Annotated in this window: 53 protein-coding genes and 1 tRNA gene (2 of these 54 cut by a window edge); 24 read left to right on the top strand and 30 right to left on the bottom strand. The window is 44.7% G+C overall.

What is annotated here, in order from left to right; genetic code table 11:
* Together V6M43_RS00810 and V6M43_RS00805 are read right to left on the bottom strand one after the other, a co-directional pair.
* Nucleotides 1-1632 carry the 5' portion of a WD40/YVTN/BNR-like repeat-containing protein gene (locus V6M43_RS00810; RefSeq protein WP_332732151.1) on the bottom strand. 1452 nt of this gene lie to the left of the window's left edge, so only the first 1632 of its 3084 coding nucleotides appear in the window; it begins with the start codon at nt 1630-1632; the stop codon falls past the left edge of the window.
* A 69-nt stretch (nt 1633-1701) separates the two neighbouring features.
* Entirely contained in the window at nt 1702-2427 is a 726-nt protein-coding gene (locus tag V6M43_RS00805) for a hypothetical protein (RefSeq protein ID WP_332732150.1), read from the bottom strand.
* Between the two features lie 141 nt (nt 2428-2568).
* On the opposite strand from V6M43_RS00805, the gene ade reads away from it, so the two are divergent.
* The 5 genes from ade to V6M43_RS00780 all read left to right on the top strand — a co-directional run bounded on the left by ade (nt 2569) and on the right by V6M43_RS00780 (nt 7290).
* Nucleotides 2569-4206, top strand: a complete 1638-nt coding sequence (gene ade / locus V6M43_RS00800) for an adenine deaminase (RefSeq protein WP_332732149.1) — start codon at nt 2569-2571, stop codon at nt 4204-4206.
* Between the two features lie 113 nt (nt 4207-4319).
* A complete protein-coding gene (locus V6M43_RS00795; protein ID WP_332732148.1) occupies nt 4320-5114 on the top strand; it encodes a LiaF transmembrane domain-containing protein in 795 nt (264 codons plus the stop codon).
* A gap of 38 nt (nt 5115-5152) precedes the next feature.
* Nucleotides 5153-5509 (top strand): DUF4288 domain-containing protein, encoded by a 357-nt coding sequence (locus V6M43_RS00790; protein WP_332732147.1) that lies wholly within the window; start codon nt 5153-5155, stop codon nt 5507-5509.
* On the top strand, nt 5490-6533 hold the full coding sequence (locus V6M43_RS00785) for a sensor histidine kinase (RefSeq protein ID WP_332732146.1): 1044 nt from the start codon (nt 5490-5492) through the stop codon (nt 6531-6533). Before V6M43_RS00790 ends, V6M43_RS00785 begins: the two co-directional genes overlap by 20 nt.
* Entirely contained in the window at nt 6526-7290 is a 765-nt protein-coding gene (locus V6M43_RS00780) for a LytR/AlgR family response regulator transcription factor (RefSeq protein ID WP_332732145.1), read from the top strand. The genes V6M43_RS00785 and V6M43_RS00780 overlap by 8 nt, the downstream gene beginning before the upstream one ends.
* A 6-nt stretch (nt 7291-7296) precedes the next feature.
* Here the strand turns inward: V6M43_RS00780 and V6M43_RS00775 are convergent, their stop codons facing one another.
* Together V6M43_RS00775 and V6M43_RS00770 are read right to left on the bottom strand one after the other, a co-directional pair.
* A complete protein-coding gene (locus tag V6M43_RS00775; protein WP_332732144.1) occupies nt 7297-7695 on the bottom strand; it encodes a hypothetical protein in 399 nt (132 codons plus the stop codon).
* 66 nt (nt 7696-7761) lie between these two features.
* The gene (locus tag V6M43_RS00770) at nt 7762-8865 is read right to left on the bottom strand and encodes an anhydro-N-acetylmuramic acid kinase (protein ID WP_332732143.1); all 1104 of its coding nucleotides are present in this window, start codon (nt 8863-8865) and stop codon (nt 7762-7764) included.
* Between the two features lie 96 nt (nt 8866-8961).
* Here V6M43_RS00770 and upp point away from each other — a divergent pair, with 96 nt between their 5' ends.
* Both upp and V6M43_RS00760 read left to right on the top strand, forming a co-directional pair.
* Nucleotides 8962-9612, top strand: coding sequence for a uracil phosphoribosyltransferase (gene upp, locus V6M43_RS00765; RefSeq protein WP_332732142.1), 651 nt, complete (start codon nt 8962-8964; stop codon nt 9610-9612).
* 53 nt (nt 9613-9665) lie between these two features.
* Entirely contained in the window at nt 9666-10676 is a 1011-nt protein-coding gene (locus V6M43_RS00760; protein WP_332732141.1) for a PorP/SprF family type IX secretion system membrane protein, read from the top strand.
* Nucleotides 10677-10689: 13 nt separating this feature from the next.
* Here the strand turns inward: V6M43_RS00760 and V6M43_RS00755 are convergent, their stop codons facing one another.
* Nucleotides 10690-11292 (bottom strand): DNA-3-methyladenine glycosylase, encoded by a 603-nt coding sequence (locus V6M43_RS00755; protein ID WP_332732140.1) that lies wholly within the window; start codon nt 11290-11292, stop codon nt 10690-10692.
* A gap of 58 nt (nt 11293-11350) precedes the next feature.
* On the opposite strand from V6M43_RS00755, the gene V6M43_RS00750 reads away from it, so the two are divergent.
* The gene (locus V6M43_RS00750) at nt 11351-12109 is read left to right on the top strand and encodes an EI24 domain-containing protein (protein ID WP_332732139.1); all 759 of its coding nucleotides are present in this window, start codon (nt 11351-11353) and stop codon (nt 12107-12109) included.
* A 2-nt stretch (nt 12110-12111) separates the two neighbouring features.
* Nucleotides 12112-12822 (top strand): SAM-dependent methyltransferase, encoded by a 711-nt coding sequence (locus V6M43_RS00745; protein ID WP_332732138.1) that lies wholly within the window; start codon nt 12112-12114, stop codon nt 12820-12822.
* 19 nt (nt 12823-12841) lie between these two features.
* Here the strand turns inward: V6M43_RS00745 and V6M43_RS00740 are convergent, their stop codons facing one another.
* Both V6M43_RS00740 and V6M43_RS00735 read right to left on the bottom strand, forming a co-directional pair.
* On the bottom strand, nt 12842-13243 hold the full coding sequence (locus tag V6M43_RS00740) for a hypothetical protein (RefSeq protein WP_332732137.1): 402 nt from the start codon (nt 13241-13243) through the stop codon (nt 12842-12844).
* Nucleotides 13244-13271: 28 nt separating this feature from the next.
* Complete coding sequence (locus tag V6M43_RS00735; RefSeq protein WP_332732136.1) at nt 13272-14720, bottom strand: M20/M25/M40 family metallo-hydrolase; 1449 nt, start codon at nt 14718-14720, stop codon at nt 13272-13274.
* 66 nt (nt 14721-14786) lie between these two features.
* Between V6M43_RS00735 and bshA the strand changes: the two genes are divergently transcribed.
* Together bshA and V6M43_RS00725 are read left to right on the top strand one after the other, a co-directional pair.
* Nucleotides 14787-15905 carry an N-acetyl-alpha-D-glucosaminyl L-malate synthase BshA gene (gene bshA, locus V6M43_RS00730; RefSeq protein WP_332732135.1) on the top strand — a complete coding sequence of 373 codons (1119 nt, stop codon included), beginning with the start codon at nt 14787-14789 and terminating at the stop codon, nt 15903-15905.
* 13 nt (nt 15906-15918) lie between these two features.
* Nucleotides 15919-17244 (top strand): M16 family metallopeptidase, encoded by a 1326-nt coding sequence (locus tag V6M43_RS00725; protein ID WP_332732134.1) that lies wholly within the window; start codon nt 15919-15921, stop codon nt 17242-17244.
* A 16-nt stretch (nt 17245-17260) separates the two neighbouring features.
* Here the strand turns inward: V6M43_RS00725 and V6M43_RS00720 are convergent, their stop codons facing one another.
* From V6M43_RS00720 to porU, 6 genes are all read right to left on the bottom strand, one after another.
* Entirely contained in the window at nt 17261-18613 is a 1353-nt protein-coding gene (locus tag V6M43_RS00720) for a murein hydrolase activator EnvC family protein (RefSeq protein ID WP_332732133.1), read from the bottom strand.
* Between the two features lie 48 nt (nt 18614-18661).
* Nucleotides 18662-19477: a DUF4292 domain-containing protein gene (locus V6M43_RS00715; protein ID WP_332732132.1), complete on the bottom strand. Its 816-nt coding sequence runs from the start codon at nt 19475-19477 to the stop codon at nt 18662-18664.
* Nucleotides 19478-19480: 3 nt separating this feature from the next.
* A complete protein-coding gene (gene dut, locus V6M43_RS00710) occupies nt 19481-19915 on the bottom strand; it encodes a dUTP diphosphatase (RefSeq protein WP_332732131.1) in 435 nt (144 codons plus the stop codon).
* Between the two features lie 11 nt (nt 19916-19926).
* Entirely contained in the window at nt 19927-20412 is a 486-nt protein-coding gene (ispF, locus tag V6M43_RS00705; protein WP_332732130.1) for a 2-C-methyl-D-erythritol 2,4-cyclodiphosphate synthase, read from the bottom strand.
* A gap of 109 nt (nt 20413-20521) precedes the next feature.
* The gene (porV, locus tag V6M43_RS00700; RefSeq protein WP_332732129.1) at nt 20522-21694 is read right to left on the bottom strand and encodes a type IX secretion system outer membrane channel protein PorV; all 1173 of its coding nucleotides are present in this window, start codon (nt 21692-21694) and stop codon (nt 20522-20524) included.
* Between the two features lie 165 nt (nt 21695-21859).
* Nucleotides 21860-25267 carry a type IX secretion system sortase PorU gene (porU, locus tag V6M43_RS00695; protein ID WP_332732128.1) on the bottom strand — a complete coding sequence of 1136 codons (3408 nt, stop codon included), beginning with the start codon at nt 25265-25267 and terminating at the stop codon, nt 21860-21862.
* A gap of 150 nt (nt 25268-25417) precedes the next feature.
* Between porU and V6M43_RS00690 the strand changes: the two genes are divergently transcribed.
* Nucleotides 25418-26992 carry an SUMF1/EgtB/PvdO family nonheme iron enzyme gene (locus tag V6M43_RS00690; protein ID WP_332732127.1) on the top strand — a complete coding sequence of 525 codons (1575 nt, stop codon included), beginning with the start codon at nt 25418-25420 and terminating at the stop codon, nt 26990-26992.
* 110 nt (nt 26993-27102) lie between these two features.
* Nucleotides 27103-28401 carry a UDP-N-acetylmuramoyl-tripeptide--D-alanyl-D-alanine ligase gene (locus V6M43_RS00685; protein ID WP_332732126.1) on the top strand — a complete coding sequence of 433 codons (1299 nt, stop codon included), beginning with the start codon at nt 27103-27105 and terminating at the stop codon, nt 28399-28401.
* Here the strand turns inward: V6M43_RS00685 and V6M43_RS00680 are convergent.
* On the bottom strand, nt 28366-29181 hold the full coding sequence (locus tag V6M43_RS00680) for a CHAD domain-containing protein (protein WP_332732125.1): 816 nt from the start codon (nt 29179-29181) through the stop codon (nt 28366-28368). The genes V6M43_RS00685 and V6M43_RS00680 overlap by 36 nt on opposite strands.
* Before the next feature lie 82 nt (nt 29182-29263).
* On the opposite strand from V6M43_RS00680, the gene V6M43_RS00675 reads away from it, so the two are divergent.
* Nucleotides 29264-29731, top strand: a complete 468-nt coding sequence (locus tag V6M43_RS00675; protein ID WP_039131910.1) for a DUF983 domain-containing protein — start codon at nt 29264-29266, stop codon at nt 29729-29731.
* Nucleotides 29732-29775: 44 nt separating this feature from the next.
* On the opposite strand, the gene xylA is transcribed toward V6M43_RS00675, so the two are convergent.
* Together xylA and V6M43_RS00665 are read right to left on the bottom strand one after the other, a co-directional pair.
* On the bottom strand, nt 29776-31071 hold the full coding sequence (gene xylA, locus V6M43_RS00670; protein ID WP_332732124.1) for a xylose isomerase: 1296 nt from the start codon (nt 31069-31071) through the stop codon (nt 29776-29778).
* Between the two features lie 72 nt (nt 31072-31143).
* Nucleotides 31144-32625, bottom strand: a complete 1482-nt coding sequence (locus tag V6M43_RS00665) for a xylulokinase (RefSeq protein ID WP_332732123.1) — start codon at nt 32623-32625, stop codon at nt 31144-31146.
* 181 nt (nt 32626-32806) lie between these two features.
* On the opposite strand from V6M43_RS00665, the gene V6M43_RS00660 reads away from it, so the two are divergent.
* Nucleotides 32807-33700, top strand: a complete 894-nt coding sequence (locus V6M43_RS00660) for an AraC family transcriptional regulator (protein ID WP_332732122.1) — start codon at nt 32807-32809, stop codon at nt 33698-33700.
* 67 nt (nt 33701-33767) lie between these two features.
* Nucleotides 33768-35393 (top strand): right-handed parallel beta-helix repeat-containing protein, encoded by a 1626-nt coding sequence (locus V6M43_RS00655; RefSeq protein ID WP_332732121.1) that lies wholly within the window; start codon nt 33768-33770, stop codon nt 35391-35393.
* A 3-nt stretch (nt 35394-35396) separates the two neighbouring features.
* Here the strand turns inward: V6M43_RS00655 and V6M43_RS00650 are convergent, their stop codons facing one another.
* Nucleotides 35397-35774 (bottom strand): STAS/SEC14 domain-containing protein, encoded by a 378-nt coding sequence (locus V6M43_RS00650; protein ID WP_332732120.1) that lies wholly within the window; start codon nt 35772-35774, stop codon nt 35397-35399.
* Nucleotides 35775-35797: 23 nt separating this feature from the next.
* Entirely contained in the window at nt 35798-36892 is a 1095-nt protein-coding gene (locus V6M43_RS00645; protein ID WP_332732119.1) for a DNA topoisomerase IB, read from the bottom strand.
* A 187-nt stretch (nt 36893-37079) separates the two neighbouring features.
* On the opposite strand from V6M43_RS00645, the gene V6M43_RS00640 reads away from it, so the two are divergent.
* Genes V6M43_RS00640 through V6M43_RS00630 form a run of 3 tightly spaced genes read left to right on the top strand, consistent with a single transcriptional unit; the run spans nt 37080 to nt 40399 of the window.
* A complete protein-coding gene (locus V6M43_RS00640; protein WP_332732118.1) occupies nt 37080-37631 on the top strand; it encodes an NADPH-dependent FMN reductase in 552 nt (183 codons plus the stop codon).
* Between the two features lie 49 nt (nt 37632-37680).
* On the top strand, nt 37681-38994 hold the full coding sequence (locus tag V6M43_RS00635; protein WP_332732117.1) for a M16 family metallopeptidase: 1314 nt from the start codon (nt 37681-37683) through the stop codon (nt 38992-38994).
* Nucleotides 38995-39016: 22 nt separating this feature from the next.
* On the top strand, nt 39017-40399 hold the full coding sequence (locus tag V6M43_RS00630) for a M16 family metallopeptidase (RefSeq protein ID WP_332732116.1): 1383 nt from the start codon (nt 39017-39019) through the stop codon (nt 40397-40399).
* A gap of 92 nt (nt 40400-40491) precedes the next feature.
* Here V6M43_RS00630 and V6M43_RS00625 read toward each other — a convergent pair whose 3' ends face one another.
* Nucleotides 40492-41829: a hypothetical protein gene (locus V6M43_RS00625; RefSeq protein ID WP_332732115.1), complete on the bottom strand. Its 1338-nt coding sequence runs from the start codon at nt 41827-41829 to the stop codon at nt 40492-40494.
* A gap of 146 nt (nt 41830-41975) precedes the next feature.
* On the opposite strand from V6M43_RS00625, the gene V6M43_RS00620 reads away from it, so the two are divergent.
* Nucleotides 41976-42572 carry a pyridoxamine 5'-phosphate oxidase family protein gene (locus V6M43_RS00620; protein WP_332732114.1) on the top strand — a complete coding sequence of 199 codons (597 nt, stop codon included), beginning with the start codon at nt 41976-41978 and terminating at the stop codon, nt 42570-42572.
* Between the two features lie 56 nt (nt 42573-42628).
* Here the strand turns inward: V6M43_RS00620 and V6M43_RS00615 are convergent, their stop codons facing one another.
* The 4 genes from V6M43_RS00615 to V6M43_RS00600 are packed head-to-tail and all read right to left on the bottom strand — an operon-like array spanning nt 42629 to nt 46918.
* The gene (locus V6M43_RS00615) at nt 42629-43321 is read right to left on the bottom strand and encodes a hydrolase (protein WP_332732113.1); all 693 of its coding nucleotides are present in this window, start codon (nt 43319-43321) and stop codon (nt 42629-42631) included.
* 20 nt (nt 43322-43341) lie between these two features.
* Nucleotides 43342-44970, bottom strand: coding sequence for an NADP-dependent glyceraldehyde-3-phosphate dehydrogenase (locus tag V6M43_RS00610; RefSeq protein ID WP_332732112.1), 1629 nt, complete (start codon nt 44968-44970; stop codon nt 43342-43344).
* 26 nt (nt 44971-44996) lie between these two features.
* Nucleotides 44997-45947: an MBL fold metallo-hydrolase gene (locus tag V6M43_RS00605; RefSeq protein WP_332732111.1), complete on the bottom strand. Its 951-nt coding sequence runs from the start codon at nt 45945-45947 to the stop codon at nt 44997-44999.
* Nucleotides 45948-45958: 11 nt separating this feature from the next.
* Nucleotides 45959-46918, bottom strand: a complete 960-nt coding sequence (locus V6M43_RS00600) for an SDR family oxidoreductase (RefSeq protein WP_332732110.1) — start codon at nt 46916-46918, stop codon at nt 45959-45961.
* 194 nt (nt 46919-47112) lie between these two features.
* Here V6M43_RS00600 and V6M43_RS00595 point away from each other — a divergent pair, with 194 nt between their 5' ends.
* Nucleotides 47113-47832: a hypothetical protein gene (locus tag V6M43_RS00595; RefSeq protein ID WP_332732109.1), complete on the top strand. Its 720-nt coding sequence runs from the start codon at nt 47113-47115 to the stop codon at nt 47830-47832.
* 54 nt (nt 47833-47886) lie between these two features.
* Nucleotides 47887-50877, top strand: coding sequence for an amidohydrolase family protein (locus V6M43_RS00590; RefSeq protein ID WP_332732108.1), 2991 nt, complete (start codon nt 47887-47889; stop codon nt 50875-50877).
* Between the two features lie 2 nt (nt 50878-50879).
* On the opposite strand, the gene V6M43_RS00585 is transcribed toward V6M43_RS00590, so the two are convergent.
* From V6M43_RS00585 to V6M43_RS00560, 6 genes are all read right to left on the bottom strand, one after another.
* Nucleotides 50880-51215, bottom strand: coding sequence for a hypothetical protein (locus tag V6M43_RS00585; protein WP_332732107.1), 336 nt, complete (start codon nt 51213-51215; stop codon nt 50880-50882).
* Between the two features lie 181 nt (nt 51216-51396).
* Nucleotides 51397-52275: a helix-turn-helix domain-containing protein gene (locus V6M43_RS00580; protein WP_332732106.1), complete on the bottom strand. Its 879-nt coding sequence runs from the start codon at nt 52273-52275 to the stop codon at nt 51397-51399.
* Nucleotides 52276-52328: 53 nt separating this feature from the next.
* Nucleotides 52329-53216 carry an NmrA family NAD(P)-binding protein gene (locus V6M43_RS00575; RefSeq protein ID WP_332732105.1) on the bottom strand — a complete coding sequence of 296 codons (888 nt, stop codon included), beginning with the start codon at nt 53214-53216 and terminating at the stop codon, nt 52329-52331.
* Nucleotides 53217-53570: 354 nt separating this feature from the next.
* Nucleotides 53571-53661, bottom strand: a tRNA-Ser gene (locus V6M43_RS00570).
* Between the two features lie 27 nt (nt 53662-53688).
* Nucleotides 53689-54738 carry an asparaginase gene (locus V6M43_RS00565; protein WP_332732104.1) on the bottom strand — a complete coding sequence of 350 codons (1050 nt, stop codon included), beginning with the start codon at nt 54736-54738 and terminating at the stop codon, nt 53689-53691.
* A 4-nt stretch (nt 54739-54742) separates the two neighbouring features.
* On the bottom strand, nt 54743-55525 hold the full coding sequence (locus V6M43_RS00560; RefSeq protein ID WP_332732103.1) for a TatD family hydrolase: 783 nt from the start codon (nt 55523-55525) through the stop codon (nt 54743-54745).
* 80 nt (nt 55526-55605) lie between these two features.
* Here V6M43_RS00560 and V6M43_RS00555 point away from each other — a divergent pair, with 80 nt between their 5' ends.
* Entirely contained in the window at nt 55606-56493 is an 888-nt protein-coding gene (locus V6M43_RS00555) for a hypothetical protein (protein ID WP_332732102.1), read from the top strand.
* Between the two features lie 127 nt (nt 56494-56620).
* On the opposite strand, the gene V6M43_RS00550 is transcribed toward V6M43_RS00555, so the two are convergent.
* Nucleotides 56621-57268, bottom strand: coding sequence for a polysaccharide deacetylase family protein (locus V6M43_RS00550; protein ID WP_332732101.1), 648 nt, complete (start codon nt 57266-57268; stop codon nt 56621-56623).
* Nucleotides 57269-57339: 71 nt separating this feature from the next.
* On the opposite strand from V6M43_RS00550, the gene gltX reads away from it, so the two are divergent.
* Nucleotides 57340-57671, top strand: the 5' portion of a protein-coding gene (gltX, locus tag V6M43_RS00545; RefSeq protein ID WP_332732100.1) for a glutamate--tRNA ligase. 1195 nt of this gene lie beyond the right edge of the window; the window shows 332 of its 1527 coding nt (coding positions 1-332); the start codon lies at nt 57340-57342; its stop codon lies beyond the right edge, outside the window.

The following is a 57671-nucleotide window of genomic DNA, read 5'->3' as shown; positions in this document are numbered from 1 at the left end:
TGTATTGTCGGCACTTAAGCCGCCACTGTTTTCCTGTTCCTGCTTTTTCTTGTCATTGGTTGTAAGATCAGGAGAAATGCGTGTCCAGTTAGTTCCTTTATCAGTGCTTTTAAAAAGAAACTGTGCACCACAATAAAGGTTTTTCGGATTATTCTGTCCGATATGTATTGGCGTGTTCCAGTTCCATCTGAGTTTAGCATCATTTGAACCCGCCTGTGGCTTTATGGTAACGCTCTTTAAGGTTTTAAGATTTACTCTTCCCATATTTCCGCCCTGGTATTCGGCATAAGCAATATCAGGATCAAGCGGGTCAGGTATGGTCCAGAATCCATCACCACCATATATTGCCTTCCAGTCGCCATTCTGAACTCCTCCCGGCGCTGCCGAAGGGGCAACCCAGCTACCATTATCCTGCAATCCACCATATATTCTATACGGCTGCTGGTTGTCGACGGCTACATGGTAAAATTGACCCACCGGCAGATTACTCGCAAATATCCAGGTAGCACCCCTGTCCATACTAATATATACTCCTCCATCAGTTCCGAGGTACATCTGGTTGGTATAGTTTGGGTTTATCCAAAGAGCATGGTGATCGGAATGCACCCAGCCGCCTTCATTGCTCGCATCAGCGAAGGAATATCCGCCATCATCCGAGTAAGAGAAAGAAAAAGCCGGACGGTAAACGCGTTTGTGATCTTTTGGATCAACTACAAGTGTGCTGAAATAAAATGGCCTCGATACCACGTTCAGGGTTGCACTCTGTTCTTTCCAGTTCTCTCCTCCATCGGCTGATATATAGAGTTTGGTTTCTTTTGCTTCAACAATTGCGAGCAGGTTTTGCGGCGCACTCGGAGCAAGGGCAAGTGCCACCCTTCCAAATGGTTTGGCGGGCAGGCCTTTTGTCAGCTCCTTCCATGTTTTTCCACCATCAATACTTTTATACACACCACTTCCACTACCCCCCGAATTAAAGAGATAAGGCAGCCTCCTGAATTCCCAGGTAGTGGCATATACGGTATTTGGATTTTGCGGATCAACAGAAACATCAGCACAACCGGCCTTCTCGGATATATACAAAACCTTGTCCCAGTTTTTTCCGCCATCTGATGATTTATACAAACCGCGGTGTTTGCTTTCACTCCAAAGTGGACCTGGCGCTGCCACATAAATATTATTGGAGTTGGAGGGATCAATAACCACTTTAGAAATATGTTCGGTACTATCGAGTCCCACGCGCGACCAGTTATCTCCGCCATCAGTGGTCTTGTATAATCCAACGCCGATGGAAACACTGTTACGCATATTGCTTTCACCCGTTCCAACAAAAACAGTACGTGGATTTTTCTGATCGATGGCGATCGCTCCTATGCTCTGGCAATACTTATCAAATACAGGTTTAAAAGAAGCGCCGGCATTGGTAGTTTTCCAAACTCCACCCCCGGCTGTTCCTACATAAATAGTTTTACTGTCGGCGTTTACACCTTCAATGGCGGTAATGCGTCCACTCATGGTTCCAGGACCCATCCAGCGGGCTTCCATGGTACCAAATGTGGCAGAACTTACTTTAGTTTGTGCATGAAGGTTAGTTGCTGTAATAGCAACAACTGCAAGGAGAAGAATTCTTTGCATAGCGGTATAGGTTTGGTTAAATGAACAAGCCCGGATAGTGGTCCGGGCTTGAAGCAATATGATCAGAAATTAGTTCGAAGGTTTGAAGGTAGAATCAGCAACTGGTTTGTTGATCTCTACTTTAGTGATGGTCATATCTGCCATCATACCAGGGCCCATTGGCAGTGAAATTGACATCGGTATAACAATACCTTCAGGCAATTTTTTATAATTGCTGAATGCAGTTGTCATCTCCACTTCCTGTCCGTTCACATTATTCTTACTAATGGCCTTAATTAAATAATAAGTAGCAGGATCCAGAAAGTAGGTTTCTTCCTTACCGCTCTTATGCGTGATCTTGAGCTTATGACATTCTGTTCCGTCCACATCTTCTTTACCGAGATATTCTACATTGTGTCCCTTATCCTTGTAATCAACAAGAGCACCCTGCGTATCATACTGATCTGCTCCTTTCTTTACCATTTCTTCAGTCATTGGTTCGGCCTGTGCCTGACCCTGGAAAGGCATATAGCTCCATCCACCTGTTGGAGTCATGATCTGGTATCCGGTCATTCCCATAACAGATATGTCCTGACGACTTCCTTTACCATGCACAACGGTTGCGGTAACCAACACATCAGCACCCTGAACAGACATATTACCTTCTGTTATAACAGAGCTTACTTTTTTCCAATTCTCTTTACCTCCAATGGCATCAAGATATTTATTTACCACCTCATCAGCTGTTTGCGCGTAGGAGGTGAATGCCCCCAGAACAGCAGTGATACCTAATAGCGCCAGTTTCGTCGTTTTCATGTGATGTGCTTTTGTAGTTTTCACAAATGTATAAGTATTTATACCTATTAGTATCCCGTCCATCCATTTCATTACACCGATTTACCGATTTTTTATATAATTAATGGTGATTGGGTAAATTGCGATGATAAACAAGGCTTTATGGAAAATATCATCCAGGGTAATATTGTTGACATCCCGGCCCGTAATATATTTTTCGGGGAATTACACCTGGAGGGAAGCCGGATCGGGCAGGTAAAAAAGCTCTCGGATGGTATCAATACTGCAGCGCCCTTTGTTTGTCCAGGTTTCATAGATGCCCATGTACATATTGAAAGCTCCATGCTGGTGCCCTCCTCTTTTGGCCGCCTTGCGGTTGTACATGGGACAGTGGCCTCCATTTCCGACCCTCATGAGATCGCGAATGTTTGTGGCATTGAAGGGGTGCTTTTTATGATCAGGAATGGCGAGAAATCACCTTTCAAATTCCATTTTGGCGCCCCCTCCTGCGTGCCCGCAACAGTGTTTGAAACGGCTGGAGCCACCCTGGATGCTGCTGCCGTTGCGCAATTGCTCGACCGCGATGATATTTATTATTTAAGTGAGATGATGAACTTTCCCGGCGTATTAAAAGGCGATCCGGAGGTGATGGCGAAAATTGATGCTGCCCGGAAGCGTGCAAAGCCCGTAGACGGTCATGCGCCAGGCTTAAGAGGTGAAGAATCGGCCCGATATATTGCCGCCGGAATAAGTACCGATCACGAATGTTTTACGCCTGATGAGGCTCGTGAAAAACTGGTACATGGAATGCATATTCTCATCCGCGAAGGAAGCGCAGCAAAAAATTTCGAAGCACTGATCGGCTTGTTGCATGAATTCCCCGACCATATCATGTTTTGTACGGACGACAAGCATCCCGATAGCCTCGTGAATGGACATATCGACCAGCTTTGCGCCCGTGCAATTGACCATGAAGTGGATGTTTTCCATGTTTTGCAGGCTGCCTGCATCAATCCCGTTCTGCATTATAATATGAATGTGGGACTATTGCGGGAAGGTGATCCGGCAGACTTTATTCTCCTGAATGACCTTGAAAATTTTGATGTACTTGAAACATGGATCGAAGGACAGTTGGTAGCCAAACATGGCAAGTCCTTACTGGAACATATAGCCGAAGAACCAATCAATCATTTTGATTGCAAACCCCGTGTTGTGGAAGATCTTTTTATTGCAGCAGATAAAGATCCTATGCCGGCTATCGAAGCTATGGACGGACAATTAATTACGAAAACCCTTCCCCTTACAGCCGAAGATCTTATTGTGGAGAATGGTGGCTATGTTTCCAACGTTAAGAAAGACCTCCTGAAACTGGTTGTGGTAAACCGTTATAAGGAGGCACCCGCTGCAACCTGTTTTATAAAACATTTTGGTCTCAAACAAGGCGCAATTGCCTCCTCCGTTGCACATGATTCGCACAATATAATTGCCGTGGGGGTGGATGATGCATCTATATGCGAGGCAATAAACCTGGTTATAGCCGAACGTGGTGGTATCAGTTGCGTTAGCGGAAGCAAATCCATGGTGTTGCCATTACCGGTAGCCGGACTAATGAGTACCGACGATGGCTATGAGGTGGCGGCAGCATATACGAAGATAGACCTTATGGCAAAAGACCTGGGATCATTGCTGGGCGCACCTTTCATGACATTATCATTTATGGCACTGCTGGTGATTCCCGAACTCAAGCTGAGCGATAAAGGATTGTTCAATGGTAATGAATTTGCTTTTATTGAGCGATAGGCAAACATTTTCACCGACTGTCATCCGCATTTCACCGACATCTGACTGCAATTCCCCTAAATGCCCTTGCCAGCGCTGCGCCCTTAAACTAGTTTTGGTTAAAACTTATAACAATGGATACGCAGGAAACAAATAAACCTTATTCAACCGGCAATGATTGGTCCCCATCACGCCAGAACAGATCCAATGCAGCAGTAGTCGGCATCTTCCTCGTGCTGGTTGGCATATTGTTGATAGCAGGGAAAATGGGAGTACCCATTCCGGATTATATATTTACCTGGCCCATGCTGCTTATTGGAATCGGATTGGTTGTGGGAATACAAACCAGGTTCCGTTCCATCGGATGGCTGATACCAATTCTCATAGGAAGTTTTTTTCTTCTCGATGATGTCTTCCCTGAATTCCTTCCGCGGGATTTTTTCTTGCCGGCAGCGTTGATAGTAGTGGGTATCCTGTTCATTTTTGGTCGTTCTGGTAAAAACATGTTCAGCAGCAAACCCAACCAGCAAACGAGCACAGGAGAGAACGTTACCGGCAACAGTAATTTTGAAGGTGCTGCAGAATCAGATGACCTGAGTGACCGATTGAATGAATCCGTAATCTTTGGAAATGTGCGCAAGAATGTTATTTCCAAACACTTTACAGGAGGTGAAGTATCTGCTGTTTTTGCCGGTGCCGAGATCAATTTATTACATGGTGATCTTGCACCCGGGGCCAAACTGGAACTGAATGCGGTATTTGGTGGCATCAAACTGATCGTACCTTCCCACTGGCAGATAAAGCTGCAATCAAATGCTGTTCTTGGCGGCGTGGAAGATAAGCGCCCACGACATACAATTTATTCTGATAAGATACTCATTCTCGAAGCGAATGCCGTTTTTGGTGGCATCGAAATCCAGAGCTACTAACCTATCCATTAACCATAACTTCAACCAAAACCTTAACTATGAACTGGTATATTGCCATGGTGGTGTATGAGATCATATGTGGTAACGGAAACCATTGCCCGCAGTTTGATGAACAGGTAAGATTGATCAGGGCTACAGATCATTCAGCTGCCCTTAATATCGCTAACCAACTCGGGGAGCAGGAAGCATTTAGTTTTACTGATCAGAACCAACGACTGGTGCAATGGAAATTTCTTGCAGTAACAGAATTGCTGCCACTAAGGGAGATGGCACATGGCGCAGAGATATTCAATCATATAATTGAGATCGACCATCCGGATGGATACCGTGAAAAGATCCTGAACCGATCAAATGCCATCCTTCAAACCCAAACCGATGCCATCCATTCCTTTTAACAATACTTCGCTCAGGGTCATAACAGGCATTCTTATTTTCATGTTATGGCAAATGAACTTTATTGCTATCCTGCAAATGGGATTCGGCTTGCAGGTGAGCCTGACCGACTCTCTTGTAAATGTGCTCATGCTGAGCCTGGCAAGTATGACGATTGTCCAGACTTTTCGGTACTATAATCCAAATCCCTCCCAATTCTGGATCATCCTGCTGGTGGGACTGGTATTTTCAATCCTCTTCAATATTGCAGCCAAACTGGTGCTGCAGGCGATTCTTAAAGATAACAGTGAATACATCCGGTTCCTTAATGAGAGCACTTTCCTGAGAGGCACTTTTGCACTGCTTATGGTTGAATGGATGATAATCCTTAACCTCCTATGGAATATGCTGAAGCAGGAAATTAAACAGCGAAACATGCTTGAAGAAACCATGGTGCTGGCGCGTGAGGCTGAGTTATACAAATTGCGACAACAACTCCAACCACATTTTCTTTTTAATAGCCTTAACAGCATCAATGCACTTGTTGGCAGCAAGCCGGGGGAAGCGAGAAAAATGATAGAGCAGCTATCCACTTTTTTGCGATCTACCATTAACAGTAAGGAAGATGACCTGGTGCCACTTACTGAAGAGATGGAACAGATCGATCGTTATCTGGAAATAGAAAAGCTGAGATTCGGCCATCGCTTAAATACCAATATCAGCATTGGTGAAAACTGTGACAAGGCCCTTCTTCCACCATTATTGCTACAACCCGTTGTAGAAAATGCCATTAAATTCGGATTATACGACACCCTTGAGGATGTTACCATTAATATAGAAACTGAATGCAGGGAAGGATTTCTCCAGGTAACAGTTTCAAATCCATTTGATCCTGCATCAACAGGATCGAGGAAAGGCACAGGGTTTGGCTTAACTGCAGTGCAGCGAAGGCTTTACCTCCTCTTTGGCAGACAGGATCTACTACTTGTGCATCCGGAAGGGAACAACTATATCACTACTATCAAAATTCCGCAGACCAATGTATAAAGCCATTTTAATTGATGATGAACCACTCGCGTCAATGATCGTGAAAGAATTTCTGGAACAGTATCCTGAAATTGAGGTGATACAGGTTTGCCAGAATGGATTTGAGGGATTGAAGGCCATACAGCAATTAAACCCACACCTGGTATTTCTCGATATCCAGATGCCAAAGATCAATGGTTTTGAAATGCTGGAATTAATTGACCAGCCACCATCCATTATATTCACCACCGCCTTCGATGAATATGCCATACGGGCTTTTGAACAGAATGCCGTTGATTATTTACTGAAGCCTTTCACCCTTGAACGGTTTAAAAAAGCTGTAGACAAATTTCTGCAGCAACAAGCAAAGCAAACGGATGAGCAGGAAAAAAAAGAAGCACTGGAACATACCCAGTCGTTGCTGGAAACTGCAAGTATCTCCCCCCAACAAATTGACAGGATCGTAATAAGAGAAAATAATAATATCCGCATAATTCCTGTGGAGGAAATACAATATGTTGAAGCAGCCGATGATTATGTGCGCATTGTTACACAGGCAGGCAGTTGGCTTAAGAACCGCACAATGGCCGCTATAGAAAAGCAGTTACCTGTTGACCGGTTTGTTCGCATTCACAGATCCTGCATAGTGAACATCCGTGAGATCACACGGTTACACCCACACGAAAAAGAAAGCTGGATGGCCATTCTCAGGAACGGCAAACAACTTCCTGTCAGTAAAACGGGATATCCAAAACTTAAGGCCCAACTTGGGATCTGATTATAATCACGGCGCCATGATCACCTGGCTTGTTACAGCAGGAACATCAAGTGTAACTTTCAGTTTACCGTTCTCTACTTCGTATTTATAGGTGATCCTTTTCCCTCTGCGGCGAGCATTATGGGTGAGTACAAGCGGTGCGATAAGTTCCAGTTTCTCAACAAACTTTTCCTCCAGTTCCCTGATACCATTACGGGCAGCCTGCAGCTCATACATATACTTCGATAACTGGTCTACCTCTTCTAGAAATGACCTGTCACCAATAATGTCGACAGCGTGGGTATAGTTGGCTTTTTTGTGCTGAATATCTGCTTCCAGTTGCTTTTTTTCAGCTTCTGTGTTTGCATACTCTTCCAACAGGCCAAGATAGCGGTTGGATAATTCTTCAAAGGTTTGGAATTCCATGGGACGTGATTTTCCGAAAAATATAAAAACATTCCGGAAAATGCAAGCCATCCCTCACTGTAACAATCAGGCATCCGTTCCCAACCAGAGTGCACCGCCTATACTATCACGACTGGCACCTGTTACGGAAGCCAGCACATTGTATTCTTCGCGCCAGCGCAGAACGCCGATAAGTGCCATTATTACCGCTTCCTTGTATTCTACCAGCTTACGATCGGGCACTACAATTTTTAATTCGAGAGGATCGAGATGTGCTGCTATCCTGCCAACAAGAAAATCATTTAATACCCCTCCTCCTGTCACCAATAATTGTTGCCCCCCGGTTACCATTCCTTCTTTTGCAGCAATATGACTAATGCTATCAGCAACCTGGTGTGCAATATGTTCACAATATGTATTAAGTGAATCTGCAAGTGGGAGGCCGGCAAATTCAACCAGTGGATAAACCACATCGGTACCAAAATCATTGGCAAGCGATTTCGGGTAGGCCATACCGTAGTAGTCCAAAAGGTTAAGTCGCGAAAGAAGGGCTTCATCAATATTACCAGTGGCTGCTATCTTCCCGCCCTCGTCCATCTGCATCCCATGCGGTTGAACAAGTAGATTCAATACCCGGTTGGCAGAGCAAACATCAAAAGCATAATATTTATTTTCTTTCCTGAAGGAGAGGTTAGCGATACCCCCCAGGTTCAATAGAAATCCATAGTCGCCAAGTAATAATTTCTCACCAATGGGCACAATCGGGGCACCCTGACCACCAAGTGCTACATCGAGTGCACGCAGATCGGAGATAACGGGAAGGGCCGTTTCGGCTGCAATAGCAGCACCATCACCGATCTGTCCGGTCATTCCTCTTAAAGGAAGATGGAAGGTGGTATGGCCATGTGAGGCGATCATATCCACTTTATGCTCCAGCCCGAACCGGGCAATAAAATCATTAACAGCTTTACCAATATAGTGACCGTAATCTGCATGAAGAAGCATATAATCCAGGGCTGAAAGATTGATAGCGTTACGCAGTTTTTCCGCCCATTCTGGTGTATAAGGATGTGTTTCGGAATGCTGGATATCCATTGACCAGTTGCCTCCGGCAGCATGTAAATGAACATAGGCAATGTCCAATCCATCTAGCGAACTGCCACTCATTAAACCTATTGCTTTATAGACCATGGGAAAAAATGTTTTAGAATTACCTGCCTGAACTTTAGATTTGTTATAGCGGCTGCAAATTACAACGATTGCCGCCTGCAAAAAAACAGGAAAATCATGGTGGTCAATCTAAGCAAGCAATACTCCCTTTTGTGCGATTGGGTCAGTGAAATCAGGAATGTTGACATTCAGGGCGACCGTATGCGCTTTAGAAGAAACCTTGAGCGGATCGGTGAAGTTGCCGCCTATGAGATCAGCAAATTCATGGCGCATGAACTGGTTGATACACAAACCCCGTTGGGTATCTCCAATTGTAAACTACTAAAGGAGCAACCTGTATTAGCCACTATTCTCCGGGCCGGATTACCACTACACCAGGGACTTCTCAACTATTTTGATAAGGCAGACAATGCTTTTATATCCGCATACCGGAAACATAATCCCGACGGGAGTTTTGATATCAGCATGGAATATGTTTCCTGTCCCGACCTGGAAGATCGCATTCTCATCATTGCTGATCCCATGCTCGCAACAGGTGCATCACTTGTTAAGACCATTCAGTTTCTTCGCGATGAAGGAAAGCCCCGGGAGGTTCATATTGTTGCTGCAATTGCCTGTACGGTGGGAATAGAATATGTTCATCGCCTGGAGCCAAATGTCCGCATCTGGTGCGGTGCAATTGATGATGAACTTACCGCTAAAGGATATATTGTACCCGGCCTCGGCGATGCCGGAGACCTGGCTTATGGGGTAAAGCAACAGCAATAGTCACAATTTTAACCCCGCCCAATATTAAAATTTGTATTTTACCGGACCTATTTATGAGAACCCTGCCAATAATACTATTGCTTTTGGGATTTGGCCTTCCTGCCCTTTCACAGGATCCGCATTTCTCACAATTCTTTGCTTCCCCGCTTACGCTTAACCCGGCTTATACCGGAAAGTTCAACGGCCAACTTCGCGTTGCCGGTAACTATCGTGACCAATGGCCTGCAATAAGCAAAGCATTCGTCACTTCTACCATATCATTAGACGCGCCGGTAATGTCAGGAAAATTACCTGATTTCGATACATGGGGTGTTGGAGGGATGGCCATGAGTGACCGAACAGCAAACGGTATACTTAACAGTAACTATTTTGCCCTCTCTACAGCATATCATAAATCACTCGATGAAAACGGACTACACCAGTTGGGTGTTGGCTTCCAGGGTGTTTATACCAGCAAACGCCTGGATGGTTCAGAATTGAATTTTGAGAATGAACTTGCCCTTGATGGCACCTGGACCAATCCCAGCGGCGAGGCAGTTGATGGCAGCAGAATCAGTGTAAGTTATCTTGATTTCAATGCCGGGGTTTTATACAGCGGATCAACCAATGGAGATGATAATTTTTATATCGGTGCTTCTGTATACCACCTGAACAGACCTAAGGAAAACTTCACCAACGGAAATTATACCCTGCAGCCAAGGGTTAGTGTTCATGGTGGGGGTTACCTGCCGGTGGGGCAGGCAACCACGCTCCACCTATCGGGTTTACATTCACGACAGGCAGGGGCAAATGAAACAGTGGTTGGTGGCGCCGTTGCATATAATCTGATAGACGACTTCGAAAGACCCACACAATTTTATGCTGGTGCCTGGTATCGTTTTAGTGATTCTTTTATCCCCTATGTAGGATTTGAATTTGCAGATATACGCTTAGGGGTAACTTATGATGTAAATACATCAGCGCTCAAAACCGCATCCATGCGACGTGGTGGCATAGAAGTGAGCCTGATATATATCAAAAAGCCAAGTACTGGCGGCAAGGATATACCCTGTCCGAAATTTTAATGTTCAGCACATTTTATTTTTTTCCTGAAACAGCTTTAGTGCCGGCAAGGTAGAACCGGTAAGGTAGCTCTGCATCCTCGGCGGCATAATCAACCCCTATCCTCGCACTCACTACAATTTCAGCAGGCGTATAGCCATCATCATAGATAGCAATCGACTCCTGTAAAATGGTACCTGTATGGGAAGTGCTGATACCAAGGGCCTTAGATAGCTTACCGGGTCCACGCCCAAGTGTATACTCTTTTTGAGAGCCCTTCTGTATATGCAATCGCTCCTGCATAATATCCACCCCTTCCAATGGTTCAATAGCCCTTATCAACACTGCATGAGGAATATTGATGGTATTGGTAACAACATTAAATAAATGATGGATACCATAACAGAGATACACATAGGCTGTTCCACCTTCCCTGAACATGATGTCTGTTCGGCTGGTTCTTCTGCCACTATATGCATGTGAGGCCTTATCCACGATACCATTGTATGCTTCCGTTTCAACAATGCGTCCGCTTGTGCGTTGACCGTTGATAGAGGTTACAAGTATTTTACCTATCAATTCACGCGCAATCTGCACCACATCGCTGCGCTCAAAAAAAGAGAGCGGTAATTTTGTCATCATTTATGCGTTGGTCTAGGGTCAAAGTAATAAATTTAGGCGCACAAACTAATACCGGTTGCTTAAAGAGATCATCATCGCCATTGAATCATACTTCAAGGCCCACCAGTTTATACGCCAGCATAATCTCTGGAAATGGATAATCATTCCCGGCATCCTTTATATGATCCTGTTCATGGTTGGCATGTATTTCTTCCTGAGCTCAAGCAATTCAGCTGTAAACTACCTCAGTAACCTGATCGGAATAGACACCTGGCTGCAGGAACAGAAAAACCCCTTTCTCAATTTTCTTTTTGTAATGGGGAATATCATGGTTCGTTTACTCCTGATATTCTTTTATTTTTCTTTCTTCAAGTTTGCCTTCCTGATAATCGGTTCACCGCTTTTCGCCTACCTGAGTGAGAAAACAGAATCAATACTGGAAGGCCGTGATTTCCCTTTCAGCCTTCCTCAACTTATGAAAGATATTATCCGCGGTATCCGGCTGGCCTTACGAAACCTGCTCTGGCAAACTGTATACACCATCTCAATTCTGATACTTTCTTTTATACCAGTTCTGGGATGGGTTAGCCCGATGTTATCCTTATTCACCGAATGCTATTATTATGGTTTTTCGATGATGGATTATAGTTGCGAAAGAAGAAAAATGTCGCCGCAGGAAAGTGTCCGCTTCATTAGTGACCATAAGGGATTGGCAATAGGAAACGGCCTTATGTTCTACCTTATGCATGCAGTACCTATATTGGGATGGATACTTGCTCCCACCTATGCGGTAGTGGCCGCCACCCTAAGCCTCCGTCAACTAGAAAATAAATGATCATGGCAAGTAGTGCCCTTGGATCGGTTTATATGATCCCCTCCTTTCTTGATGAAAATAATCTGCAAACGATCCCTCCCTATGTGCTTGACGCAGTGAAACAATGCCAGGTATTTTTCGTGGAGAATGAACGCAGCGCGAGGAGATATCTCAAAATGTTATGGCGTGAAATGATAATAGACCAGTATGAATGGTTTACCATACATAAGGCAGAAGAAGAGGTCAGGAGCCAGTTCAGACAACAGTTACAAAGGGGAAAAACGATCGGTATCATTAGTGAGGCCGGATGCCCTGGCATTGCTGATCCGGGACAGTTACTGGTAGCCACCGCGCAGGAAATGGGCGCAATTATTAAGCCCCTCGTTGGGCCAAGCTCTATACTGCTTGCCCTGATGGCAAGTGGTATGAACGGACAACAGTTCAAATTCAATGGTTATCTCCCCATTGATGGCGCTACCCGCAATAAAATATTGAAAGAACTGGAGGCTGAGTCGGTACGAAACAACTGTACACAAATTTTTATTGAAACACCTTATCGTAATAACCAGTTGGTTGAGGCAATTTTAAAAGAGTGCCGGCCCCACTCACGATTATGCATAGCTGTAGATATTACTGGTCCTGAAGAATGGATCATTACAAGGAGCATATATGATTGGCAAAAAAATAAGCCGGACATCCATAAACGTCCGGCCATATTCCTTTTGCAGGGATGATACCCACCATTTTATCCGTTCACTGTTTGGGTGATATCTGCTTGTCGCCCGGATCACCTTTCATAGAGAGAATACTGTCCACAACATATTTGGTATTACCACGCCAGGGAAGTGCGCCAAGATATTCTTTGTAATGCAGTTCAAATTCTTTCCCGCTATTGGTCATCAATTCTTCTGCAATTCTCTTGTCGCCCACAGAGAACTCAAATTCATAGGACTGTATACTTCCAGCCATGCCTCCCTTAAATCCGCTCTGGATGAGTTTTCCCTCATAGGTCTTGAAAATATATCCTTTGCGTACCACATAGTTAAGTTCACCTGATTTTACGCCTTCTCCGAAAACCCAGAAATAACGCCAGTAAAAAATGCCCCCGCCGATCAATAAAATTGCGACGATGATGATAGTTAAAAATCTTCCCATAGTTAGTTTGTTTCAGATATGAAAATAATCATAATCCGTATTTGTCGATCATATAAATAAGAAGGGCCATATTCAGTGAACCCAGGTCAAGTTCACGCTTATTAACGTTCTCGAAAACATCATTACGCGCATGATGGAGATCGAAATATCTTGAGCCATCAGGACTTAGTCCTGCAACCGGCGTTCCGAGCTGACGATTCAGGGGACCGATATCAGCACCGCCGCCGCCATTCCTGAATTCATAAACGCCATAGGGAACAAACAATGGTAGCCACTGGCGTATAGCCGCAAGCCTTTTCCAGTCGAGTGTAAAGCCAAAGCTACGTGGTGTAAATCCACCTGCATCACTTTCCAGTGCAAATAAATGCTCTTCATTCTTTGCCTTTGCTTCTGCCGCATATTTATTTCCACCTCTTAAACCGTTCTCTTCATTGGCGAAAAGAACTACCCTGATGGTATGACGAGGCTTGTAACCCATTGCCTTCAAAGCACGCAATACCTCAATTGAATGAACACAACCCGTACCATCATCATGGGCGCCTTCAGCAGGATCCCAACTGTCCAGATGCCCACCCACAGTAATATATTTTTCTGGAAATACTGAGCCAGTAAGCTCACCGATCACATTATTCGCTTTGGTATCAGGCAACATTCTGGCATCGCTTCGATAATAAATACTGACAGGTTTACCCGATGCCAGCAGACCAATCAGTTTATCGCCGTCTTTCAACCCTACAGCTGCTGCCGGAATTTTTGGGTAGGCAGAATCATAGGATGTTGTACCGGTATGAGGATGGTTATCATTTGCGCTGGCAGTTACCGACCTGATCATAATTGCAGCCGCACCATATTTTGCGGCTTCGCTTGGGCCCCTCCTGCGATAAGAGCCTGACTCGCCGTACGACTGTCCCACCGCAAGATTCTTTGGATTGAAAATATTATTGAAAACAACCATCTTTCCTTTTACGTCATCCTTTCTTTTTTCAAGTTCACTGAAATCGTTTATCAATATGGCGGGAAGTGTTAGTCCCTTTGCATCGGTACCCACTGAATTGCCCAATGCCAGTACATCAAGTTTCACCTTCTGCTGCTTACCTTTTTCATCTGCATAGGTATACCAAGCCTCTTCCGCTTTTCCACGCTCCCAGTGAGGCGCCATACATTCCTGTAGCCATACTTTATCAGCACCCGCAGCCTTCAGGGCCTTCTCCGCCCAGGCTTCCGCTTTATACATACCCGGAGAGCCGGCCAGCCTTGCACCAACATTTTTGCACAAGTCACGTAGGCTTTCATAGGCCGCAGAAGAACTAAGTACATCATCGGCCATTTTACGAAAGAATACCGAATCAGCTTCTCTTGACGCGGCATCAAAAGAAGGCTCTGCATTGCCCGACGACGCCGATTGCGCCAGGGCAGCTCCTGAAAATACTCCGGCCTGCAGAATGAATGCCATAACCAAACAAACAATTCCTTTCATGTTGATGTTTTTTTAAAATTAGGCAAACATTTTAATCCTGTACCTTCATAAACAATTTTTTGAATTATGCGCATCGGAATCGTATGTTATCCCACCTTCGGAGGCAGTGGCGTACTAGCAACAGAATTGGGCAAAGCACTCGCAGAAAAAGATCACCAGGTCCATTTCATTACCTATCAGCAACCAGTACGGTTAAACGAATTCAATGCGAATATTTTCTATCATGAAGTGAGGGTGCCTACCTATCCGCTTTTTGATTATCCACCGTATGAAACAGCATTAGCCAGTACCATGGTGGATGTTATCATCAACAATCACCTCGACCTTTTGCATGTTCACTATGCCATCCCACATGCATCGGCTGCTTATATGGCGAAACAGATCCTCCTGAAAACAGGAAAAACGATCCCCGTTATTACAACCCTCCATGGTACAGATATAACACTGGTAGGGAGAGATAAGACCTATGCTCCCGTGGTAACTTTTTCCATAAATGAAAGTGATGCCATCACCGCTGTGTCTGATAACCTGCGGGAAGAAACCTTTAAATGGTTTCGTATAGAAAAAGATATTGAGGTGATCCACAACTTCGTGGATGTATCCAGGTTTCGTAAAAAGGGAATTGATGCTTTCCGGAAAGTTATTGCCCCAAATGGAGAACGCATCCTGATGCATGCTTCCAATTTTCGTAAAATAAAAAGAATAGAGGATGTTGTACGCATCTTCGCCAATGTAGTGAAAGAGGTACCAAGTAAACTTCTGTTTGTTGGGGATGGACCCGAACGCGGAGCCGCAGAAAGCTTAAGCCGCGACCTTGGCATTTGCGATGATATTCGTTTTGTAGGAAAACAAGAACAGATAGAAGAGATTCTCGCTATCGCTGATCTTTTCCTGCTCACTTCTGAATATGAGAGCTTTGGTCTCGCAGCGCTGGAAGCAATGGCAGCAGGGGTTCCGGTTATCAGTTCCAATGCGGGTGGCCTGCCTGAAATTAATATCCATGGCGAAACCGGCTTCCTCAGCGATGTGGGCGATGTTGCCGCAATGAGTAAGCATGCCATTGACCTCTTAAGCGACGATGTGATGCTGGAACGCTTTAAAACAAATGCAATGGCGCAGAGCGACCGCTTTGACATCCACCATATTGTTCCCATTTACGAAAAACTATATAATCGTTTTCTCTGAAAGAATAGTACGAATGCCCTTTAGTTCAATGGTGTTGATCATGACCTTACTGTTGTGTATCAATTCCATTCCTTCTTTATATGCCCAAACATTAGAGCCTTTGGGTTTTGAATATTTCAAATTAGACAATGGACTAAAGGTGGTTCTTTTGAAAACTGATAGCCCTTCACCTGTTACAGTGAACCTCTCTTACAATATTGGCTTTCGCCTCGAGCAAAGAGGGGAAGCTGGATTTGCCCATCTTGCCGAACATGTCTGGATGGCATCCAATAAAATCAGAAAAGGGATTGTCAATGCATCTACGCGCTATGATCATACCAGTTTTTATGCTGTGCTTCCACCCGATAGGCTGCGAAAATATTTGAAGCAGGAAGCCCTTCGTATGCGGAACAGTACTGTACGCCAAAAGATACTAACTTCTCAAAAGTATGCCCTGAATGATGAACATAAACTCACTGTCACTAACCATCCTTATGGCGGTTTCCCCTGGCAGCGTATGCCGAAGATTGCATTTGAAAACTGGCAGAATGCACACGATTATTTCGGAGACCCGCACCTGATATCAAACGCTTCGGTGGAGGATATACAAAATTTTCTTAACCGCTATTATATCCCCAACAATGCTGTGCTGGTTGTAATGGGGAATTTTAATTCCGCCAGCACAAGATCATGGATCATGAAATATTTTGGTTCAATTGGGCAAAAGCCCCTTCCACAGAAACCCGATATTTCTGAACCCATCCAGGTTAAGGAAAAAACGGCAGTCATAACGGATGGGCTTATACGCCGGCCTGCGCTTTCCGTTGCCTATAAAATTCCGGAAAGGACTTCACCGTATTATTTTGCAATGGGGCTTATAGACCAGATGCTTGTTAAAGGAAAGGATAGCAGGTTATACCAATTGCTGGTGGAACAAAAAAAATATACCGATAGAGTAAACGGGGGGATAAATTATCTCGGCAATATGTTTACCCACAACGGACCCATGCTATGGATGACCCATATGGTGTATGATCCATCTGTACACAAGGATTCTTTGATAGCAACAATTGAACAAGCCATCGGAAGCATTCAACGGGAAATAAATGATTCGATGCTAGAGCAGGCAAAATGGGGGGTAATGGAATCTTTTAAACAAATGAGAGAAGAAAGAAACGGACTTGCAGTTTCCGATATGCTTGCCTGTTTCGCATTGTTCGATGATGACCCTGCACAATACAACTATATTGAATCTTCATTCAACAAAGTAGATGCTTCCATGATAAGGCAGACCCTTACAAATTGGCTGAAACCTTCCAACAGAACAGTGTTGGTGCTAAGTCCCAAAAATCCTGAATAGGGATAAGCGATAATTATTATCTAAGCCAGGTTTCCGGGTTCAGGTTTACGTTCTTATCATTTGTTATAAGAAATTCAAGCTCTCCCCTGCCCGCATCCTTCTCATCAAGGCGGCCAATTGACTGGCCTGTCTTGATCTGCTGTCCTTTGCTTACCGAAACGGAAGAGAGATTACTATAAGTGGTGAAATACTTGCCATGGCGTAGAATAACCCCCTGAACAGGACCTACTGAAATCACATAGGAAACCTCTCCATCGAATACTGCTTTCACGGTACTGCCCGCATCTGCTTCAATGGTTATACCCGGATTATCATAGTCAACCGTTAGTCCCTCATATCGATGTTTGCCAAATTTCATCGCTATCCTTCCTGCATTCACAGGCCAGGGCAAACTTCCTTTGTTCTTCTCAAAATTATCAGATACAAGCTTGACTTCATCACGATTATCGAAAACGCTCAATGGTTTAGTTGCAGCTGGTTTCTCAGCTGGTTTTTCAACCGGAGTCACGGGCTTTGCAACTACTGTTCCCGATTTGGCTGCATCATCTGCTTCTTTCTTAGCTGTTGCGGCAGCAGCCTTACGTGCCGCATCTTCTTTAGCTTTTCTCTCTTTCTCAATAGCAGCTACACGTTTTCTTTCTGCATCCACTTCACGCCTGATCGCGGCCCTGAGAGCATTTTTCAGGGCATTATCCTGCTTACGCTTGGCGGCCATGTCTTTGAGTAATTCCTTTTCCTGTCCCTTTATCTTACTCACTACAGCATCCTTCTCCTTTCTCTCCTCCTGCAATACCTGGAATTGTTTGTTCTGCTCTTCCAGTGCAGAGCTTTTCTGCTGTTTGCTCTGATTGAGATTGGCGATCTTCTGTTCAAGTTGTGTTTGCGTGTTCTTAATATTTACAGCCTGCTGTTCACGATAGGCACGGTATGATTTGAGATAGGATACGCGTTTCAATGCATCATTAAAACTGCCTGCAGAAAATATGAAATTCACAAAATCATAATTGCTCCGGTTCTTATACGCATAAACAACACTCTTTTCATACTGAAGTCGTAGGGTGTCTAATTCACTGCGGAGCTTCACAATATCACGCCAGTGCGAATTGATATTGCCCTGGATAAGATTGATCTGCTGGTTCACATTTCGGATCTGGGCCTCACGCAACCTTATTTTCTTTTGAACAATATTGAGGGCAGACAGGCTCTGTCGCTTATACTTTTTTGTTTCATCCAATTGCTTTCGCAGGGCATCGATCTCGCGCTGGATCTCAGCCTGCTTTTTCTTCAGATCCGCACTGCTTTGGCTCTGGGCATAGGCACCACAAATGGAAACCATTACAATGAAGAGGAGAAGGATTTTTTTTATCATGCAGATTCAATTGATGACGGAATGTTTCAAATATAAAACCCTTAGGTTTTACTGAACGCTATAATTTTTCGGAACTGCGAAAGGATAGTTTAAACTTTCGTTAAAGATGAACTGTTTGAACTCCATCTGAACTTCGAGCCTGTTCTTTTCCGCAAGCACGATCTTTCTTACCGTGGCAAATGGATTTCCTTCTGTAGGTGCATATCCACTATAATTCAATTCACTTGTTCGACTCCTTTTCGGATTGATATCATCCAGTTTTACATGCTCAAGCAGGAAATTTTCTTTATTAATGGTCATGAGGTTCTTAAAGAAATTCCCCACACTGGTAAGGGTGATCGATGATCCGCTGTTCTTGTAAGAAACAATATTACTGTCAAGAAATACCGGATTCCCGATGATAAGATCCTGCATCGTATTGAAATCAAATGGCAACTGTGCGATCTCCTCCAGGTACTCAACCGATCTGTATTGCACCACCTTATCTTTTTTATTCAGCAATTTCACACTATCGGGTGTGATCATCAGCCTGAATGCTTCATAACTGAAAACGGTGGCGTTGATACTTAGCCAGATCACGCTGTCTTTTTTCATACGCACAAAAACGGTGAGCTCGGGCCCCTTGCCATCCTTGTCCCAGTACTCCACCTTCATCTTTCCGGAAAAAGTATTGAAGTCAACCTTATTCTTTTCCACCGAACGAAAAACCTCATTGATATAACGAACCGAATCGGCATGGGCATCAGCCAGAACAGTAGAGGCAGTATCTTTTTTACTGATGACAGTGTTGATCTTTTTTGTTGTGCGGCATGCTGCTGACATTAATAAGACCAGTGCCGTTACCATATATACAATACTCTTCATGCGCTATGATTTTCCTGTATGACCAAATCCACCTGCATCGCGGGTAGTTGTTGTCAGTGAGTCAACCTGCTCCCATTCCACACGTTCCACTTTCTGCACTACCATCTGTGCGATCCGGTCGCCGGGATATATGACTTGCGTTTCCTGCGAAAGATTGATCAGGATAACTTTTATTTCTCCACGATAATCCGCATCTATCGTGCCGGGACTATTCAAACAGGTGATGCCCTGCTTAATTGCCAATCCGCTGCGGGGTCTTATCTGCGCTTCGTAGCCCTCCGGAATTTCAATAAACAAACCGGTCGGCACCAGGGTTCTCTGCAACGGTTCAATAGTCAATACTTCTTTCAGCTCTGCCCTGAGGTCCATCCCGGATGAACCTGATGTGGCATAGGCGGGCAAGGGATGTGATGATTCATTAACGATTCTGATAAGCATATTTCCTTGTGTTATTGATCTCCATTCTTTACAAGCAATACAGTAGCATAGGCAACCAATCCTTCTTCGCGACCAACAAACCCCATGGTTTCGGTGGTGGTTGCTTTTATCGAAATATCTTCCTGCCCGATGTGCAAGATGGAAGCAATGGTCTCCCGCATCTGTAATGAATACTTCATGATCTTGGGTGCTTCCAGGCATAGTGAGCTATCAATATTCACGATGGAATACCCCCGTTCACGAATTAGCCCAAAGCATTTCTCCAGGAGAATTTTGCTATCGATATCCTTGTAGGCAGGGTCAGTATTAGGGAAATGCATGCCTATGTCTCCCAGGCTCAGCGCCCCGAGCATGCCATCACAAATGGCATGCAACAGCACATCGGCATCACTATGACCCAGCGATCCTTTATGGTGGGGAATCTTTATGCCTCCGATCACGAGTTCACGGCCTTCCGCCAACTGGTGAAAATCAATTCCAAATCCGATTCTGTACATAGTTTTTTTTTAACCCGTCTGACGCCTGTCAGGACAGGCGTCAGACGGGTATATTAAATGCAAACGTCCCGCAAAGATGCAGGACGTTTGTCTATTTTCATCGTTAAACTTATTCTTCAGAGAGGCCGCCACCGGCTGCATCGCCGCTGAGGTCAAAGATCAGACTGAACCGGAGCGTGTTGGAAAGCGGGTTCTGGTTCACACCGCTACCCGAGGGTACAATATAAGAGAGGTTGAGGCCAAATACATTATAACGTATACCGGCACCCACGGTGAAATATTTCCGGTTACCTTTTGTTTTATCCTCATAAAAATATCCTGCACGTAAAGCAAACTGTTCCTGGTACCAATATTCAATACCTGTTGATACAGTAAACTCCCTGAGCTCTTCGCCACCGCCACCCGGTGCATCACCGAAAGAGCTGAACCAACTGCTCACTACCGACTTCTGACGATAATCAACCAGTCCGGCTGAATCACCCACTGAAGGCGGAGTTGGAACCATGAGTTTATTGAGATCGAGTGCAAAGGTCATTTTGTTGCTTTCATCAAATACTTTGGTGTAAGCACCTCCAAGACCAAGGTTGGCGGGAATAAAATCTTTCTGTGTTGCATCAGTAGTATAACCAATTTTGGAACCCAGGTTCGTCAGCGTGGCGCCTGCACTCCAGCCGCTTCCTGCTTCATCCTGGCCATTGTAATAAAAACTAAGGTCACCGGCAACCGCGTTGCCCGCCTTATAAGTTGTTCCATTCACATTCTGTCCGCCAGCCAGGTTAGAATAGATATAGCGAAGGGCGATACCCATACCGATCTGGTCAGAAAGCTTACGTGAATATCCGAGGTCAATTCCAAATTCCCTTGGGCGGAAAGAACCAAATTCATTTCCAAGATTATCCGTGAACTGTATATTACCCAGGTTGAAATATCGCATAGAAGTAGATACCGCCTGGAGGTCATCGATCTTTCTATAGGCACTCAAAGAAGCCATGTATACATCATTCAAACCGAGTCGCTTCAACCATGGTGTATAGGTTAGCGAAACCTGCATATCGCTGGTATTGAACGGCGTTTTAGCAAGGTTCCAGAATGGGCTGTTAACATCGGCATTGGTAGCAATACCTGTTTCACCCATCCCTCCTGCACGCGCATCGGGCGATATTCTCAAAAAAGGAACGGCGGTTGTAACTACGTTGATTGGTTCGGTCTGCGAAAAGGCCTCAGATACAGTGACCCCGGCCAGTGCCAGCGCCATCGATAAGTGTAGAAGCTTTTGTTTCATGTGATTGTTCTTTCTTTTAGTGATACACATGAAACGCCCGGGAAATGCCCGTAGACAAAAAGGTATTTACCCTCTGATCGGTTCAGGGATGCCTGGTCGTTTCAATAAAATCTTAGGGTAAATTTTTCTCTATAAGCGGCTAAAGTAATAATTATATTTACCATATCAAAACCGGAGCAGCTTACTTACTGCCACGGCCTCTTTTCCATTAGCTGTCCTCACACGAAGCCGACATACATAAATGCCCGGCGCAAGCCGTTTTCCCTGTTGATCTGCTCCGTTCCAGTCCATGTAGGAACGATTTGCACTGACAATTATTGTACCGTTTATTTTTTTCAGAAGCTGTCCATTAATGGAGAAAATATCCATTTCTGCCTGTAAAGAACCATTTTGCCGATTTGTACTTATTGCAAAACGCACAGCCCCCGAAGATGGATTAGGCCATATTCCCAGCGCCTCAACCAACAGCTCATCCCTTACCTTAAAACTGATTGTTTTCTCCGAACTATTATTGAGCAGGTCCCATGCCTTGATCCTGAGGCTATAACTCCCCTCAGGCAATTCTGGTAATCGGTAAAATAGTTTGCCAGACTTATAAGTATCTGCGTCAGCCTCAAAAAACCTGTTGAGTATGATTTCAGAAGCAGGATCATTATTTATGATAAGGGAGATATCATGTCCAATCCCATTACCCAGCACATTGATACCTGAACTGTCGGCCAGTGAAACCATCAATAAGGACGATGCCCCCACGGTTGCTCCATCCCGAAAACTGCTGTCATTCAGCCAAATCCTGATTGCCGGACCTTCCTTATCTGAAGGAGGTATCACCGAACCTGCTATCAACATATTTGAGTAAGATCCCCTTGCATCTTCAGCCTCACTCATCGCATAATAGCTGACGCGCACAGAACCAACAGGATAATTGATATCCTTCGGAACCAGGAAACTGAAGCTGAATTTTCCATTAATAACAGTGGCCTTGCCCCTGAAAATAGAGCGATCCTGCACCTCAAAAGTCTGTACCGGACTGCCGGGATCATTACCCAGCGTTTTGATTTCATAGGGCCTGTCGAGCACCTGGGGAAAAACAGTGCCGTTGAACCCATTCAGGATCTGTCCATTTCCATCACTGACAATTCCCTCCACTTTTACTTCCTGAAGGGCTTTAAGGGTATCAGTCCCTGATCCAACCGGCTTCCCTTTTACATGGGTCGTTATTACCTGGTGGCGGGGGAAGGCCAGTGTCATGGCCGGATCTCCCAACAGCAGAAATTTCCTGTTATTAAAGATATCACCCGAGGTTTGGTAGGTTCTATTCTTGGCGGCCATCACCGCCTGGCCCAGAGATCTGAAATGACCGCCTGGCTGAGGTTCCAGGGCTGCCTGCAGATAATTCCGATTCATGATCCGGTTGCTGAAGGCGAAGACCAGTCGCGTTGTTGTCATCAGTGCAATGGCACCGCCCACCGGCTTCAGGAGCAGGTATTCACCCAGTGAATTTATGGCCGGATTGTCAAAGGGAGCAAAATCGCAGGTAGCCGTTATAAACAAAGGCAGCTTTCCACCCTGCTCCCAGCCATCCACAATATCCCTGTCCAAAACAACCTCTTCTGCCAGTCGCCTGAAGCCACCATGACCACTATAATTCCAGATCAATACCCCCTTCTGCATCCTTTCCGCCAGTTCCTGGTTTACCGCGGGATACCTGCTTCCTCCCGCATCACTCTGCTGGGGAAAGGCATCGAGATAAACCTTCTGTTGCAGTATGCCCGGGTTGGTAGCAAGCGCTACGCCGGCAATGTCTTCGGCATCCTGCAGGTGGAGATTATTGTCTTCGTCATCGGCGATCAGCAAGAGCTCATTTCGCCATTCGCCCATAACCGCAGGATCATGATAGGCAATGATCTTATCAATATAATGATTAGCCGATTGAAGGTCAGAAACCGGGATGCGGCCAATTGAGAGGTCTAATAAATTGGTGATCAGCCCGGAGTTTATATCCTCGTGGTCGTCGAGAAATCCGAAATAATCATCACTCACATAACTGGAGAGCGGGTCGAGTGAAAAGCTGCTCTGGTAAGATGGCACCCCATTGCGTCCTCCCTGCTTACCTTTAAAATCATAGTTAGCATCTCCAAACAACAGCAGGAACCGGGGTGAGCGACTTGTATCGGCTCCTGCCCTGTCATAAAACATCTTCAGGAAATTCCTTATAGCTGTTGGACTGGGTTGCCCGGCCCCAAACTCATGATATACCTCCTCTGTATTCACCACCAGGCAGCTTAGTCCATCATGCTGACGATGCCAATTGGCAAGTCTGTTGGCGGCTATCTCCAATTGGGGTGGGGTGATGATCACCATTTCGGGAATTTCTTCCCCATGTAGGTCCTGGTTATTTACCACTCCCTTTAAAACAGGTTCCATTGGCTGGGAGAAAGCAATATATTCTTCGGGCTTTTCATGATGATCATTAAAATGGAGGCTGTCATTTGCCCTAACAAAGGAAATTTCTACAGGTTCCAGGGCATTACTAACCCTCCAAACCCTGGCATCTGCTGATGCAGAAAGCGAGTAACGGGCAGTCTGGCCTTTACCGATGCCGGTCCAACTCCTGAAATCCAACTGGCGCCCCGCAACAATTTTGAGTTCACAGGTGGCGAGAACCGAAAAGTTATCGAGCCAGCCGATGGCGGAAGAATTGGCCGACTGGAACTGGTAAACAATCTCCAGGCTATTTCCAGCATTGTCGGGCAATATTAAAGTGCCGCCCTGGCGGTTTTCCCTGGCAAACAGATCCAGGTTGGAAGATGATACTGCTGCCACCGTTTGTGTAAAAAGGTTTTGACCTCCCAGCGTTATGGCAAAGCTGGAAGAACTACCCACTGCCCGGGCGGCTACCTGCGACATAATATGAACTTCTGACCCGGCCACCGGAGAAGAAAATGGAATGCTGAAACGGGCGCTGGTGATACCATCAGCCAGAAAACGCTCACCAAACCATTGCTGTCCGCTACTCAGCAGGTTGAAGGTATCTTTCTCATAATGATAGCGGTATTGGTAGTTATTAAGCTGATGATCAGCCGTTTGTGGTAAGAGAGGGGAATTGATTCGTTTCCCGTTACCACCCATTGTGAGGTAAACATAGGCTGTATAACTATATATATTGGTGCGTCGATTGAATGTTCTCAAAACTGTATCCCGCTCCCATGGATGAGGGCCTTTAGCATAAAAAAGGAGATGATCTGCCGCATCAAAGCTGCCATCTCCCCCATCATTCACCAGGATGGCCATCTCCTGCAAGTCATCCGCATAATCGCTGTTATTAGCTTCTCCAGCCAGCTGGATCCTGTTACCATAGAGCCTGATTTCCCGGGAAGGAAGAGGGATAGTGAATCCCATCTGAACAATCTGACCCGCGTTCAGCCGGTAAACCCCAGTTTCAGGAATTCCAAGCTGGAACCATTTGCCGGAAGCAAGGACGGAATGGGCTGAATAGCTCCTTTGCGCCTGAACCGCACAGGAAGCCAGCAAGAGAAGGAATAATAAGAGATTTCGGAGGCCGGGAATCATAGACCTGTAAAAGTAGGATAATATGCAAGCGTTTTAAGATTTTGGCAAGAGTATTGATTATCTAAACTGACTATATTCGCAGTCAGCTTTTAACATACCACACAATAAACGGGACAGGCACCCGTTATTAGTGTCTAAAACCCAGCTTAAATGGCTATCAAAATGAACTGGAAAACCTTAACAATCCTCGTATCCTGCGCCGCAATGGTGGCGTCTTGTAAGAACAGCAAGCTGTTCAGCAAGAAAAAAGAAAAATCCGATGTAACCGGTTGGAATTATAATGATAAAGACCAGGGCGGTTACCAGGTCTCCAAAGAAAAAGAACAACGGACTGGTCCCGGACTCGTTTTCGTTCAGGGTGGTACCTTCACGATGGGTGCAACTGAGGAAGATGTTATGGGCGACTGGAATAACGCGCCTCGTCGTGTTACCGTTAACTCCTTCTATATTGATAAAAGCGAAGTAGCCAATGTGCATTACCGTGAATACCTGTATTGGATCAATACTGTATTTGATGGCGATGAATACCAGGCTGTTCGTAATGCCGCTTTACCTGATACACTGGTATGGCGTTCTGAGCTGGCATATAATGAACCCCTCGTGGAATATTATTTCCGCCACCCATCTTATAACTACTATCCTGTAGTAGGTGTAACCTGGAAGCAGGCAAATGATTTCTGCCTCTGGAGAACAGACAGGGTGAATGAGCTGGAACTTCAGAAAAGAGGTTTCATCAACGAAAAATCACTGAAGAATATCAGTGGTATCGGTGAAGAGAATTTCAATACAAAATCTTACCTGATGGGTGAGTACCAGGCAACCCCAGGTGCTGCTGCCCGTTCAAAGAAGAATACACTTAAAAATCCTAACGGTACCCCACGTACGCAGGTTACTTTCGAAGATGGTATTCTGCTGCCAGGTTATCGTCTTCCAACAGAAGCGGAGTGGGAATATGCTGCTCTCGGTTATGTAAACCAGAACCCACAGGTTTCCAAGAAAGAAGGAAAGCGTGGTGAGGAACTTATCACCAATAAGCAGGTTTACAGCTGGAGCAATAACGTAAATGGACTTCGTGATACACGTCGTGGTAGCTGGCAGGGTACTTTCCTTGCTAACTTCAAGCGTGGATCAGGAGATAACATGGGTGTTGCAGGTGGATTGAATGACCGTGCCGTTTATACTGCACCGGTACAATCATTCTTCCCTAATGGATTCGGTCTCTACAATATGAGTGGTAACGTGAATGAGTGGACTGGTGATGTTTATCGTCCGCTTTCACTCGCCGACTTTGATGATGTATCTCCTTACCGTGGTAACAAGTTTGAAACTGTTGCTATGGATAGCGTTGAGAACAAGCCAACAAGAGATAGCCTGGGTCGCATCAAGTATCGCCTCATGACTGATGAAGAAAGTAAGAACCGTCGTAACTACCAGAAAGCTGATGTTATCAACTACCTTGATGGTGATTCAATTCTGCAGGGTGTTAGTTATGGATATGGTGTTACTACCCTTATCAGCGACAAGAGCCGCGTTATCAAAGGCGGTAGCTGGAACGACAGAGCTTATTGGCTGAGCCCCGGTACACGTCGCTTCATGGAAGAAGATGTTGCCAGCAGCACAGTAGGATTCCGTTGCGCGATGGATCGCGTTGGTAGTCCGGAAGGTAACGGCCGCAAGACCGGTATCAATTACAAAGCAAGAAGACAAAATAGCCGTAAGCGCTAATATAGGTTGATAGCCTCTTATAAGAAAACCCGCCTCCAATGGCGGGTTTTCTTATAAGTATCAGTCATCGCCTTTTTCAATGATACCTCTCTCCCATTATCTTTGTGACCATGACCATAGCACAACTCTACGAGATCTACAAACAGCACCCCTCCGTGCAAACTGACACACGTAAGCTGAAAAATGGCGATCTTTTTTTTGCATTGAAAGGAGATAATTTCAATGGCAATGCCTTTGCCGCAAAAGCAATTGAAGCAGGGGCCGCCTACGCTATCATTGATGAACCTGAATATGCTATCAATGATAGGATGATCGTGGTAAAAGATACACTGCAGGCATTACAACAACTGGCGCTTCATCACAGGCGGCAGTTCAAAATACCCTTCATCGCTATTACCGGAAGTAATGGGAAAACAACCACCAAGGAGCTGATCCATGCCGTGCTTTCTACAACCTATCGTACATATACAACCGAAGGAAACCTGAATAACCATATCGGCATCCCGCTAACTATTTTAAAGGTGGGATCAGATGCTGAAATGGCAGTGGTTGAAATGGGTGCCAACCACCAGAAAGAAATAGAATCTTATTGCCTTTATACAGAACCAACCCATGGATTGATCACTAATCTTGGCAAGGCACATTTGGAAGGATTTGGTGGAGTGGAAGGGATCCGCAAAGGCAAGGGCGAGCTGTTTGATTACCTCAAAAGGTTCGGAGGAACCGCCCTTGTGATGAATGATGATCACTGGCTGGTGGAAATGAGCGAAGGGATCAACCCGGTTATAACCTATGGTACAGAAGAAGCTGATGTTGTAGGTGAGGTTATTCACCCTGATACACTGGATGATGAAGAAGATGCATTTTTACACGTTAATATTATCAAGGGTGCGGGAACAGGAATTATAAGGACCAACCTGGTAGGTGATTACAATATTTACAATGTGCTGGTGGCGGTTACGATAGGAAAATTATTCCGTGTGAGTGATGAAATTATCCGCGATGCCATTGAGGGATACCATCCAACGAATAGTCGCTCGCAGATGATCATTAAAGACAATAATCATATCATCCTCGATGCCTATAATGCCAATCCATCTTCCATGAAAGCAGCAATAGAAAATTTCGCCAGGCTAAAGGCTGCTGATAAAGTTTTGATGCTGGGTGCCATGGCCGAGCTGGGAGAAGAAAGCCTTGAGGAGCATCGTGAAATTGTATCACTGATAGCAAAATATCCCTGGAAGGAAGTGGTACTTGTGGGTGGAGATTTCATGCGTATTGAACACCCCTACAGGAAGTTGGAAAACAGCCATGCTGCAAAAGAATGGTATGATGCGGAGAAGTTCAGCGGGGCACATATCCTTATTAAAGGCTCAAGAAGTATGCAGATGGAAAAGGTGTTGCAATGAGCGGATGGGAAGTTCAAGGTCCATTCTCATTTTTTGTTGTTTCCGGAAAGCCTCTGTGAGCCATGCTTCAAGAACTGAAGCATCGTCACTGAGGTCAGGCATCAATGCGAGTTGCCTGATCACGGAAGCCCTCACCACCATATCCTGGTAATCGCCAAGCAACTTCTGTAGTTCATCAATTTCCTTTATGGGAAGCGCTGTTATTTTACCAACCGCCCTTTTTGTTTTTAACAGCCATTGATGATTGTAAAGGATGTCTTTTAACAATTTCCTCAATTCATGTAGCGCATCATCATACAATGTATGTTCACTGAGATGAATGTATTCGCGAAGTAAATCACTGAAATATCTTTCATACTTACTATGTGATGAATATTTCCAGTAGGTAAGTTTAGATGCTATAGCGCTATCATCGGATCTTACCGAGCCAGTTTCCTGCAGCTTTATCAATAATGCTTCATGGTGTGTCTGTAACCTGGCTTCCAACAGGAATGGAAGTTTGGTATTAGTTAGTTCGGGTTTAATAAATGCCAGCAGCAGTTGTGTATCTCTTACCGCGCCTGCTGCACCATATAATATCTTCAGATTGCGGTGCATTTTGAATTGCTGCTGGTGCTGAACCATGCCTTCCATCCGGTAAAGCGCTCTTAATTTCTTGAACCCCACCCTGAATGCATGTATAAATTCTTCTGTTGGCTCCAGTAAAATACTAATCCGAAGTTCATCCAGTTCATTTATTGCAGCTGCAGCAGCCGCGGCAGATGGATTTCGACTCTTCATTTAGTGCGTTTACGTTCTGTTAAGTGACAAGGATCACGTTTTTGAACGGTCGGATTCAGGTAACTTTGCAAAAACCGTTAGCATGACGAATGAAAAGAACAAACCAGGATATCTTGGAACGGTATTGTCGAATCGTTGTCCCCGTTGCCGCGAAGGCAACATCTTTGAATCATCCAATCCTTATAGCTTCGGAAAGATACTAAAGATGAATGAACGTTGCCCGGTATGCGGTCAACCTACCGAAATAGAAGTGGGATTTTATTATGGCACTGCTTACGTAAGCTATGCCCTTACTGTTGCTTTTTCTGTGGCCACTTTTGTGGCCTGGTGGGTATTGATAGGATTCTCCCTGCAGGATGGTGATTACCGTGTTTTGTATTGGGGTATCACCAATGCAGTATTACTGATTGCATTACAACCGGTGTTTATGCGATTGTCAAGATCTGTATGGCTGAGCTGGTTTGTGAAGTATGAACCCGACTGGAAAAATAAGAAGATAGATGCCCGGCACCTTGAAAGGGTTGTACCGGAACATATGGGCGATTGGTAATAAAAAGAGTCCATCGTACATAATTACGAAGGACTCTTGCACTATTATATAAAGCGGTTGATCAGGTTTTCAAGATACTCCTGGCGACCGCTTATTGTTTTCGGTTCACCATCACTGATAGCAATGTTGCGGAGGTCTTCCAGCCCAAGTTTACCTTCCTCAAATGCCTTTCCATTACCCGAATCAAAACTGGCATAACGTTGTTGCCTGAACGCTTTGTAATCCGATTGCTGAAGTACAGCATCTGCAACCAGTAAGGCGCGGGCAAATGTATCCATACCTCCAATATGCGCGTGGTACAGATCTTCCATATCAGTTGAATTACGACGGATCTTAGCATCAAAATTGATTCCGCCTCCCTTGAAGCCGCCGGCCTCTACAATCACCAGCATAGCTTCTGCCAGTTCATTTACATTATTGGGGAACTGGTCTGTATCCCAGCCATTCTGGTAATCGCCGCGGTTGGCATCAATTGATCCCAGCATTCCCGCATCGGCTGCTACCTGCAGTTCATGCTGGAAGGTATGTCCGGCTAGTGTGGCATGATTCACTTCAATGTTTATAGAAAAATCATCCTGCAATCCGAATTGATTCAGAAATCCTATCACCGTTGCACAGTCATAATCATACTGGTGTTTGGAGGGCTCACAAGGCTTAGGCTCGATGAAGAACTGTCCTTTGAAACCATGGCTGCGGGCATAATCTTTCGCCGTGTGCAGGAAGCGGGCCATATGCTCCTGTTCTCTTTTCATATTGGTGTTGAGCAGACTCATATAGCCTTCTCTCCCACCCCAGAAAACATAGTTTTGTCCGCCCAGGCTTATCGTTGCATCAAGGGCTGCCTTTACCTGCGCGCCTGCATGCGCCAGCACCTGGAAATCAGGATTGGTAGCTGCACCATTCATATAACGCCGGTGTGAAAAGAGATTGGCTGTACCCCAGAGCAGTTGTATACCGCTCGATTGCATATGCTGCCTGGCGTGCTCCGTTACTGCCTGAAGGCGGCGCTCATTGTCTGCCACATCATTGGTGAAGTCAACCACATCAACATCATGAAAGCAAAAGAATGGCAGGTTCAGGTTTGACATGAATTCAAAGGCGAAATCCATTTTGGCCTTTGCCCTGTCCACTGCATCGGGAATATTATTCCAGCTGAAAAGATGGGTAGGCTCGCCAAACGGATCACCACCATTACCACAGAATGAATGCCAGTAGGCACAGGCAAAGCGAAGATGCTCCTGCATGGTTTTACCGGCCACTACTTTATTGGCATCATACCAGCGGAATGCAAGCGGGTTATCGGACCCGGGACCTTCGTAAGTTATTTTTTGTAAAGACATGGGGAGGAAATTTAAGATTTAAGATGTAAGAGGTAAGATTTGAGGTAAGAGGTAAGAGGTGAGAGGTAAGATTTAGTCGGGTAGTAGTTTGTGTAATAATTTGAGCCAATGTTGGTATGGAGTTTCGAGGTTGGGGCAGTCTTCGGGGAGTACAGTTCTGATAGGTTGCTGGTTACTGAAGGCATCTTTTGAATCCTTGTAATAACCGCAACCTATGCCGGCGCCAATGGCGGCACCTACACTTCCGTCGGATGCATAGAGAGAAACAGGCACGCCGGTGGCAGCAACAAATGACTGCAGGAAAACTTCACTCTGGAACAGGTTGGCCCTGCCTGCCCGTATTAGGGAAGGCTGGTGGCCGTTGCTGCGCATGATATCGAGTCCATACCTGAAAGCAAAGGCTATCCCTTCCTGGATGGCCCTGAAAATATGTGCATGATTGTGCTTAACAAGATCGATACCACTGAAATGCACACCCGTAGATCTGTTACCCAGCATCCGCTCGGCGCCATTACCAAAAGGCAGTACCAGCACACCATCCGATCCGGGGGGAACAGTTGCGGCTGCATCATTCAGCGATGAGTATGATCGTGCCGCCGCCAGCTGCTGCCGCGCCCAGCTATATAAAATTCCGGTGCCATTGATACATAAAAGTATTCCTGTTCTGACCTGTCCTTGCTGGTGATTCACATGCGCAAAACTATTCACCCTTGAAAGTGGATCGGGATTGAGCAGATCACTCACGGCATATATTACTCCCGACGTACCCGCCGTGGCAGCTACCTCTCCCGGCTCAAGAACACCAAGTGAAAGCGCATTATTTGGCTGGTCACCTGCTTTATAACTGACAGGTATACCCGCTTTCAGGTTTAGTTCATTTGCAACTTTATCTGACAGTTTACCATGTATGGAGAAAACAGGTTGGGTGGCCGCAAATAAGGAGGGGTCTATACCATAATAGTTAAGCAGTTCATGGCTGATGCTATTGGTGGTAAAATCCCATAATACCGCTTCGCTAAGAGAGGAAGGCGTGGTGCTAACGTTTCCGCATAATCGAAAAGCTATATAATCACCCGGTAACATTACATGTGCTACTTCTGCATAAACACCCGGTTCATTCGCCTTTACCCAGGCCAGTTTTGAAGCAGTAAAATTTCCCGGTGAATTGAGCAGGTGATGCAGGCAGAAATCTGGTCCCAGGCTCTCATTGGCTTTTGCCCCTATTGATACAGCCCTGCTATCACACCAGATGATCGAAGGCCTCAATATCTCATGGTTCTTATCCAACACCACCAATCCATGCATCTGGTAGGCAATGCCAATTGCGCCAATGGCAGCGGCATCAAACTTACCCGAGGAATTGGCCAGTTGAATGGCAGCCACGGTATGTTTCCACCAGGTAGCGGGATCCTGCTCGGCCCAGCCAGGCTTCGGCGAATCAATAGGAACCTCTGTTTCAGGATATTGTACTGTAATGATCGATTTGCTGGTGGCACCATCCACCACGGAAACCTTGATTGAAGAAGTACCTATATCGATCCCTAATAATAACATGGCAAATCATTTACTTAAACAGCAAAACAATTACGTGCAACCGCTTATCAGATCTCTAAATTAGGTACTGAATTCGGGGCGGGGTTCTTATTTATTCTTGTTTTATGAAACTATTTTAATATCTTTTTCGCCTGATTCTTGTCAATATTGATAAAATAGTTCTAAAAGCACTATATATCTCATGAAGCCGCTAATAGAAAAACTACCCCTCGAGCATGATCATTCCTTCATTGCCAGAACTTTCCGTACGCCACATTTTGAAGTACCCTGGCACCAGCACCCTGAATTTGAACTCATCCTTTTCACAGAAGGTGAAGGGAATGCTTTCGTGGGAAACCATGTGGGTAGTTTCAATACAGGAGATATCTACTTCCTCGGCAGTAACCTTCCCCATACATTCCAGAAATCAGGTGAGGAGATCATCACCAGTGCAATAGTGGTTCAGTTCCTGGATTCTATCTGGGGAACACAATTTTTCAGCTTACCCGAATGCAGGGAGATCAGCAAGTTTTTGGAGACAGCAGCAGTGGGCATAAAATTAAGACCCGCCCTCAGTGAAGAACTTCGTCCCCTCATCATTGAGCTGGAAAAGGCACAGGGATTTACACGAATACTCATCCTGCTGAAACTGATCGCCACCATCAGCGAGAGTAAGCGCTATGATTATCTATCCACCCATGAAATGGCCAATCTCCACTCTAAACAGCAGGCCAGGATCGATAAGGTATTCCAGTATACGATCGAGCATTATGCCGACCCTATCGGACTCGATAATGTTGCTTCCTTTGCGGGCATGAGTGTACCCGCGTTCTGCAATTATTTCAGGAGATGTACCAAGAAGACCTATATCGAATTCCTCAATGAAGTAAGAATTGGCAAAGCATGCCAGCAACTCATCGATACACCTAAACCCATTTCATCCATTGCCTATGAATCAGGTTATAATACCCTTACCAATTTCAATAAGCAATTCATGAAGATCAACCGGATGCAACCAGGGCAGTACCGGAAAGCATTTGCTGGAACATCCATGGTTATTTCAGCTGAGCGTACCGGTGAGTTCGAATGCATTTAATTTTACTGGCGGTACAATAAAAAGCTTGCCCGGGCGTATGACTAAATCATAATCCGGCTCAAATAATATGAAATCGATTCTTGTATTCTTTTCCCTGCTTTTAGTGTTGGGCTGTTCAAAAAACAGCAGTGAACCGGCACCACCCCCTCCGCCCCCGCCCCCAACGGTGCCTCCCGTTCCGTTGCCAAAGGCATACTATGTGAGTGCCAGTGGCGATGACGCTAATGCCGGCACAAAGGAAAAGCCTTTCAGGACCATCGATAAGGTCAACACCATAAACCTGGAGCCCGGGGAAAGTATCCTTTTTGAAGGGGGAACAAGTTTTACAGGAACACTGATACTCGATACCAGCGATAATGGCACGCTTAGCAAACCTGTTATTATAAGCAGTTATGGAACCGGCGCTGCAACCATCAATGGCAATAACACCATGGCCATTCATGTGCGTCTTGAACATTTTAAATTAACTAATATCAATGCCCTTGGCGCCGGACGTAAAACGGGTAATACAACGGATGGTATTTTAATAGACAGTAGCAGGAATGGTATAATAGAATCTGTAAGAGTAGAAGGATTTCAGAAATCAGGTCTGCATGTTTATAATTCAGAAAATATCATTGTAGATAAAGTGTATGCTGCCGATAATGGATTCAGTGGAATATATGCATCCGGTTTGTATGCACGCGATGGTGTTATCCTGCTACCAGGTGAACGATTATCAAAGAATATCACTATCCGTAATTCTACTGCCACCAATAATCCGGGTGACCCTACCAACCTCACCAATCACAGTGGTAATGGTATTTTAATATTAAGTACTGATAAGGCGTTGATAGATCGTTGTATAGCGAGTCATAATGGAAAAGATATGCCGCATAATATGACCGGACCAATCGGCATATGGGCTACCGCCAGCGACAGTGTGATCATTCAAAACTCCATCAGCCATCATAATACCAGCAAAACCCTCGATGGCGGAGGCTTTGGTCTGGATGGTGGTATCTCTAATTCCATCATACAATACTGCCTCTCCTATGAAAACCGGGCTTCCGGTTATGGACTATACCAGTTCAAAGGCGCATCAAGCTGGTACAATAATATTTTGCGCTATTGTGTCAGCATCAATGATGCAAGAGCAACCAATTATGGTTCGCTGGCTATCTGGAATGGTCCGGCCCAGGCTAAGCAGTTCATCAATGCTAAAGTGTATAATAATATTTTCTATAACAGCACGAACAGCACCGTGTTGTTCATCTACCCATGCTTCAATGAGAACTTCACCTATAACAACAATATATTCATAGGCAGCGGCAATCTCATCAAAGGCACTATGAACCAGGATAAGTTTCTTGGCAATGTTTACTGGAATACCCCCGGCGCCACCATCACCATCAATGGATATCCTGGTTTAATGGAATGGGCGAATGCCACCGGTCAGGAAAAATCAGAAAACATAATAAGGGGACTTCAGGTAGATCCATTAATGAAAGGACCGTTCCTGACAGATCTCAATGATCCGCAATTGCTGCAGCAGTTATCCAACTTTACCCTGGAAGCCAATTCACCATTACGCAACAAGGGAATTGATATCCAGGCAATGTTTGGTGCTCCTGCCCCGGCTTTTGATTTTTATGGAACAAGGGTATTCCGCGGTACTGCACCTGAACCCGGTGTTCACGAACTGGAAGAGTAGATCCTACTCCACACCAGTCTTTCCCGCCGCCCAATTCATGGCTTCATCATAAAGGCTTTTCTTAAAGCCTCTAAAGGTGCCCGGCATCATTTTACTGAACATATCGGTAAATCCAATGATGGTTTCGTCATCTGTTACGATGGCAACCCTGTTCCATTCCGAAATATTCCTAAGTCCCAATAATGCATCCTGCATCCAGGCACCGGCACTGAAATCAGAAAGCGCTGTATTCAGCACCAAGAGGTAATTCAGTTCATCATACTTTGCTACCACTTCTTTTACATGCGGGAAAACCACCTGCTCAAAATCATCACTGGTAACATCATTAACTGCCTCAAAGGCTGCAACATTATCGGGAGCGTTTTCAATGATCTTTATCATATCGGTAGATTTAAATTTTTAAATTAATTGCCGGAAAGTATTTTCATCAGGATCTTTTCATCACCTGTTAATCCAGCCTTATCATCATCTTTCTCAATAGCATCCAGTTGTGCAAAATATTTTTCAATACTGTTCGATTCGTACAAGGAAACCACAACAGGGTGCACATAATATTTTTTGCACACGGTGCGTGTATTACCCAAAGTGGCGGCTACTTTATCGAGCGCGGCAACTACATTCTTTTTGGCTGTGCTATCATTTTCTGCCAGTCCGAGTTCTTTAAAAGCCAGGAAGGCATTGAGTGTTCCAGACCATGTTCGGAAATCCTTGGCAGTAAAATCTTCTCCACTGATCTGCCGGATATAATCATTCACCATTCCTGAATCAATTGCACGCCGCTCACCCTGTTCATCATAATACTGGAATAATTCCTTACCTGGAATATCCTTGCATTGCTGAACAATATTGGCCAGCTTCTTATTCTTCAGGTCTATATCATGCAGTATCCCCTTCTTTCCCTTAAAACAAAATTTTACCTGTGAACCTTTTATCTCTACGTGTTTATCTTTCAGCGTAGTGAGACCAAATGATCCATAGAGTTTTTCATACACATTATTACCCACGCGGATATTCGTTCTTTGCATCAGGCTTATTACTGCTGCCAGTATTTTCTCCCGCGGCATTCCGGGAAGCGAGAGATCCTTTTCTACCTGCAGTCTTATTTTAGGCAATACCTCCCCGAAATGCAGGAGCCGGTAAAATTTGGTCTGGTTCCGGAATTCATTCCATTTGGGATGATAACGATATTGTTTCCTGTTTCGGGCATCCATGCCCGTTGCCTGCAGGTGTCCGTCGGCGAATGCACAGATCCAGACATTCTCCCAGGCAGGCGGAATCACCAGGCTTTTTATTCTCGACAACTGGTCTTTTGCCTTAAGTGGTTTCTCCTTGTAAATATAGCTGAACGACTTACCCCTCCTTGTCCGCCTGATCCCTTCATGGGTTCCATCATTTACATATACCAGGCTGATGGCTACAGCCGTGGCGGTAGGATCGCTAATGATCTTTTTTACTTTCCTTTTAGGAAGCTTCTTTATTATTTGCAGAATATCCTCCATGGCAATTCCATCATTGGGTTTTCATCAACAAGTAGAAAAAAGCAGTGCCGATGAGAATTAAGCGTTTATTGTCCAATAAGGTTAAGTTTTCATACCCAGCATAACCTATAACCCGGGAATCAAGGAAAATATTCCCCAACTTTTCAGGCAACATTCTTGTTCCTGTTAAATCACCTAAATTATCGCCATGAATATAGCCATCATCTCTTCCAGCGTCAGGATAGGACGGAACAGTCACCGGGTAGCCAGGTTTTTCCAGCAGTATATTGAAGAAAAGGGATATGGAACAGTAGACCTTGTTGACCTCTACCAATACAATTTCCCGGTGTTTGATGAGCGGCTCCGGTTAATGAAAGATCCTTCACCCGATGTCATTGAATTTGCGGCAAGAATAAAGAATGCTGATGGTGTACTTATCGTGACCCCCGAATACAATGGCGGTTACCCGGCCAGTCTGAAGAACGTGATCGATCTGTTATATCCCGAATGGAAACGCAAACCAGTGGCCATCGCTACTGTATCTGCCGGACCTTTTGGCGGAGCCCAGGCCATGACCTCATTAGTATTCAGCCTCTGGAAAATTGGCGTACTGATGGTACCAGCCATGTATGCGGTACCACAGGTACAGAACGCTTATAAAGAAAATGGGGAGCCCACCGATAAGGAAGCAACTGAAAAAAGAGCCAAGGTTTTTATTGAAGAATTGCTCTGGTGTATACGGGCGGCAAAAAACGCTTAGTATTGTCTATTTTTATAGGCAATTTTTTCTATCACCTAACAGTTCGATTATGCATAAATTTTGGTTGTCTGCCATCTTATTCCTCTCCCTTGGGGCAGGGGCACAGATGAAAGCAGATGATGTTAAGACCTTTACCCTCAAAAATGGTATGAAGTTTCTCGTTGTAGAAGATTTCTCCATTCCGAATGCCAACATGTACCTGTTTTACCGCGTAGGCTCCAGGAATGAATACCAGGGCATCACGGGACTCTCGCATTTCTTTGAACATATGATGTTCAATGGTGCAAAAAAATATGGTCCCAAAGAATTCGACCGCACCATGGAATTTAATGGTGGCGCCAACAATGCCTATACCCGCGAGGATGTAACCGTTTACACCAACTGGTTCCCGGCATCTGCCACGGAAGTAATCTTTGACCTGGAAGCAGATCGCATTTCGAGTTTGAGTATCGATCCCAAAGTGGTGGAGAGTGAAAGAGGCGTTGTGATCTCAGAGAGAAGCACCGGACTTGAAAACTCGCCTTACCGGTTACTTTTTGAATCGGTGCAGGCACAGGCCTTCCAGGAACATCCTTATCACTGGCCGGTGATAGGCTATCTCGATGACATGAAAAACTGGAGCCAGGCCGACCTCGAACGTTATTTCAAAACATACTATGCTCCCAACAACTGTGTAGTGGTTGTTTCCGGCGCCATGAAACTTGCCGAAGTAAAAGCAATGGCAGAAAAATACCTGGAGCCCATCCCAGCACAGCCCGCACCACCGGCGGTTCATATTAAGGAACCTGAACAAACCGGTGAGCGCAGAATTACCGTGCAGAAACAAGTGGCCAATCCATATCTCTCAATAGGATGGCATGTTCCGGATGCAAAACATGAAGACTATTATCCCTTGGTTCTGTTACGCGACCTGTTAACCGGCGGACAGTCGTCAAGGTTATATTCCACACTGGTTGATCAGAAGCAGATGGCCACCAGCGTGTTTGCCTCTTTCCAGGAAAGCTTTGATCCAACGCTGTTTCGGATAACGGTAGCCGCGAGTAAAGGTGCCAGTACGGATGATCTGGAAAAAGAAGTATATACTGCATTGGATTCTATTGTGAAATCAGGTGTTACGGATGCTGAATTACAAAAAGTAAAGAACAGGAAGCTTATTGAATTTTACCGGCAGGTGGAAACCATCAATGGCAAGTCAAATAATATCGGCACCTATGAAGTATTCTTCGGCGATTATAAAAAACTCTTTGATGCTCCGGCACAGTATAATAAGGTAACGGTAGAAGATATCAAGAGAGTTGCTGCAAAATATTTCATCAAAACGAATCGCACCGTTGGTATCCTGAAGGCGAAAACTGATGACTAAGCCAACCCTAAAAAATCAAGAAATGAATTACAAGAAAATATTATCACTGCTGTTGGTTCTGCTGGGGATCTTCGTAGCCGGAACTTCTATAGCACAGGAATACAAACTACCACCTTACCAGAAATTTGTATTAAAAAACGGGCTCACTATTTACCTCATGGAACAGCCCGAAGTGCCTACCATATCGGTTTCCGTAATAATGCCGGCAGGCGCTATCTATGATGGACAAAAAGCAGGACTAGCCTCGCTCACGGCTACAGCATTAAAGCATGGCACGAAGAATTATTCCAAGGCAAAACTGGATGAGGAACTTGATTTTATTGGTGCCGGTGTGGGAAGTTTTGCTACCAAGGAATATGCAGGTTTATCGGCATCTTTTGCCGCCCGTGATCAGCAAAAAGTATTGGGCATTATCAATGAACTATTGACGGCACCAACATTTGACACTACAGAATTCGCCAAAGAAAAGCGCCGTACCATCGACAGGCTGGAGCAGGCGAAGGAGAGTCCCAGGAATATCATTGGTGGAGAGTTTGATCAATTCCTTTTTGGCAATCATGTATATGGCAATATGGTGACCGGAACAACAGAATCGGTTTCGGCATTAACTGCCAACGACCTTAAGCAGTTTTATGCAGAAAATTATATTCCCAATGGATCGGCCATAGCCATTGCCGGTGATTTCAAAACCGCCGACATGAAGGCACAGGTTACTAAGATCTTTTCGGGATGGAAGAAAGGGTCTAAGAAAACTTCCGATCTATCGGCAAAGCCCATCGAAAAGCCAAACGCCAATCGTGTACTACTGATCAATAAGGATGATGCGAAAGAAACTACCTTTTATATTGGTGCACCGGGTGTGAGTCGCAACAACCCCGACTTCGTTGCCATCGAAGTGATCAATACACTTTTCGGCGGAAGATTCACATCCATGCTCAATGATGAATTGAGGGTTAACACCGGACTTACCTATGGTGCCCGTAGTAGCTTCTCCCCGTTGAAGAATGGTGGTTCTTTTGCCATCACCACTTTCACTGCCACACAGAATACAGAAGCGGCTATCGACAAATCGCTTGAAGTGCTTAAGAAGCTTCATGAGCAGGGTGTTGATGAAAAGTCGCTGACCTCGGCGAAGAATTATGTGAAGGGACAGTTTCCGCCACGCTATGAAACCAGTGGCCAGTTAGCATCACTGCTAACACAGATGTACTGGTATGGCTTTGATGAATCCTTTATCAATAATTTCCAGGCAAAGGTTGATGGACTAAACCTGTCCCGCGCCAAAGAGATCATAGGAACCTATTTCCCTAAGGACAAATTACAGTTTGTACTGGTTGGAAAATCTGCTGACATCAAAAAGATCGTGCAGAAATACGGCACTATAACAGAGGCCCACCTGCGCTAAAGCTTCGGCGGGCGCTGCAAATAAAGCGTTTTAATAATGCTGAGATTAACTCTCGTTTTAGCATACATAAAATCAGGGATGCTCCGGCATCCCTATTTTTTTGCACTTCCCTTTTCAAATTCCACCATATAGGTTGAATTGTATTTGCCGAGATCAGAATATTTGAAGAACAATCTCGCCTGCTTGCCAAGGCGTAGGCTGGTGCGTTTGTTTTTAATATCCTCTTCTGTATTCATTGGTTGCAGGGAGGGATACCATAATACATGGCCGGGCTTGTCAAGCAGTTTTTGTGGCTTCGTCCATGCCTGGGAGTTAGTACCCTCGCCAAGGTTACGGTGCGGGTTAAACGAAATATACAATTCATCGCCGATCCACGATTGCCCTTCTACCCTTCCCATGGTCATGACCCAGCACTCCAGGTATTCATTCCAGCTCACGGAAGGCCCCCAATGAAATCCGCCGGTAGGCGATGAAGCTGGTCCGCCCCCGTCAGCCAAAGCGATCTGGAGCGAGGCCACAGGCTTGCCACTGCCATCCCATGGAGCATTAAATCCATTACCATCCCAGCGGCCTGCCTTGCCCTGGGGATTATCAAGGTCAGTCAGCGCTATGCGGGCAACGCTGATGCACTGTCCGCCCCATTCCACTTCTGGTTTATAGTTAGCGGAATCATATACTCCCGGGTACCCGTATTCGCCGTAGAACAAATAGAGATAATCGCCCACCGCCACAGCAGAGGGATCACCCACTCCACCCGCGAAGGTCTTGGAGGTATTGTGTGGTTTCAGGATCATGCGCGGCTGCTTATCTTCCAGGAAAAGGCCCTTGTTCTCCCAGCTCCAGCCACCGTCAACAGACTTCATGATGCCGATACGGCAAACAGCGGCGGGAGTGATCCTTTCCGTTAATCCGAGAGGCCATTTTTTATCGATATAACCCTCACCTGTAGTGGAATCATAAGGAAGTGTTTCAGGATAGTTCTCGTTATGGTAGATCGCATAGAGTGTTTTGCCGCTGGCGTCAGAAGGAAGCTGGTAAATGGTCTCAAACCAAACGGCGCCATGCAATCCTTTTTGACCGGGGGGAACATTGGCAGGCATGGCCGGGGCAATATACGCAGAGGCGGGATTGCTGAATGCTTCATCGGCATTCTTGCCACTGGAAAATTTCAGCTCATTGGATGGCCCCCAAACAGGGTCTTCGCCATACTTGCCAGGAAAGATGCGAAAGGTATCGCCGATCCAGGCTTCCGCCATATTACAATCCACGAAATTATTGAAGTGAAATGTATCGGTTGGGATGAGCTTAAAGGTTGGCGGCTCAAAGGCGGTGGTATCGGAAGCTACATCTTTTGAAGAGCGGTTGGCATCGCCGCAGGCAAAGGCGAGTGGTATCATCAATACCAATGGCAGCAGTAGTTTCTTATTCATCTTTTAAAATACGAAAATTTATTCTTTCGGTAATTGGCAGCTACGATCTGGTACAAATAATCAAGTAAAATGAATAAAACACTCAAATAAATGCATGTATAATATGGGAGATTCAGGTATCCAAATAATCAATTAAAATAGTAACCATGACACAGAATTATCCCTCCCTGGCATTCACCTATTCGGTAAAGAAAATGCAGGAACAGGCAGGTAGCAGGGCCGTCTATGCCCGCATGGAGAAAAGACTATATGCTGATGTTATGAGAGAGAATGAAATGGAATTCATTAAAGAAAGGGATAACTTTTATATCGCTTCTATCGGCGAGAATGGTTATCCTTATATCCAGCACCGTGGCGGTCCAAGGGGGTTTCTAAAAGTACTGGATGCCTGGCATCTCGGATTTATAGATTTTGTGGGAAATGCGCAGTACATCACAATGGGAAATATTGTGACGCATCCTCATGTTTCCCTGATCATGGTTGATTATGCGTCAAGGACAAGGTTGAAGATATATGCCAGGGCCAGCATAGTTGAATTAAGCGATGATATGGAATTATATAAATCCCTTGACCTGAACGATTATGACTTCAAACCGGAACGTATGGTGGTATTAGAGGTAGATGCCTTTGACTGGAATTGTCCGCAACATATAACACCGCGTTATACGCTGGAAGAAATTGACACGATTATACAAGCACAGAGTGCATATATAACCCAGCTGGAGACTGAGTTAGCAAAGTAAAAGCGAGCATCTGTACAACGCCCGCTTTTAGCCATTTCCAGATTCTATTCAGGATCTCAATGCACCAACATATCCTTCGCATACTGAATTCCTATACCATACGCTCCGCCATATTTCTCGAGCAGCTCCGTTACTGCTTTATACGTATCCCCCCTTGCCCAATCACGCTGTAATTCAAGCAGGTACTGAATGGAGGTCATTGGTTTAACGCCCGCCTGCAACATCCTGTTTATAGCCATCTGATGCGCCTCCATACTTACATCGCCGCAGGCATCGGTAATTGCATACACTTCATATCCCAAAGCCCTGGCTGATAATGCAGGATCTACGATACATACACTGGTCCACAAACCCGCCAATACAATTTTCTTTTTATTCTTGCCGGTAATGGCTTTGTATGCGTTGACATCCTCCCATGCATTCATAGTGGTTCTTTCAATATAAGTATCAGGCGGATAAAATTGTGTTACTTCCGGGAATACCGGGCCGCTGAATGTTTTGGAGGCAACTGTAGTAACAACGGTAGGAACTTTAAATATTTTAGATGCTCCTGATACAATGGCTGCATTGTGGCGGAACTCCTGTACTCCAATACTCTTTACCGGGAAGATCATCTGGCTTTGCATATCTATTACCACCAATGCATGGTTGGTTGGCGTTAATAAGTCGGCCGAGGGTTGCTGCGCCAGCACCGCAGTGCCTGTTAACGAAAGGATTGTTACCAAAATTTTTCTGATTGTCTTTTTCATTTTTATTATTATTTAAGTGTTTAGAAAATGTAATCTGTACTTAGAAAACAGGATTGGCGGTCGTGGACTATACTATTAAGGATATCTTTATTCTTCTCTGTACTCTTTGCAGCCACGATCGATCGAATAGAAAATGCACGTAAGGCATCCGGAATGGAAAGAGTTCCTTCAGCGCTATCTTTCCTGCCGGTAAAAGGAAGAACATCCGGACCACGCTGCGCCTGGCAATTAATATTGACTCTGCTCACAAGATTTACAAATGAATCGATCAGCGTGGCAGTCTCCCCTGCATCTTCAGTAAATATGCTAACCTGCATGCCATGAGATGCATTTACCTGGTAGGTTATGGGTTCATCAATAGTTTTAAAAGGAACAACCGGGATCAGGGGGCCGAATTGTTCCTCATGGTATAACCTCATGGATTGATTAACCGGATACAACACGGCTGGAACCACCAACGACGCTTCCGTGAATCCACCATGCTCATTGATGATACTAGCCCCCTTTGCGATAGCATCATCAATACATTCTTTCAGATATGCTGGCTTGGCCGGCTCTGGCAATGGCGTAATGGCCACATCATTTTCCCATGGCAATCCAATTTTCAATGCAGAAACTGCAAGGGCCAGTTTTGATACAAACTCCTCAGCTACTTCTTCCTGAACAAAAATCAGTTTTAGCGCAGTGCAACGCTGACCATTAAACGAGAGCGCACCAAGCAGGCATTCAGCTACCGCAACATCCAGATCTGCATTCTTTGTAACAATTGCGGCGTTCTTCGCATCAAGGCTTAACACTGCCCTTAACCTGTTTACTTTAGGATGTAGTTTCTTAAGCAGATTGGCAACTTTACTGGTACCTATAAAAGCCAGTACATTCACCTTCCCGCTCTCCATAACAGGTGTTATGATATCAGCACCCTTTCCATAAAGCGTATTCACAACGCCTTTGGGAAAAGCTTCCTTAAAAGCGTTCAATAATGGATAATGAACCAGTACACCATGCTTTGGCAGTTTGAATAAAACAGTATTGCCCATGATAAGCGCGGGGATCAACGTGGTGAATATTTCATTAAGCGGGTAATTGAATGGACCCATACTTAATACCACTCCCAGCGGTGTTCGTCTCACCTGGGCAATGATCCCCTCTACCTGCTGAAAGCGTGAAGATTCCCGATCGAGTTCTTTCAACGCTCCAATAGTGTTGTTTATATAATCAACGGTGCGATCAAATTCTTTGGTAGCATCGGCAAGGGATTTTCCTATTTCCCACATCAGCAACTTGATCATAAGGTTTCGCTCCCTCAACATTAAATACACGAACTTCTGCATGCATTCAATCCGACCTTCAACGCCCATGGATGGCCATTCTCCAAGTCCATTGTCATATGCCACCAGTGCAGCATCCAGTGCTTCCATTGCCTCTTTAGCAGTAGTTTCAGGGATGCTTCCCAACAGCTTGGGTTTAAGCCCTTCTTCTGTTGGAATATAAACGGGGGAATAGATATTCGTGACGGCACCCTCCCATTCAACACATTCCCCATTCAACAGATAAACCTTCTGGTGTATCTCCGGCACCTGGAATCTCTGGTCAATGAATTCTTCCTCCTTAAAAACACTTAGGCTTTTAGGTTGCGATAGCAGTTGCATAAAATTGAAATTAGATTCGATAAATACTATACGTCGTGATAGACAAGTCTTGTAAAGAATGAACCATCCACAGCAAATGTTCCATAGGTAGCATCAAATGCTGAAGTTGGTTTGGCATCAACTACTTCCTGCATTGAACGGCCTTCTTTTTTTAGTCTTGAAACTTTATCCCTAACCGAAACCAGCATATCACGGAATTGAAGGAGCTGGTTACGATCACCAACCGCGCCATGCCCGGGAATGATCTTTGTTTTATTAGTAGCAAGGGAAAGATTCTGGTTGGAGGCTTCTATCATGCCATCGATCGATCCACCAGTATCATGATCAATAAAAGGATAATGTGCGTTCCACCAGGTGTCACCCACCTGAAGAATATCTGCCTCTGAAAAATAAACGGAGATATCACTATTGGTATGGCAGGGATTATAATACTTCATTCGTATTTCGGAGCCATTGAACGATAGCTTATGCTCGTCTTTGAACACAATGGTGGGAAGTGCTGCGCCCGGGGCCGGATCAAAAGTATAGTTCCAGTCTTTTACCCTGATTGTTGATGCAAGATTGTTTCGTGTATTCTCATGTGCAATAATGGTAGCCCCTTTTTTATGCATCCACTCGTTTCCTTCAGCATGATCAAAATGCCAATGCGTGTTCACCACATACTTCAATTGCTTATCGCCAATTGATGCCAGTGCGGAATGTATTTTCTGCTCGCTCACGCCTATACCGCTGTCAACAATAAGCATTCCGTCCCTGCCGGAGAAAACACCAATATTACCTCCGGATCCCTCCAACAGATGAATGTTTCCCCGAATAGCCTGTTTTGTAATTTTAGCTTTTGCAGCTTCATTTCTAAATGTAATAACCGGACTGGTCTGTGAAAACAGCTCCTTAGGAGAAAGGAGTGTTCCAATGGCAATCAATCCCGTTGTCCGGATGAATTGCCCGCGTGATTGCTTTTTGATTTCGTTATTCATACAAACCTTTTTTATAGTGATGGTAATGAATCAACAGTAGCCAGGATAGTATCCTTCCAGGAGATGGGTTTCCAATTGAAATAGCTTTTAGCCTTTTCATTGGAAATTTTAATTCGCCTGTTTTGATCTATGGATTTAATGGAGCCTATAGCCTGAGAACGATCTTTTCTTTCCTTTTTAATCAGCTCCGCTATATCATAACAGGAAACAATATCATCAGAAGTTGCAATGAAGCGATGTCCATTTGCATCCGGATTGGTCATGGCATTCAGGTGCATCAATACAACATCACGAACATCAATTACCCCGAAAAAAAAATCGAAGTTCTCCATCGATCCTCCATTGAGAATATCTTTAATCAACTGTATGGAAAGGGAATAATCATTATTGAATACTGGTCCGAATATTCCCGTTGGAATAATGACACTTAGTTCCAGTTTTCCACCTTCATTTTCTATAAAGTCCCATGCCGCTTCTTCAGCAATTACTTTGGAACGGATATATGCCGGATTGGGCATAGAAGAATCCGTCCAGTCTGCCTCATCAAAAACATGTCCCGGTTCATTTATGGTATATCCCACAGCCGCAAAAGATGATGTTAGTACAACTCTTTTGACGTTTGCATCGCGGGCAGCTTTCAGCACTCTTAATGCACCATCACGCGCTGGAATTATTACATCATCATCATTCTTTGGCTCAGCATGCGGCAATGGCGATGCCACATGTAAAACATAATCACATCCAGCTACCGCAGCATCCCAGTTTTTATCATCATTCAAATCGGCCTCAATAAATTCCAGGTTATTTAAAGAAGATATTCCTGCCTTAACAAGGGTATCACTAAGCTGGGTTGCCCGCAAGGCCGACCGCACTGTTGTTTTTACAGAATATCCATCCTGCAGCAATTTTAATATGGTGCTTGACCCTACATATCCGCTTCCACCGGTAACCAGTATCCTTTCTTTTTTCATGATGCATAATTGAATCACAAAACTAGAATCACTTAGACGATTGCCTTATTCCGCACGATCCAAATGAGTTGTTCATTTCATCCAAAAATTGAATGATACAATCAACTAGATTGAACGCTGCGGAAAACAGCGATGGATAGTGTCTGTTTAGTTTTGTAATGAAGATTTACTAAGCACTTAAAAAATAAAAACAAATGACAAACCTGTTAGAACAAGTCCTGGAGATACATGGGGGACTTACTCAATTCTCAAGCTACAATAAAGTATATGTGAAAATGAAAGTGGGAGGTGCACTGTGGGCACTAAAAGGGCATCCCTATATTATCAGCAATAGTGAATTCGAAATAGATCTGAGAAAACAATCCGGTGGTTACCTGAATTTTAATAATGAATCCGGAACCTATACCAACTTTAGTCATGATCGTGTTTCCATAGAAAATAATGGGAAGCTGGTAGAGGAGTTGATAAATCCGCGGGACAGATTTGCAGGCCACAGTTTAGAAACGCCCTGGAGCGTATTGCAACTGATCTATTTTGGATCCTATGCTATGTGGTCATACCTGACAACGCCCTTTCTCTTTACCTATCCGGGTTTTATTTGCAAAGAAATAGAGCCCTGGCATGAAGCGGGAGAAACCTGGAGAAGACTGCATGTAACATACCCCGAACAGATGGCCTACCATTCAAAGGAGCAGGTGTTTTATTTCGACAAACATGGCTTCCTGAAGAGACTTGATTATGATGTTGATATCATGGGCGGCAGTACAGCAGCGCATTATGCTTTTGATTATAAAGAATTCCAGGGGATCATGGTACCAACCCGCAGGCATGTATACCCGCGTGATAGCAATGGTAAATACATGAGTGATCCATTGGTAGTTGATATAGAACTATTAGAAGTAAAATTCAGGTAGTAAACAATATGCTCCCTCCTGTTTTCCTGACCATTATGGGCCAAAATAAGTTTTATGAATCCTTTATTCCTTATCCTGCTAATAGCCACTTTAAGTTTAAACAAAAAGCTTAGTGCACAACAAAAAGCAGACCTGATCATCATAAACGGGAAGGTCAGCACCATGGACGATAGCAACCCGGAAACGGAAGCGGTAGCTATTGCGGGTAGTAAGTTTATACTAACGGGTAGCAATAGTGCTGTATTAAAGTTGAAACAAAAAGCAACCCGGGTAATTGATGCGAAAGGAAGAAGAGTTATACCGGGATTATTCGACAGTCATTTGCATGTTATACGTGGTGGACGGTTTTATAATGCAGAATTGAGATGGGATGGTGTGGCTAGTTTAAAGCGGGCACTGGAAATGCTGAAAGAACAGGCAGAAAGAACACCTGCCGGACAATGGGTGAGGGTAGTTGGCGGATGGAATGAATACCAGTTCGTGGAGAAGCGACTACCAACGGTAGAAGAGATCAATGAAGCAACCGGAAATGTGCCCGCTTTTATTTTGTACCTGTATGGAAAGGCCTGGTTAAATAAGGCCGGGATGGATCAACTGAATATAAATCCGGAAACGGTAAGTCCCGCAGGGGGATTGGTTGAAAAAGATAAATATGGAAACCCAACGGGCTTACTGCTTGCAGAACCCAATGCATTCATATTGTATTCAACATTGGCGAGGCTGCCTGAATTAAGCCAGGAAGAAAAAATCAATTCCACCCTGCAATACATGAGGGAGTTAAACCGCCTCGGGGTAACTGCGGTTATGGATGCGGGTGGTGGTTTTCAAAATTACCCTGACGACTATAGCATCTCTGATTCATTACATAGAGCAGGAAAACTAACGGTACGGATCCCCTATTTCCTGTTTGCGCAACAAAGAGGAAAAGAACTGGCGGACTATTCTAATTGGATAACTATGGTGGATATCCACCATCATCAGAACAACGGAATCAATGAGGTGGATTATCATGTTCAGGGAGCCGGGGAGAATTTAGTTGCCGAAGCGGCCGACTTTGAGAACTTCCTCTATCCACGTCCCGAGTTGCCTCCAACCATGGAAGCAAACCTTAAAGCCGTGCTGCAGTTACTGGTAAAGAAGAGGTGGCCATTTCGCATACACGCAACCTATAATGAAAGTATCACGAGAGATCTGAATGTGCTGGAAGAGATCAATAAAGAAATGCCGCTGGGTGACCTGGTCTGGATGATCGATCATGCAGAAACCATCAGTGCTGAAAATATGAAACGTATAAAGGCATTGGGCGGAGGCATTGCCATCCAGCATCGGATGGCTTACCAGGGAGAAAGTTTTATCAAGCGATATGGAACGAAAGCAGCATTGGATGCTCCACCCGTAAAACAGATGCTGGCAATGGGAATACCGGTAGGTCTGGGAACAGATGGCACCAGGGTGGCCAGCTATAATCCATGGGTTGCACTGAATTGGATAACAACCGGAAAAACTATCGGCGGGGTACAAACGATGGCAAAGGAGAATACGCTTGACAGATATACAGCATTAAGGTTAATGACAGCAGGAGGCTATTCGCTCATCAAAGAAAATAATTCCAAGGGCAAAATTAAGCGCGGCTATTATGCAGACCTGGTGATACTTAACGAGGATTATTTCAGTATACCGGATGAAGCCATCACAAATCTCTCTTCCCTGTTAACGATAGTAGATGGGAAAGTTGTTTACGGAGCAAAGGAGTATGGTACCCTTGCGCCCGCCATCTCACCGGCCCTGCCAGCCTGGAGCCCGGTTAATTTTTATGGTGGCTATCAATATGACACAGTTTATACATCCAAAGAATCAAGGATCTCTTTTGGAGGTGAGTATAGATTCCAGTTTCAGTACTTCAAAAATGAAGATTGGGGCGAAGCTCCACAGAAAGAATATACAGCCCCATACCACCGGCTGCGCCTGCATGGTGATTTACAAATTGGAAAAACTATCCGGGGATTTGGGCAACTGGTGAGTACTACAGTAGCGGGTAAAGAAATCATCCGATCAGTAGATGAAAACAGGTTGGATGTTTCACAATTATTCCTTGATCTGAACTTACTGAAAAGCAACACAGCTGCATTGACTCTTCGTGTTGGCAGACAGGAACTATTATACGGCTCGCAGCGTTTGATCTCAGTGAGGGAGGGACCAAATAATCGCCTCAGCTTTGATGCAGTAAAGGCATCTTATAAAAAGAGTCCAACCCAAATAGACCTTTTCCTGGCTTATCCGGTCCGGAACCGAGCAGGTGTATTTGATGACAGGTTCAACAAGTCCAGACGCATCTGGAGTGTTTATGTTGTGCAGAACCATGTACCTCTTTTTCAAAACCTCGATATATACTATATCGGTTTTGAAAATGAAAAAGCAGCAGGTCATAGTCTTACAACACCCGAGCTCAGGCATTCTGTGGGACTAAGATTTTGGGAAAACAACCGGGCATTCCAATATGATATTGAACTCGTGTACCAAGGCGGCAAAAATGAAGAAGAAAAGATTAGGGCTTATACCGCTTCTGCAAATTGTAGTTATCATTTCAATACAATTAATCTACACCCTAAAGTTGGACTTAAAACTGAACTGATCAGTGGCGACAAATCTCCGGCAGATAATAAAACAGATACATTTAATCCGCTGTTTCCCCGCGGTGCATATTTTGGGTTGGCTGCATTGATCGGTCCGGTCAATCTGATAGATCTGCATCCTTCCATAGAAATAGAGCTTCTACCCAAACTATATTTTACCGCCGACTATGATATATTCTGGAGGTACAGTATTGCAGATGGATTGTATGGCGCGGATGCAAGCCTTCTATTTCCGGCTGCACCTGGTAAACATATCGGCAACCAGCTGGGACTAACAGTTGAATATATTCCAATGGAAAAGCTGAATGTGGTGGCAGAGTTAACCTATTTTAAAACAGGCCAGTATTTGAAGGCAGTAAGTCGGGGAGAGAATATAGTATTCAGCGCCATAACGGTTCAGGTGAAGATTTGAGATTACACCTTACTACTTTTAGTATAATATTCAACCACAGTATGAATAACTGTGGCAATTAATGCAACGCCCATTACTATCAATACTGGTTGCTTTTCAAACTGAAACAGGTCTCCGATCTGCCACTTGTTTGTTGTGATCTGGATGGTAATAATGTCCAACCTGGATAAAATAAAAAGCAGCAGGAAAAAGAGGATTGTTATATAGTATACACTCATCATGAGTTTTGAGGGTGGACCAAACCTGGATGGATTCAAAAACTTTGGTTTAAACAATAAATAAACCAGTTTAAGAAGCGTGAGCATGAATACATATGCTGTTACGATTGCGAGAAACATAATAGTCCGTTTCAATAAAAGTAAGACAACATTTAAACCTTATCAATACCCCAAAATGGTTATAATCTGCTTTGACATATGGCATAGTTTTACTGAAACTTAGCATTTAGCGTTAATAGTTGATAAGCCATATTCATTCGATTATTTAGGTCCAAAAAAACTTTGTCAGTTAAACGACTGCCTAAACTGCATAATTGAATGATTTTCTAAATGCCAAAGGTGATTGTTTGGTTTTTGCTTTAAACAGCTTACTAAACGATTGAGAATACTCAAAGCCCAATTCAAAAGCAATTTCACTAACAGTCAAATGGGTTGTGGATAATTTTTCTTTGGCTTTCTCAATCAGTTTGTCGTGTATGTGTTGCTGTGTGCTTTGGCCTGTCAAAGATTTGAGCACTCCATTTAAATAATTTGGAGATAAATTTAAAGTTTCGGCAATGAATTTTACTGTTGGCAAGCCTACGTTTACCAGATTTTTATTGTTAAAATAATCTATAAGCAATTCCTCTAAGTGATTAAGAATTTGATGATTTGCTTTTTTCCGTGTGATGAACTGCCGTTGATAAAAACGATCTGCATAGTTTAGTAAAGTTTCGACTTGAGAAATAATGATTTTTTGACTGAACTTATCAATATTGGAATTGTATTCGTTTTGAATATTTTCTGCTATTGTATTTAAAATTATTTCTTCCTTATCTGAAAGAAACAAAGCCTCGTTTACTGTATAATTGAAATATTCATATCCCTTTATGGTTTTGGCAAGTGAGGTATTCCACAAAAAATCAGGATGGATAAGTAGCAACCATCCTGACAAGCTGGAAATTTTACTTTTATCGATTTCTACACTAAAGACCTGATTGGGCGATATAAAGTACATAATACCTTCATCAAAATCATATTCTTGTTGTCCGTATTTTACCTTTCCATCAAAGTTTTTTTTAAGTGAAATAGAATAAAAATCTAGTATCCAATTTATTGGATTATCATCAAACGTATAGGTAATATCCCTGAAATCTACCAAACTAATTAAGGGATGCTGAGGTTTAGGAAGTCCTCTCATGCGGTGATATTCGCTGATTGACTTTATTCTGTGATTTTGCATTATAATTTGCTTCAAGAATTATACGCCGTATGAAAGTCTTTTATAAATGTAGTGAACTTTATTTTTCCTAATACTTCAGGTTTATTAAGCCTATAATCTTCGGCTAATTTTCCCGTCTGGATACTTGAAAACATTTCAACAAGATTTTTAGATAGTAGTTCAGGGAAGCCAATATCCATATATCCTTTGAGTGCATCTTCATCTGATACAACAACCCATTTCAAATCTGGTTTACCTATGGCTTCACCTAAAACGCTTGCAATTTCGTTACCTGTTAGCTCGTCACTTGATACATATCTAACTTTTCTATGAACGGGTGCTGACTCTATTTCTTCTGCGATGGCTGATGCAATATCAATAGGCGATACCATTTCAAACTTTTTGTCGCCACCATAATTTGCATAAATTGATCCAGTGGTTTTTATTACAGGAATTAGATTGAACAGATTATAGTAAAAGTAAGTAGGGCGAATGTGGGTAATATCCACATCTGAAAGTTGGTTTAAGCTATTTTCAACATAATGAGCACCCAATATATTACCTGTGCCTTTTTCTAAATGAGCGCCATAGCTGCTTAAATTAATGATTCGTTTTACTTTCGCTTGCTTTATAGCTTGAAAATATTTATCACCAACCTTCCGGTAATATTCTCGTATATCGGGTTCTGCAAAATAGTTTGGAGGTATCATAGTATAAACCACATCTGCACCCGCGAAAGTGGCTGAAAGAAATTCTACATCTTCAATAGAGCCAATTGCTGCTGTAGCTCCCAATACTTCAATGTCACTTTGTTTTTCAATATTGTAGTTAATACCAATAACTTGATGTCCTTTTTGAACCAAGTCAAGTGTAAGTGGCTTACCAATGTTTCCTAAGCAACCTGTTACAACTATTTTCATTGCTTTGATTTTGTTTCTTCAAAGGTCAGAACAAAAAAGCTGCTTGAGTTATCCAAATCAACTATAGTTGTAGTCTAAAGTAATTTATAGAATAATTATTTTTTAGCCTTCCGTTTACAGTATAGCACTTAGTAGAGTTCTTTTCTGATTTTGTTGGCTCTTATCACTTAGATTAACAGCCACTAGCTGTCTTCTGTAATGATCTGAAGTTTGTTACAGCTTCTCTATTTCTGGGGCACCTAATAGGGCACCAGAATTATGCGATTATTTGGTTTTTTCTAGGTTTCCTCCTAAAACAAAAAACGCCGTGAATCATTGATTTTACAGCGCTTTTTGTATGCTTTCATTTCTATTTGGCGGAGAGAGCGGGATTCGAACCCGCGATACCCTTTAGAGGTATACACACTTTCCAGGCGTGCTCCTTAAACCACTCGGACATCTCTCCATTTGTGGGACGCAAATATAGGGAACCTCAGGCATTGGTCAATTCACCCCTCAAAGAAGTTTCCAATAATTCGCGCAGCCTCGCCTTTGAATGTTTCTGCGCCAGCAGCCACATCAGTTTGGCAAGGGCCGTTTCAAAAGTCATATCATGCCCGCTCACTACACCCATCTCTTTTAAATGCCGGCTGGTTTCATATCGCCCCAATTCCACGGCACCTCCATCACATTGGGTGATGTCCACAATGATCAATCCCTTTCTGATGGCCGCCCGCAAACTGGCAATAAACCATGGCGCTGTTGTAGCATTGCCACTTCCAAAGGTCTCCATGATAACCGCGCGTGTACCCGGCGTTGCCAGCACCGCCTCCACCGTGGCCGGAGTAATGCCCGGAAAGATCTTCAGCACTGACACCGAGGGATCCATTTTGCGATGCACCTTCAAAGGCTCCTCCGGATGCCGGAGTATATTGGTGCGATGGTATTTGATCGTGATGCCCGCCTCGGCCAAGGGCGGATAGTTCATCGAGTAAAAGGCCTCAAACTTCTCGGCATTATACTTCTTGGAGCGATTACCCCTGAATAACTGGTAATCAAAATAGATACAGACCTCGGGCACAAGGGCCTTGCCACCTTTTCGTGCAGCAGCGATCTCCAGCGCCGTGATGATATTCTCCTTTGCATCGGTCCTGATTTCACCGATCGGGAGCTGGCTACCGGTGAGCACCACCGGCTTACTCAGGTTCTCTAATAAGAAACTCAGCGCCGATGCCGTGAAGGCCATCGTGTCTGAGCCGTGAAGTATCACAAAGCCGTCATGGTCGTGGTAGTTCTTTTCGATGATGCCCGCCAGCTCCACCCAAACATCGGGATGCATGTCTGACGAGTCCATGGGTGGATTGAAAGCATGCACTTCCACCTCATAACCCAGCTTAACGATCTCGGGGATATTATCGCGGATCTCTTTGAAACCGATCGGCTTCAACGCGCCTGTGGCATCATCCATCACCATCCCCACCGTTCCGCCGGTATAGATGATCAGGATTCGCGTGGGAGGGGATTTTTTTCGGGTACTATTCATGCAATCAGGATTTGAAGATTTTCCGGGCATTGGCGCTTGTCACTTCTGCAATTTCATCAGGGCTGACGCGATAGATATCCGCGAGCTTCTCCACCACGTGCACCAGGTAAGCCGGCTGGTTTCGCTTGCCCCTGAAGGGAACCGGACTCAGATAGGGCGCATCGGTCTCAAGAACAATATGCTCGAGAGGGATCTTGGCCAGCACTTCCGGCAGCCCGGCATTCTTATAAGTGACCACCCCGCCGATGCCGAGGTAAAAGCCCTGCTTCACCACTTCCCGCGCCAGCTCATAGCTGCCACTGAAGCAATGGAATATACCTCCCAGACTCCCATCCTGCTGCTCTTTCACAATATTGATGCATTCCTGGATGGAGTTGCGCGAATGGATTACGATGGGCAGGGCATACTGCTTCGCCATTTGCACCTGCCGCCTGAAAGCCTCGTATTGGGCAGTCTCAAAGGTCCTGTCCCAGTAAAAATCAAGCCCTATCTCCCCCACTGCGGCAAAGGATCGCCGCGCCAGCCAGTCGGCCACCGGTTGAAGCTCCTCCTCCCAGTTCTCTTTCACATAGCAGGGATGCAGTCCCATCATGGCATGGCAAACGCCTGGGTAAGCGGCTTCCAGCCCCAGCATCGCCTCATGCTCGGTGCTGTCGATAGCAGGCAGGTAAAAGGCCTCCACCCCCGCCCCGCGGGCCTCGCTGATAACGGTGCTGATATCATCCCTGAATTCTTCCACATATAAATGACAATGGCTATCAATTAGCATCATTCGACGAAGTTCCATAAAATTTTATACTATTTTAAACGTTTGGGATGCAACCCGGTCAGAGAACCATACCAACACCACAAACAAATTTTATGAAAATGAAACAATCCGGCCAGCAATTGCTTACCGTCCTGGCCCTAAGCCTCACTCTTTGGTCATGCTCCAAAAACGACGACAACAATGAGCCCGGAGGCGAATCCGAGTCGGTCCTGATGACCCGCACCACCATGGAAGCGGACGCTGAAGGAGAAGTGCTTTATGACGATGTATTCAACAATGTAATGGGCACCCCGGGAGCCGGCATCGGCGGCACGGGCGTATTCCAGGTGAATACAGAAAACAGTCCCGGTACCCTGCAAACCACCTGCTTCACCCTCACCGCGGAGAAGATCAACCCCGCCGATTCTTTCCCGCTGAGAGTAACCCTCGATTTCGGCGCCTCCGGCTGTACCGGCAAGGATGGCCGCGTGAGGAAGGGAAAGATCATCACGGTGTACACCAATTGGCTCTTCATATCCGGTGCAGTGGCTGAAACCAGCTTCGATGGCTATTATGTGAATGATACCAAAGTAGAAGGCGCTCACCGCATTCAAAACAACAGCATATCCGACAAGCTCACCTTTGAAACCCGCGTCACCAATGGCAAGCTAACAAGGCCAAGCGGCGATTATACCCAGTGGAACCGCACCCGCGTTATCTCCCAAACAGATGGCTGGGGAACACCATGGGTTGCAGGCGATGATGTATTCACGATAGTAGGTAATGGAGAAGGTACCGTTGTAAGGGGTGATAAAACAGCGAGCTGGACCAGCACCAACCTCGAACCACTGGTGAAGAAATTCAACTGTAAATGGATCGTTCAGGGCAAACAAAAGTTCCAGCGTAATGGTGGTCCGGAGGGAGTGCTCGACTTCGGAAACGGCGACTGCGACAATAAAGCAGGCCTCACAGTGAACGGAAATACAATAGAAATTACTTTGAAATAATTAAAAATATAATTTACCTTTAAACCAGTTTTCATAGGGTACGGATTAAAAACGGGCCAGGGTTTCTACCCAGGCCCAACTTTTTTTAAGGGGGTCCTCCCCGATTCCAATGATGTTTTTTCCTAATTTATTTCCTGTTGTTAGCCTTCAAAATATTCATGTTGATTGCTTCAAATATGTATCCGCGGGCAGAAAACCATTCCAGGGTTTGGGGTAAAACAACGTTCAATCTATCCCATGCTTTTTCACTATCATGATAAACAACGATGCTCCCTTTATCCACATTTTCGCGTACCATATCCCAGCATTGCGCAGCCGATTTTTTCGCATCAAAATCTCCCGATAAAACTGTCCACATGATCATTTCATAACCTGCCTCTTTTAACAGCTTTCCCTGGAAGCGAGTAAGTCTTCCATAAGGCGGACGGAATAATTTACTATCGATGTATTTTGCTGCCTCGCCGATATCTGCAAAATATTCTTCATCTGAACTCTTCCATCCATTGCGATGATTCATAGTATGGTTACCAACAATATGTCCCTCCCTTAAAATTCTTTCATACACCGCCGGCCATGTTTTTACATTCTTGCCGATACAAAAAAAACTCGCCTTCGCATTGTAGTTCTTCAATTGGTCCAATACCCATGGCGTGATCTCGGGGTGGGGACCGTCATCAAAGCTGAGGTAGATCTTTTTTTCCGATGTCGGTATCTGCCATTGCCATGCCGGGTAGAGCATGCGGAGGAATCGGTTGGCGGTTGACCAGTAAAGCATGTTGTAAAGATAAGCGCACAAAAACCTTTAACGTCAAACGGTAAACCAAGACCACATGTTATCTTTGCGGAATGTCAAGTAAAGTTCGTGTTCGTTTTGCACCGAGTCCCACGGGTGGACTGCACCTGGGCGGGGTTCGCACGGTATTATATAATTATTTGTTTGCCAAACATCATGGCGGGGATTTCATACTGCGTATTGAAGACACCGACCAGAACAGATTTGTGGAAGGCGCAGAGGACTATATAATGGAATGCCTGAAATGGTGTGGAATAGAACCGGATGAGAGTCCGGCTGTAGGCGGACCCCATGCACCCTACCGGCAGAGTGAGCGAAAAGAAAGCTACCGTGAGTATGCGGAGAAACTTGTTGCAGATGGATTCGCCTATTATGCATTTGACAC

It is taken from the genome of Flavihumibacter sp. (assembly GCF_036676075.1).
Lineage (GTDB): Bacteria > Bacteroidota > Bacteroidia > Chitinophagales > Chitinophagaceae > Flavihumibacter.
This window is presented reverse-complemented; position numbering and strand designations above follow the sequence as displayed.

Coding starts and splice junctions, on each gene's coding strand:
- V6M43_RS00805 (WP_332732150.1), bottom strand. CDS start 2,427: ATGAAAACGACGAAACTGGCGCTATTAGGTATCACTGCTGTTCTGGGG.
- ade (WP_332732149.1), top strand. CDS start 2,569: ATGGAAAATATCATCCAGGGTAATATTGTTGACATCCCGGCCCGTAAT.
- V6M43_RS00795 (WP_332732148.1), top strand. CDS start 4,320: ATGGATACGCAGGAAACAAATAAACCTTATTCAACCGGCAATGATTGG.
- V6M43_RS00790 (WP_332732147.1), top strand. CDS start 5,153: ATGAACTGGTATATTGCCATGGTGGTGTATGAGATCATATGTGGTAAC.
- V6M43_RS00785 (WP_332732146.1), top strand. CDS start 5,490: ATGCCATCCATTCCTTTTAACAATACTTCGCTCAGGGTCATAACAGGC.
- V6M43_RS00780 (WP_332732145.1), top strand. CDS start 6,526: ATGTATAAAGCCATTTTAATTGATGATGAACCACTCGCGTCAATGATC.
- V6M43_RS00775 (WP_332732144.1), bottom strand. CDS start 7,695: ATGGAATTCCAAACCTTTGAAGAATTATCCAACCGCTATCTTGGCCTG.
- V6M43_RS00770 (WP_332732143.1), bottom strand. CDS start 8,865: ATGGTCTATAAAGCAATAGGTTTAATGAGTGGCAGTTCGCTAGATGGA.
- upp (WP_332732142.1), top strand. CDS start 8,962: ATGGTGGTCAATCTAAGCAAGCAATACTCCCTTTTGTGCGATTGGGTC.
- V6M43_RS00760 (WP_332732141.1), top strand. CDS start 9,666: ATGAGAACCCTGCCAATAATACTATTGCTTTTGGGATTTGGCCTTCCT.
- V6M43_RS00755 (WP_332732140.1), bottom strand. CDS start 11,292: ATGACAAAATTACCGCTCTCTTTTTTTGAGCGCAGCGATGTGGTGCAG.
- V6M43_RS00745 (WP_332732138.1), top strand. CDS start 12,112: ATGGCAAGTAGTGCCCTTGGATCGGTTTATATGATCCCCTCCTTTCTT.
- V6M43_RS00740 (WP_332732137.1), bottom strand. CDS start 13,243: ATGGGAAGATTTTTAACTATCATCATCGTCGCAATTTTATTGATCGGC.
- V6M43_RS00735 (WP_332732136.1), bottom strand. CDS start 14,720: ATGAAAGGAATTGTTTGTTTGGTTATGGCATTCATTCTGCAGGCCGGA.
- bshA (WP_332732135.1), top strand. CDS start 14,787: ATGCGCATCGGAATCGTATGTTATCCCACCTTCGGAGGCAGTGGCGTA.
- V6M43_RS00725 (WP_332732134.1), top strand. CDS start 15,919: ATGCCCTTTAGTTCAATGGTGTTGATCATGACCTTACTGTTGTGTATC.
- V6M43_RS00720 (WP_332732133.1), bottom strand. CDS start 18,613: ATGATAAAAAAAATCCTTCTCCTCTTCATTGTAATGGTTTCCATTTGT.
- V6M43_RS00715 (WP_332732132.1), bottom strand. CDS start 19,477: ATGAAGAGTATTGTATATATGGTAACGGCACTGGTCTTATTAATGTCA.
- dut (WP_332732131.1), bottom strand. CDS start 19,915: ATGCTTATCAGAATCGTTAATGAATCATCACATCCCTTGCCCGCCTAT.
- ispF (WP_332732130.1), bottom strand. CDS start 20,412: ATGTACAGAATCGGATTTGGAATTGATTTTCACCAGTTGGCGGAAGGC.
- porV (WP_332732129.1), bottom strand. CDS start 21,694: ATGAAACAAAAGCTTCTACACTTATCGATGGCGCTGGCACTGGCCGGG.
- porU (WP_332732128.1), bottom strand. CDS start 25,267: ATGATTCCCGGCCTCCGAAATCTCTTATTATTCCTTCTCTTGCTGGCT.
- V6M43_RS00690 (WP_332732127.1), top strand. CDS start 25,418: ATGGCTATCAAAATGAACTGGAAAACCTTAACAATCCTCGTATCCTGC.
- V6M43_RS00685 (WP_332732126.1), top strand. CDS start 27,103: ATGACCATAGCACAACTCTACGAGATCTACAAACAGCACCCCTCCGTG.
- V6M43_RS00680 (WP_332732125.1), bottom strand. CDS start 29,181: ATGAAGAGTCGAAATCCATCTGCCGCGGCTGCTGCAGCTGCAATAAAT.
- V6M43_RS00675 (WP_039131910.1), top strand. CDS start 29,264: ATGACGAATGAAAAGAACAAACCAGGATATCTTGGAACGGTATTGTCG.
- xylA (WP_332732124.1), bottom strand. CDS start 31,071: ATGTCTTTACAAAAAATAACTTACGAAGGTCCCGGGTCCGATAACCCG.
- V6M43_RS00665 (WP_332732123.1), bottom strand. CDS start 32,625: ATGTTATTATTAGGGATCGATATAGGTACTTCTTCAATCAAGGTTTCC.
- V6M43_RS00660 (WP_332732122.1), top strand. CDS start 32,807: ATGAAGCCGCTAATAGAAAAACTACCCCTCGAGCATGATCATTCCTTC.
- V6M43_RS00655 (WP_332732121.1), top strand. CDS start 33,768: ATGAAATCGATTCTTGTATTCTTTTCCCTGCTTTTAGTGTTGGGCTGT.
- V6M43_RS00650 (WP_332732120.1), bottom strand. CDS start 35,774: ATGATAAAGATCATTGAAAACGCTCCCGATAATGTTGCAGCCTTTGAG.
- V6M43_RS00645 (WP_332732119.1), bottom strand. CDS start 36,892: ATGGAGGATATTCTGCAAATAATAAAGAAGCTTCCTAAAAGGAAAGTA.
- V6M43_RS00640 (WP_332732118.1), top strand. CDS start 37,080: ATGAATATAGCCATCATCTCTTCCAGCGTCAGGATAGGACGGAACAGT.
- V6M43_RS00635 (WP_332732117.1), top strand. CDS start 37,681: ATGCATAAATTTTGGTTGTCTGCCATCTTATTCCTCTCCCTTGGGGCA.
- V6M43_RS00630 (WP_332732116.1), top strand. CDS start 39,017: ATGAATTACAAGAAAATATTATCACTGCTGTTGGTTCTGCTGGGGATC.
- V6M43_RS00625 (WP_332732115.1), bottom strand. CDS start 41,829: ATGAATAAGAAACTACTGCTGCCATTGGTATTGATGATACCACTCGCC.
- V6M43_RS00620 (WP_332732114.1), top strand. CDS start 41,976: ATGACACAGAATTATCCCTCCCTGGCATTCACCTATTCGGTAAAGAAA.
- V6M43_RS00615 (WP_332732113.1), bottom strand. CDS start 43,321: ATGAAAAAGACAATCAGAAAAATTTTGGTAACAATCCTTTCGTTAACA.
- V6M43_RS00610 (WP_332732112.1), bottom strand. CDS start 44,970: ATGCAACTGCTATCGCAACCTAAAAGCCTAAGTGTTTTTAAGGAGGAA.
- V6M43_RS00605 (WP_332732111.1), bottom strand. CDS start 45,947: ATGAATAACGAAATCAAAAAGCAATCACGCGGGCAATTCATCCGGACA.
- V6M43_RS00600 (WP_332732110.1), bottom strand. CDS start 46,918: ATGAAAAAAGAAAGGATACTGGTTACCGGTGGAAGCGGATATGTAGGG.
- V6M43_RS00595 (WP_332732109.1), top strand. CDS start 47,113: ATGACAAACCTGTTAGAACAAGTCCTGGAGATACATGGGGGACTTACT.
- V6M43_RS00590 (WP_332732108.1), top strand. CDS start 47,887: ATGAATCCTTTATTCCTTATCCTGCTAATAGCCACTTTAAGTTTAAAC.
- V6M43_RS00585 (WP_332732107.1), bottom strand. CDS start 51,215: ATGTTTCTCGCAATCGTAACAGCATATGTATTCATGCTCACGCTTCTT.
- V6M43_RS00580 (WP_332732106.1), bottom strand. CDS start 52,275: ATGAGAGGACTTCCTAAACCTCAGCATCCCTTAATTAGTTTGGTAGAT.
- V6M43_RS00575 (WP_332732105.1), bottom strand. CDS start 53,216: ATGAAAATAGTTGTAACAGGTTGCTTAGGAAACATTGGTAAGCCACTT.
- V6M43_RS00565 (WP_332732104.1), bottom strand. CDS start 54,738: ATGAATAGTACCCGAAAAAAATCCCCTCCCACGCGAATCCTGATCATC.
- V6M43_RS00560 (WP_332732103.1), bottom strand. CDS start 55,525: ATGGAACTTCGTCGAATGATGCTAATTGATAGCCATTGTCATTTATAT.
- V6M43_RS00555 (WP_332732102.1), top strand. CDS start 55,606: ATGAAACAATCCGGCCAGCAATTGCTTACCGTCCTGGCCCTAAGCCTC.
- V6M43_RS00550 (WP_332732101.1), bottom strand. CDS start 57,268: ATGCTTTACTGGTCAACCGCCAACCGATTCCTCCGCATGCTCTACCCG.